The sequence below is a fragment of the Streptomyces sp. NPDC008150 genome (assembly GCF_042956945.1).
In the GTDB taxonomy this organism is placed as follows: domain Bacteria; phylum Actinomycetota; class Actinomycetes; order Streptomycetales; family Streptomycetaceae; genus Streptomyces.
Genome location: NZ_JBIBHJ010000010.1, coordinates 1 through 57,671 on the forward strand (window position 1 = coordinate 1; position 57,671 = coordinate 57,671).

At 73.2% G+C, this 57,671-nt stretch carries 44 protein-coding genes, 1 tRNA gene and 2 pseudogenes (1 of these 47 running past the window's edge); 26 read left to right on the forward strand and 21 right to left on the reverse strand.

Going from position 1 to position 57,671, the window contains the following annotated elements:
* Positions 1 to 1,254 (reverse strand): annotated as a pseudogene (locus tag ACFZA0_RS23485) (phosphoketolase); the annotation flags it as partial.
* Between the two features lie 506 nt (positions 1,255 to 1,760).
* Between ACFZA0_RS23485 and ACFZA0_RS23490 the strand changes: the two are divergent.
* The 4 genes and pseudogenes from ACFZA0_RS23490 to ACFZA0_RS23505 form a co-directional block, all read left to right on the forward strand.
* A complete protein-coding gene (locus tag ACFZA0_RS23490) occupies positions 1,761 to 2,555 on the forward strand; it encodes a SigB/SigF/SigG family RNA polymerase sigma factor (RefSeq protein WP_391020304.1) in 795 nt (264 codons plus the stop codon).
* Positions 2,556 to 2,720: 165 nt separating this feature from the next.
* Positions 2,721 to 3,584 (forward strand): hypothetical protein, encoded by an 864-nt coding sequence (locus ACFZA0_RS23495; RefSeq protein WP_391020306.1) that lies wholly within the window; start codon positions 2,721 to 2,723, stop codon positions 3,582 to 3,584.
* 193 nt (positions 3,585 to 3,777) lie between these two features.
* Positions 3,778 to 5,025, forward strand: a complete 1,248-nt coding sequence (locus tag ACFZA0_RS23500) for an aminotransferase class I/II-fold pyridoxal phosphate-dependent enzyme (protein WP_391020826.1) — start codon at positions 3,778 to 3,780, stop codon at positions 5,023 to 5,025.
* A pseudogene (locus tag ACFZA0_RS23505) lies at positions 5,007 to 6,113 on the forward strand (MBL fold metallo-hydrolase); the annotation flags it as partial. The gene ACFZA0_RS23500 and the pseudogene ACFZA0_RS23505, both read left to right, overlap by 19 nt.
* Before the next feature lie 264 nt (positions 6,114 to 6,377).
* On the opposite strand, the gene ACFZA0_RS23510 reads toward ACFZA0_RS23505, so the two are convergent.
* Together ACFZA0_RS23510 and ACFZA0_RS23515 are read right to left on the reverse strand one after the other, a co-directional pair.
* A complete protein-coding gene (locus ACFZA0_RS23510) occupies positions 6,378 to 7,025 on the reverse strand; it encodes a VTT domain-containing protein (RefSeq protein WP_391020308.1) in 648 nt (215 codons plus the stop codon).
* A complete protein-coding gene (locus ACFZA0_RS23515) occupies positions 7,022 to 7,795 on the reverse strand; it encodes an MBL fold metallo-hydrolase (protein ID WP_391020310.1) in 774 nt (257 codons plus the stop codon). Before ACFZA0_RS23515 ends, ACFZA0_RS23510 begins: the two co-directional genes overlap by 4 nt.
* A gap of 82 nt (positions 7,796 to 7,877) precedes the next feature.
* Here ACFZA0_RS23515 and ACFZA0_RS23520 point away from each other — a divergent pair, with 82 nt between their 5' ends.
* The 4 genes from ACFZA0_RS23520 (at position 7,878) to ACFZA0_RS23535 (ending at position 11,717) form a co-directional block, all read left to right on the forward strand.
* Positions 7,878 to 8,354, forward strand: a complete 477-nt coding sequence (locus ACFZA0_RS23520; protein WP_391020312.1) for a hypothetical protein — start codon at positions 7,878 to 7,880, stop codon at positions 8,352 to 8,354.
* Positions 8,355 to 8,457: 103 nt separating this feature from the next.
* Positions 8,458 to 10,554 (forward strand): phage holin family protein, encoded by a 2,097-nt coding sequence (locus ACFZA0_RS23525; RefSeq protein WP_391020314.1) that lies wholly within the window; start codon positions 8,458 to 8,460, stop codon positions 10,552 to 10,554.
* 156 nt (positions 10,555 to 10,710) lie between these two features.
* A complete protein-coding gene (locus ACFZA0_RS23530; RefSeq protein WP_391020316.1) occupies positions 10,711 to 11,136 on the forward strand; it encodes an OsmC family peroxiredoxin in 426 nt (141 codons plus the stop codon).
* Positions 11,137 to 11,237: 101 nt separating this feature from the next.
* The gene (locus ACFZA0_RS23535) at positions 11,238 to 11,717 is read left to right on the forward strand and encodes a GNAT family N-acetyltransferase (protein WP_391020318.1); all 480 of its coding nucleotides are present in this window, start codon (positions 11,238 to 11,240) and stop codon (positions 11,715 to 11,717) included.
* A 21-nt stretch (positions 11,718 to 11,738) separates the two neighbouring features.
* On the opposite strand, the gene narI is transcribed toward ACFZA0_RS23535, so the two are convergent.
* The 6 genes from narI to ACFZA0_RS23565 all read right to left on the reverse strand — a co-directional run bounded on the left by narI (position 11,739) and on the right by ACFZA0_RS23565 (position 20,086).
* Positions 11,739 to 12,461, reverse strand: a complete 723-nt coding sequence (gene narI / locus ACFZA0_RS23540) for a respiratory nitrate reductase subunit gamma (RefSeq protein ID WP_391020320.1) — start codon at positions 12,459 to 12,461, stop codon at positions 11,739 to 11,741.
* Positions 12,458 to 12,952, reverse strand: a complete 495-nt coding sequence (narJ, locus tag ACFZA0_RS23545; RefSeq protein WP_391020322.1) for a nitrate reductase molybdenum cofactor assembly chaperone — start codon at positions 12,950 to 12,952, stop codon at positions 12,458 to 12,460. The genes narI and narJ overlap by 4 nt, the downstream gene beginning before the upstream one ends.
* Positions 12,953 to 14,548, reverse strand: coding sequence for a nitrate reductase subunit beta (gene narH, locus ACFZA0_RS23550; protein ID WP_391020325.1), 1,596 nt, complete (start codon positions 14,546 to 14,548; stop codon positions 12,953 to 12,955).
* Positions 14,548 to 18,243, reverse strand: coding sequence for a nitrate reductase subunit alpha (locus ACFZA0_RS23555; protein WP_391020326.1), 3,696 nt, complete (start codon positions 18,241 to 18,243; stop codon positions 14,548 to 14,550). The genes narH and ACFZA0_RS23555 overlap by 1 nt, the downstream gene beginning before the upstream one ends.
* Positions 18,244 to 18,321: 78 nt before the next feature.
* Positions 18,322 to 19,137, reverse strand: a complete 816-nt coding sequence (locus ACFZA0_RS23560; protein WP_391020328.1) for an SAM-dependent methyltransferase — start codon at positions 19,135 to 19,137, stop codon at positions 18,322 to 18,324.
* Positions 19,138 to 19,222: 85 nt separating this feature from the next.
* A complete protein-coding gene (locus ACFZA0_RS23565) occupies positions 19,223 to 20,086 on the reverse strand; it encodes a Scr1 family TA system antitoxin-like transcriptional regulator (protein ID WP_391020330.1) in 864 nt (287 codons plus the stop codon).
* Positions 20,087 to 20,384: 298 nt separating this feature from the next.
* Between ACFZA0_RS23565 and ACFZA0_RS23570 the strand changes: the two genes are divergently transcribed.
* The 4 genes from ACFZA0_RS23570 (at position 20,385) to ACFZA0_RS23585 (ending at position 22,717) form a co-directional block, all read left to right on the forward strand.
* Positions 20,385 to 20,690: a 4a-hydroxytetrahydrobiopterin dehydratase gene (locus ACFZA0_RS23570; RefSeq protein ID WP_391020332.1), complete on the forward strand. Its 306-nt coding sequence runs from the start codon at positions 20,385 to 20,387 to the stop codon at positions 20,688 to 20,690.
* Positions 20,691 to 20,785: 95 nt separating this feature from the next.
* The gene (locus tag ACFZA0_RS23575; RefSeq protein WP_391020334.1) at positions 20,786 to 21,535 is read left to right on the forward strand and encodes a methyltransferase domain-containing protein; all 750 of its coding nucleotides are present in this window, start codon (positions 20,786 to 20,788) and stop codon (positions 21,533 to 21,535) included.
* Between the two features lie 88 nt (positions 21,536 to 21,623).
* Complete coding sequence (locus ACFZA0_RS23580) at positions 21,624 to 22,091, forward strand: nuclear transport factor 2 family protein (protein WP_391020336.1); 468 nt, start codon at positions 21,624 to 21,626, stop codon at positions 22,089 to 22,091.
* Complete coding sequence (locus tag ACFZA0_RS23585) at positions 22,088 to 22,717, forward strand: LUD domain-containing protein (protein WP_391020338.1); 630 nt, start codon at positions 22,088 to 22,090, stop codon at positions 22,715 to 22,717. Before ACFZA0_RS23580 ends, ACFZA0_RS23585 begins: the two co-directional genes overlap by 4 nt.
* A 56-nt stretch (positions 22,718 to 22,773) precedes the next feature.
* On the opposite strand, the gene ACFZA0_RS23590 is transcribed toward ACFZA0_RS23585, so the two are convergent.
* Positions 22,774 to 25,467: a cellulose binding domain-containing protein gene (locus tag ACFZA0_RS23590; protein WP_391020340.1), complete on the reverse strand. Its 2,694-nt coding sequence runs from the start codon at positions 25,465 to 25,467 to the stop codon at positions 22,774 to 22,776.
* A 115-nt stretch (positions 25,468 to 25,582) separates the two neighbouring features.
* Complete coding sequence (locus ACFZA0_RS23595; protein ID WP_391020342.1) at positions 25,583 to 28,501, reverse strand: glycoside hydrolase family 48 protein; 2,919 nt, start codon at positions 28,499 to 28,501, stop codon at positions 25,583 to 25,585.
* Positions 28,502 to 28,778: 277 nt separating this feature from the next.
* Here ACFZA0_RS23595 and ACFZA0_RS23600 point away from each other — a divergent pair, with 277 nt between their 5' ends.
* On the forward strand, positions 28,779 to 30,278 hold the full coding sequence (locus ACFZA0_RS23600; protein ID WP_391020344.1) for a cellulose binding domain-containing protein: 1,500 nt from the start codon (positions 28,779 to 28,781) through the stop codon (positions 30,276 to 30,278).
* A gap of 123 nt (positions 30,279 to 30,401) precedes the next feature.
* Positions 30,402 to 31,319, forward strand: coding sequence for a methyltransferase (locus ACFZA0_RS23605; protein WP_391020346.1), 918 nt, complete (start codon positions 30,402 to 30,404; stop codon positions 31,317 to 31,319).
* 98 nt (positions 31,320 to 31,417) lie between these two features.
* Here ACFZA0_RS23605 and ACFZA0_RS23610 read toward each other — a convergent pair whose 3' ends face one another.
* The 3 genes from ACFZA0_RS23610 to ACFZA0_RS23620 form a co-directional block, all read right to left on the reverse strand.
* The gene (locus tag ACFZA0_RS23610) at positions 31,418 to 32,254 is read right to left on the reverse strand and encodes an aldo/keto reductase (RefSeq protein ID WP_391020348.1); all 837 of its coding nucleotides are present in this window, start codon (positions 32,252 to 32,254) and stop codon (positions 31,418 to 31,420) included.
* Positions 32,255 to 32,426: 172 nt separating this feature from the next.
* Positions 32,427 to 34,253 carry an AMP-binding protein gene (locus ACFZA0_RS23615; RefSeq protein WP_391020350.1) on the reverse strand — a complete coding sequence of 609 codons (1,827 nt, stop codon included), beginning with the start codon at positions 34,251 to 34,253 and terminating at the stop codon, positions 32,427 to 32,429.
* Between the two features lie 234 nt (positions 34,254 to 34,487).
* Entirely contained in the window at positions 34,488 to 35,987 is a 1,500-nt protein-coding gene (locus tag ACFZA0_RS23620; protein ID WP_391020352.1) for an MFS transporter, read from the reverse strand.
* 162 nt (positions 35,988 to 36,149) lie between these two features.
* Here ACFZA0_RS23620 and ACFZA0_RS23625 point away from each other — a divergent pair, with 162 nt between their 5' ends.
* Positions 36,150 to 37,127: an AsnC family transcriptional regulator gene (locus ACFZA0_RS23625; protein ID WP_391020828.1), complete on the forward strand. Its 978-nt coding sequence runs from the start codon at positions 36,150 to 36,152 to the stop codon at positions 37,125 to 37,127.
* Positions 37,128 to 37,179: 52 nt separating this feature from the next.
* Here ACFZA0_RS23625 and ACFZA0_RS23630 read toward each other — a convergent pair whose 3' ends face one another.
* On the reverse strand, positions 37,180 to 38,055 hold the full coding sequence (locus tag ACFZA0_RS23630; protein ID WP_391020354.1) for a LysR substrate-binding domain-containing protein: 876 nt from the start codon (positions 38,053 to 38,055) through the stop codon (positions 37,180 to 37,182).
* Between the two features lie 128 nt (positions 38,056 to 38,183).
* Here ACFZA0_RS23630 and ACFZA0_RS23635 point away from each other — a divergent pair, with 128 nt between their 5' ends.
* Positions 38,184 to 39,257, forward strand: a complete 1,074-nt coding sequence (locus tag ACFZA0_RS23635; protein ID WP_391020356.1) for a bile acid:sodium symporter — start codon at positions 38,184 to 38,186, stop codon at positions 39,255 to 39,257.
* Positions 39,258 to 39,300: 43 nt separating this feature from the next.
* Here ACFZA0_RS23635 and fdhD read toward each other — a convergent pair whose 3' ends face one another.
* Positions 39,301 to 40,155: a formate dehydrogenase accessory sulfurtransferase FdhD gene (fdhD, locus tag ACFZA0_RS23640; RefSeq protein ID WP_391020358.1), complete on the reverse strand. Its 855-nt coding sequence runs from the start codon at positions 40,153 to 40,155 to the stop codon at positions 39,301 to 39,303.
* Between the two features lie 196 nt (positions 40,156 to 40,351).
* Here fdhD and ACFZA0_RS23645 point away from each other — a divergent pair, with 196 nt between their 5' ends.
* From ACFZA0_RS23645 to ACFZA0_RS23670, 6 genes are all read left to right on the forward strand, one after another.
* Positions 40,352 to 41,683 (forward strand): MFS transporter, encoded by a 1,332-nt coding sequence (locus ACFZA0_RS23645; RefSeq protein WP_391020360.1) that lies wholly within the window; start codon positions 40,352 to 40,354, stop codon positions 41,681 to 41,683.
* Positions 41,652 to 41,786, forward strand: a complete 135-nt coding sequence (locus ACFZA0_RS23650) for a hypothetical protein (protein ID WP_391020362.1) — start codon at positions 41,652 to 41,654, stop codon at positions 41,784 to 41,786. The genes ACFZA0_RS23645 and ACFZA0_RS23650 overlap by 32 nt, the downstream gene beginning before the upstream one ends.
* A 218-nt stretch (positions 41,787 to 42,004) precedes the next feature.
* Positions 42,005 to 42,958, forward strand: a complete 954-nt coding sequence (locus tag ACFZA0_RS23655; RefSeq protein ID WP_391020364.1) for a beta-ketoacyl-ACP synthase 3 — start codon at positions 42,005 to 42,007, stop codon at positions 42,956 to 42,958.
* A gap of 283 nt (positions 42,959 to 43,241) precedes the next feature.
* On the forward strand, positions 43,242 to 44,837 hold the full coding sequence (locus ACFZA0_RS23660) for an aldehyde dehydrogenase family protein (RefSeq protein WP_391020366.1): 1,596 nt from the start codon (positions 43,242 to 43,244) through the stop codon (positions 44,835 to 44,837).
* A gap of 183 nt (positions 44,838 to 45,020) precedes the next feature.
* Positions 45,021 to 45,521 (forward strand): MarR family transcriptional regulator, encoded by a 501-nt coding sequence (locus ACFZA0_RS23665; protein WP_391020368.1) that lies wholly within the window; start codon positions 45,021 to 45,023, stop codon positions 45,519 to 45,521.
* A gap of 144 nt (positions 45,522 to 45,665) precedes the next feature.
* Positions 45,666 to 45,748: transfer RNA gene (locus ACFZA0_RS23670), tRNA-Leu, on the forward strand.
* Positions 45,749 to 45,837: 89 nt separating this feature from the next.
* On the opposite strand, the gene ACFZA0_RS23675 is transcribed toward ACFZA0_RS23670, so the two are convergent.
* Entirely contained in the window at positions 45,838 to 46,653 is an 816-nt protein-coding gene (locus ACFZA0_RS23675; protein WP_391020370.1) for a metalloregulator ArsR/SmtB family transcription factor, read from the reverse strand.
* Between the two features lie 33 nt (positions 46,654 to 46,686).
* Positions 46,687 to 48,048: an MFS transporter gene (locus tag ACFZA0_RS23680; protein ID WP_391020372.1), complete on the reverse strand. Its 1,362-nt coding sequence runs from the start codon at positions 48,046 to 48,048 to the stop codon at positions 46,687 to 46,689.
* A gap of 100 nt (positions 48,049 to 48,148) precedes the next feature.
* On the opposite strand from ACFZA0_RS23680, the gene ACFZA0_RS23685 reads away from it, so the two are divergent.
* Positions 48,149 to 49,234, forward strand: coding sequence for a DUF5937 family protein (locus ACFZA0_RS23685; RefSeq protein WP_391020374.1), 1,086 nt, complete (start codon positions 48,149 to 48,151; stop codon positions 49,232 to 49,234).
* Between the two features lie 148 nt (positions 49,235 to 49,382).
* On the opposite strand, the gene ACFZA0_RS23690 is transcribed toward ACFZA0_RS23685, so the two are convergent.
* Positions 49,383 to 49,772, reverse strand: coding sequence for a luciferase family protein (locus ACFZA0_RS23690; protein WP_391020376.1), 390 nt, complete (start codon positions 49,770 to 49,772; stop codon positions 49,383 to 49,385).
* 492 nt (positions 49,773 to 50,264) lie between these two features.
* On the opposite strand from ACFZA0_RS23690, the gene fusA reads away from it, so the two are divergent.
* Positions 50,265 to 52,367: an elongation factor G gene (gene fusA, locus ACFZA0_RS23695; protein WP_391020377.1), complete on the forward strand. Its 2,103-nt coding sequence runs from the start codon at positions 50,265 to 50,267 to the stop codon at positions 52,365 to 52,367.
* Between the two features lie 57 nt (positions 52,368 to 52,424).
* Here fusA and ACFZA0_RS23700 read toward each other — a convergent pair whose 3' ends face one another.
* Positions 52,425 to 54,272 carry a coagulation factor 5/8 type domain-containing protein gene (locus ACFZA0_RS23700; RefSeq protein WP_391020379.1) on the reverse strand — a complete coding sequence of 616 codons (1,848 nt, stop codon included), beginning with the start codon at positions 54,270 to 54,272 and terminating at the stop codon, positions 52,425 to 52,427.
* 375 nt (positions 54,273 to 54,647) lie between these two features.
* A complete protein-coding gene (locus ACFZA0_RS23705) occupies positions 54,648 to 55,946 on the reverse strand; it encodes an ROK family protein (protein WP_391020381.1) in 1,299 nt (432 codons plus the stop codon).
* Positions 55,947 to 56,129: 183 nt separating this feature from the next.
* Here ACFZA0_RS23705 and ACFZA0_RS23710 point away from each other — a divergent pair, with 183 nt between their 5' ends.
* Positions 56,130 to 57,446 carry an extracellular solute-binding protein gene (locus ACFZA0_RS23710; RefSeq protein WP_391020383.1) on the forward strand — a complete coding sequence of 439 codons (1,317 nt, stop codon included), beginning with the start codon at positions 56,130 to 56,132 and terminating at the stop codon, positions 57,444 to 57,446.
* Between the two features lie 14 nt (positions 57,447 to 57,460).
* Positions 57,461 to 57,671: the start of an ABC transporter permease subunit gene (locus ACFZA0_RS23715; RefSeq protein ID WP_391020385.1), read on the forward strand. 794 nt of this gene lie beyond the right edge of the window; 211 of the gene's 1,005 nt are visible here — the first part of the coding sequence; its start codon is at positions 57,461 to 57,463; the stop codon falls past the right edge of the window.

Here is a 57,671-nt window from a genome sequence, read left to right on the forward strand (position 1 = left end):
GCCCAGGATCCGGGTGGGTTCGTGCATCACCGTGCCCGGGGTCTTCACCTCGACCGCGAACTCCTCCAGCGGCCGCACCGGCAGCTCACGCAGCAGCAACCCGCCGTTGGCGTAGGGGCTGTTGCCGAGGCGGGCGGGCTTCGGGGGCACGCAGGCCAGGACCTCCTCGACGGGCCGGCCGTCCGCGTCGAAGAGTTCCTCGGGGCGGTAGGAGCGCAGCCACTCCTCCAACTGCCGCAGGTGTTCCGGGTTTTCGCGCACCTCGGCCAGCGGGACCTGGTGGGCGCGCCAAGTCCCCTCCACGGGAAGGCCGTCGACCTCGGCGGGGCCCGTGAAGCCCTTCGGGGTGCGCAGCACGATCATGGGCCAGCGCGGGCGTTCGGTGCTGTCCTCCTCGCGGGCCGTGCGCTGGAGCAGGGCGATGCGGTCCAGCGCCCGGTCGAACGCGGAGGCGAGCGCGCGGTGGACCTCCACCGGGTCGTCGCTGGTGACGTGGATGGGTTCGTGGCCGTAGCCGCGCAGGAGTTCGTCGAGTTCCGGCTCGGGCAGCCGCGCCAGCACCGACGGGTTCGCGATCTTGTAGCCGTTCAGGTGCAGGATCGGCAGCACCGCACCGTCACGCACCGGGTCCAGGAACTTGTTCGAGTGCCACGACGCCGCCAGCGGACCCGTCTCCGCCTCCCCGTCCCCCACCACACAGGCCACCAGCAGATTCGGATTGTCGAACGCCGCACCATAGGCGTGCGACAGCGAGTACCCCAGCTCACCGCCCTCGTGGATCGACCCCGGCGTCTCCGGGGCCACATGACTCGGGATCCCGCCCGGGAACGAGAACTGCCGAAACAGCCGCCCCATCCCCTCCGCGTCCCGCGACACGTCCGGATACACCCCGCTGTAACTGCCCTCCAGCCACGAGTTCGCCACCACCGCCGGACCCCCGTGCCCCGGCCCCCACACGCACAGCACGTCCAGCCCCCGCGCACCGATCACCCGGTTCAGATGCGTGTACACCAGGTTCAGCCCCGGCGACGTACCCCAGTGACCCAGCAGCCGCGGCTTCACGTGCTCCAGCGACAACGGCTCCCGCAGCAACGGATTCGCCAGCAGGTAGATCTGCCCCACCGCCAGATAGTTCGCCGCCCGCCAGTGCGCGTCCAGCGCACGCAACTCCGCCTCACCGAGAACCGTTTCGGTACCCGAACCGGCGTCGAAACCGGCCCCGCTGCTGGTGCCCTGCTGCTCTGCCTGGGACATGGGGGACTCCGTGTGTCGTCTTCCGCGGCTGCGGTCGGACTCGGTGGACGGCGTGCGCGACGGCCCTCGCCGCGCCGGACTCGGCCGGGCGCGACGGATTCTCACGATACGGCCGCCGTCGCCGCGCCGCCGGGGGAGAGGCGGCCGGCCGGACCCCCCCTCGGCGCCCCCCGGCGCCGTGGGCGGGTCCGTGGCCGCCCGCGTACCGCCCCCGCTCCGTCCGGTCGGCCGCGCCCGGGATGTTCACTCCGCCGGGCGAGCCGCGGGCCGGTCCCGATCCCGCTGATCAGGACGCCGCGCGGAGCGACGCGGGGCGGCCGCGGATCCGGTGCGCGGCCGGGTGTTTGCGACCGGGGGCCGGGGGCAGGCGCACCTTCAGTGCTTCGGACAGCAGGCACCTCCGTGGGAGCGGACACCGTTCCCCCCGGCAGGTCTGTCCGACCGCCGCCCCGCTCCCACGGCGACCGTCCAACCCGGATGTCCCTTCAGGGAGTTGCGAGGCACCGATGCGAACCCAAGCAAGCGCGAGGCACCATCCGCACGACGACGCCCCCGACACGGCGTCCGCGTTCCGGCGACTGGCGGCACTGCCCGCCGGACCCCGACGCGACGCCCTGCGCGGCGAGATCGTCGAGGCGTGGCTGCCGATGGCCGAACGGCTGGCGGGACGCTTCCGCAGCCGCGGCGAGAGCTACGAGGACCTGCGGCAGGTCGCCGCCCTCGGTCTGGTCAAGGCCGTGGACCGCTACGACCCCGACCTCGGCAACGCCTTCGAGAGCTACGCCGTCCCCACCATCACCGGCGAGATCAAGCGGCACTTCCGCGACCACATGTGGACGCTGCACGTGCCGCGCCGTGTCCAGGACCTGCGCAACCGGGTGCGGGTCGCGAGCCAGGAACTCTCGCAGACCATCCCGGGCCGCGCCCCGACCGTCGCGGAGATCGCCGCGCACGCGCAGCTCAGCGAGGAGGACGCGCGTGCGGGCATCCAGGCACTGGAGAGCTTCACCGCCCTGTCCCTGGACGCCGAACTCTCCGGCAGCGAGGACGGCTACTCCCTGGGCGACGCGCTCGGCTCCGCCGACCCGGCCCTCGACACCGTCGTGGACCGGGAGTCCGTGAAGCCCCGGCTGGCCGCCCTGCCGGAGCGCGAACGCGCCATCCTCTACATGCGCTTCTTCGGCGACATGACCCAGAGCAACATCGCGGAGGAACTCGGCATCTCGCAGATGCACGTCTCCCGGCTCATCAGCCGCTCCTGCCGCAAGGTGCGCGACCAGGTCATCCGGGACGCCGACTGACGGAGCGGCCGGCGGCCGCGGTCCGGCCGGGGAGTTCACCCGCTCGGTCGCACGGGTCCCGCGAATGGGGTCCGGCCGCGAGCGTCCCGGCTCCGCACGGGCTGTGATGGCTGCGGGGCGCGGTCGACCGCGCTCCGCAGCCGTCGGCCGAAGGAGCCCGCCCGTATGCGCCGCACCGCCCGCGCCCTGACCGTCGCCACCCTGGCCGGTGCCGTCGTGTCCCTCGCTCCGGCCGTGCACGCGGGGTCGTCCGCCGAGGTCAGCCCCGGCACCGTCGCACCCGGCGGCACCGTCACCGTCACCGTCCGGTGCGACCCGGGGGAGGGGCCGGGAGGCACGGGCCACGAGAAGCCGAAGGGCGAGCCGCCCGCGCACGACGTGCCCGGCCACGAGAGGCCGGGTGAGGACCGCCCCGCCCACGACCGCCCCGCCCCCGACCGGCCCGGCCACCAGCAGCCGGGCCCCCGTGACGACGGCAAGGACGACGGCAAGGACGACAGCGACGCGGGCGACGGCGAGGGCGACCGGATCTCCGGGCCGGACGGCGGCGGCCCGGCCGCGGAGACGGTCGACGCTTCGTCGCGGGCCTTCGAGGACGGCACCGTCGAACTCCGCCGTGTCCCCGGCGACGAGAGCGGCCGGTCCCGGCAGACCACCTACCGGGGCACCGCCCGCGTCGCCTCCGGCCGGGACGCCGAGGGCAGCCCGGAGGGCGTCGGTCCCGGGGCGGCCTGGAGCGTCGACGGCCACTGCCCCGGCGGACCGGGCGACCACGGTGCCGCCTGGAGCGCGACGTTCGCCGTGTCCCGGGGCGGGGAGCGGCCGCCGTGCCGGGAGGAGTCCCGCGCCGAGTGCGGCCACGGTGAACAGGACGCCGCCGTACCGGGAGCCGTGCAGGCGGGGGACGGCGGGTCGTTCGGCGTCTCCGTGCCCGCGCTGGTGGCCGGGGGCCTGCTGATCGTGGGGGCCGTCGGCGCCGCGCTGCTGCGCGTGCGCCACGCCGTGCGCGGCACGGGCGGCCGGCCGTGACGCCCGCCCGCCGAACTCCCCTTCCGGGCAACGGTGTTGACGGTGCCGTGGTGAGTCATGGTTCGCGTCGTGCTGGGTACGAAGATCACCGGGACCCTGCGGCCGGGCCGGTCCGGAGGGCCGGCTCGACGACGGAACGCGGTGACGCGGCAAGGTGACGGAACACGGTGACGGCGACCGCGCGCAGGCGCGTATCCGGCGGGCGGACCCGGAGGGCCACGGCCCCGTCCGCTTCGGTCCGCCGCTGCCCGGCGACGGGCTCCCCGTGCTGCCGGAGCTGCGCGCCGTGCTCGCCGAGGCCGCGGGCAGCCCGCACGACTGCCCCGTCGGCGGCGGCCGGAACCTGCTGGAGTCCGCCTGCGGCTACTGGGACCGACGCGGTCTGCCCACCGTCCCGGAGCGGACGGTGGCCGGCCCCGGAGCGCCGTCCCTGCTGCTCGCGCTGACCGCGGCACTGGGCGGCGACGTGCTCGTGCCGCGCCCCTGCGCGGTCTGGTGGGCGCCGTACGCACGGCTGTTGGGGCGTCCGGTCTTCCACGTCCCGACACCTCCGGAGTCCGGGGGTGTGCCCGACCCGTTCGCGCTCCTGGAGACCGTGCGCCGGGTGCGCGCGGAGGGCGGCGACCCGCGGCTGCTGGTGCTGTCGGTCGCCGACGACCCGACCGGCACGGTGGCACCGCCCGAGGTCCTGCACGAGACCGTCGAGGCCGCCGCGTCCGAGAACCTGCACCTGGTCAGCGACGAGACGTGGCGCGACACCGTGCACGACCCGCACGGCACGGTGCTGCTGAGCCCCGCGGAGATGCTGCCCGACCGGGTGACCGTCGTGTCCGACCTGGCGGGCGCGTTCCTGCCGGCCGGCTGGCCCGCCGCGGTCGCCCGCTTCCCCGAGGGGGACGGGGGCACCGCCCTGCACGCGCGCGTGCTCGACGTGCTGACCGCGCTGGGCGCGCGCATCGCCGAACCGGTGGCCGCCGCCGCCGGGTACGCGCTTCGCGAACCCGCGCCGGTCACCGGGCGCCGCACCGCAGCCGTACGTCTGCACGCGCGCCTGGCCGAGGCCCTGCACGCGGCGGTCGTGGGCGCGGGCGCGCTCGCGCGTCCGCCGCGCGCGGGGCGGCAGTTGTACGTGGACCTGGCACCGCTGCGGACCGTGCTCGCGGCGCGCGGGGTGGGGGACGCGCAGGAGCTGGAGGACTTCCTGACCGTCCGGCTCGGCATGCCCGCGCCGGGCGGCCACCGCTTCGGCGACGAACTCGCGGCCCTGCGCGTGCGGCTGGCGACCGGCCCGCTGCTGGGGGCCACGGACGAGCTGCGCGCGGCCTGCCTCACGGCCCGCGCACCCGAGGAACTGTCACACGTGCAACGCGCGTTGACTTCCGTGAAGGCCGTCTTCGACGACCTCCGTGACGACTCTCGGCGATGGGAGCATCCGCGATGACGCAGCAGTCGCAGTCACCGGCACAGCGGTCACACACCCACCAGTCACAGCAGTCACAGGAATCCCGGCGGTCGCCGGGGGAGGAGGCCGGGGAAGCCCTGGCGTCCGGGTCGCGTGCGCCGTACCCGCCGCTCGCCGAGCCCCGTCCGCTCGGCGGGCGCAGAATCTGGCCGCGCTCCTTCCGGGACCGGCTGACCGCGCCCCTGCCGGGTCTCAAGGGTCTGGCCAGGTTCGCCCGCGAGGGCGCGGTGCGGCCCGGCAGGGAGGGGCTCGCCGACATCCCCCGGCTGCCGTTCGAACCGGGCCCGCTGCCCCGCGCCGGACGGGACACGGTCTCCGTCACCTGGGCGGGGCACGCGAGTTGGGTGCTGCGCATCGGCGGTCTCACGGTCCTCACCGACCCGGTGTGGTCGCGCCGCATCCTCGGCACACCGGCCAGGATCACCCCCGTCGGTGTCCCGTGGAGCGCGCTGCCGCGGGTCGACGCCGTCGTCGTCAGCCACAACCACTACGACCACCTGGACGCGCCGACACTGCGCCGACTGCCGCGCGACACACCGGTGTTGGTGCCCGCGGGGCTCGGAAAGTGGTTCCAGCGGCGCCGGTTCACGAACGTCACCGAGCTGGACTGGTGGGAGGCGGCCGAACTGGGCGGCGTGCGTTTCGACTTCGTGCCGGCCCACCACTGGTCCAAGCGCACCCTCACCGACACCTGCCGCTCGCTGTGGGGCGGGTGGGTGCTCACCGCGCCGGACGGGCACCGCGTCTACTTCGCGGGCGACACGGGGTACGGGCACTGGTTCTCCCGCATCGGCCGCCGCTACCCGGGCATCGACCTGGCGCTGCTGCCGATCGGGGCGTACGACCCGCGCTGGTGGCTCAGCGACGTGCACTGCGACCCGGAGGAGGCGGTGCGCGCCACGCAGGACCTGGGGGCGCGGCGGATGGCCCCCATGCACTGGGCCACGTTCGTGCTCTCCGCCGAACCGGTCCTGGAGCCCCTCACCCGGGTCCGCGCCGCGTGGGCGCGGGCCGGGCTCGCCCGCGAGGACCTGTGGGACCTGCCGGTGGGCGGCTCCCGGGTGCTGGCCGGGGCGATCGACGGCCCCGCGCACGAGGACGCGCGGCACGACGCGCCGCGCGACGCGGACGAGGTCCCGGCCGCCCCGTCGGTGATCACCGACGTCGCCGTGACGGCGGAGGGTTCGGTGCGGGCACCCGGCACCGGACGCGGCCCGGCCGAGGCCGGCCTGCCGCGGGAGGCGGCCGAACAGGCGCGTGCCGAGGGCGAGTTGCCGGCCGGCGGCCCGACCCCCGACGAGTGACGCCGTGCCCGGGGCGGTGCCGTGCCGTCAGCCCTGCCGCTGCACGGCCGACTCGTCCCGGGTCCCGCGCAGCCGTCGCCACGCCGCGGGCGCCGCGCCGATCACCACCGTCAGCACGACCGCGGCCAGGACGCCCTCCCACGGCTCCCTGAACAGGGAGCCGCCGAGGATGCCGATCACCTGGTAGGTCGCGGCCCAGGCCAGGCAGGCCGGCAGGTTGCCGCGGACGAAACGGCGCAGCGGCCATTCGGCGACCAGGCAGGCGAGCATGATCGGGATGCGCCCGGCCGGCACCAGCCGGGACAGCACCAGCACGGCGACACCGTGGTCGGCCAGCTTCTCCTGCGCCTGCGCGAGGCGTTCCTCGGGCGCGCGCCGCCGTATCGCCTCCAGCCAGCGCGAACCGTTCTTCGAGTGCAGCCCGCGCCGGCCCAGCCAGTACAGCGCCGCGTCCCCGAGGAAGGCGGCGGCGGACGCCGTCGCGAACACCAGCGCGAGCGAGAACGGCGCGGTCTGGTGGAAGGCGACCACGGCCGCCGAACTCACCAGCGCCCCGGTCGGCACCACCGGTACCAGGGCCCCGAGCGTCACCAGCAGGAACAGCGTCGGGTAGCCCGCCGCCTGCTGGGTCGTCCCGGTCGGCACCGTCGCCGCGGCCAGGTACCACTGGCTCACCGCACGGCCTCCAGACGCGCGCTCTCGCCCTGCGCGAGGCGGTGCACGGTGACCTCGGGCGCGTGCACGGCGGCCCGCCGCACGAACTCCTCGCCCGGCGTGTGGAATTCGTGCGGCCGCACCGAGCCCATGCCGATCGGCCAGTAGGTGCCGTAGTGCACCGGCACCGCCATGCGCGGGGCGAGCAGGGCCAGGGCGCGGGCCGCGCGGTCGGCGTCCAGGTGCTCCTCGCCGAGGTTGGGCCCCCAGCCGCCGACCGGCAGCAGCGCCACGTCGACCGGCCCGACCTCCTCGGCCATCGAGTCGAACAGCGCGGTGTCCCCGGCGAAGTACGTACGGGCGTCGCCCTCGACGACGAACCCGAGGGCGGGCGAGCGGCGCGGCCCGAGGGGCAGCCGCCGCCCGTCGTGCAGCGCGGGCACGACGCGCACGCGGAGGTCGCCCGCGCGGACCGTGTCCCCGGGCGCCACCTCCTCGACCGCGAGATGGCGCAGCCGCCGCAGGCCCGGCACCTGGCGCGGGGCGCCGCGCGGCACGAGCAGCCGGGTGCCGGGCGCGAGCCGCGCCAGCGACGGTACGTGCAGGTGGTCGGCGTGCAGATGGGAGACGACCACGAGATCGGCCCGCGCGGCCTCGGGCGTCGGAAGGGCGCCGGACCGCCGCCGCAGGTGTGCCAGCCGCCGGGTGAACAGCGGATCCGTGAGCACCCGGGTGCCCGAGTCCTCGACCGTGCAGGTGGCGTGCCCCCACCAGGTGATCTCCACCGGCACCGCTTTGCCTCCTTCGTGTGACTGCCCGAAGCCTACGGGCAGGGGTAGGGTCGGCGGCGAACCCGGAGGTGAGGGGGACACCATGGGAGTCGAGCAGACCGCGGACCCGGCGCACGCGCGGCCGTCCGCCCCGCCCGCCGCGACCGCCGAGGCGGCGGACCCGGCGCCGCGCGTCACCGCGATCGCCGGTCTGACGCCGCTGGAGGAGCTGGACACCGACCCCTTCCTCGTGGACTCCCGCGGCCAGCACGCCATGTGCGCCGGCTGGGCGGCCGAGCGCGGCTGGGTCGTCACCCGGGAGCTCCTGGTGCGCGGACTGCGCCCCGACCACGGCGCGCTGTGGGACGGCGTCCGCCCCGGCCACGACCTGTTCGTCGCGCCGAGCCGCCGGGTCCTGGAGACGGCGATCGCCTCCGTCGAGGAGTTCACCGCGGAGTGCGCCCGGCGCGGGGTCCGCGTCGAGACGGTCGGCAGCGCGGAACCGGCGTACGACGCGGGCATGAAGGCCCGCGTCCACCGCCGCCTGACGATGCCCACCGCCGCGTACGACGGCCGGTAGGCGGCCCCCTCCCGGTGGTCCCGCTCCCGCCGCGCGGGCGCCCCGTGCCCTTGTGGCAGGGTGGACGCAGCCCCGCGCGGACGACGGGGCAGGGACGTGAGGTGTGCGGGGCGTGCGTGGAGGGCGTTGGCGGCGGGTCGCCAGCCAGGTCGGGCGGAGTGTCGCGGTGTGGGCCGTCTCCACGGTCACGATGCTGGTGCTCGCCGGCATCCTGCCGGACTTCCAGCTCCAGTCGCCGGACGGCGACAGCGCCACCCGGATCGCCGCCACCGCGGCGCTCGGCGCCGGTGCCTTCGGTCTGCTGTCGGCCCTGGTGTGGCCGCTGCTCGTCCGGCTGCTGCTGCTCGTGCCCGCCCTGGTCCTCGGGCTGCTCGTCTTCGTGCTCAACGGTTCGCTGCTGCTGATCGCCCTGCGGATCAACCCGACCGGGCACGGCGAGGCGGGCCCGGAGACCGCGGTGGTGGTGGCCGCCGTGATGTCGGCGGTCGCGTCGGCGACCGGGGCCGGCCTCGCCGTCCGCGACGACGACGCCTACCGGCGCCGCCTGCACCGGCTCGCCGACCGCCGACGGCGCAGCCTGCCGCCCGGTCCGGCGACCCCGGGCACGGTCTTCCTCCAGCTCGACGGCGTCGGCCACGACGTCCTGCTGGACGCCGTGGGGCAGGGCCTGATGCCGACGGTCGCGCGCTGGCTGGGGGCGTCCCCCGGCACCGGCCGCGCCGGGACGGCCACCCACCGCATCACCCCGTGGCGCACCGACTGGTCCAGCCAGACGGGCGCCAGCCAGCTCGGCATCCTGCACGGCAGCAACTACGACGTGCCCGCCTTCCGCTGGTACGAGAAGGACACCCAGGAGGTGATGGTCAGCAACCGGCCGACCAGCGCCGCCGAACTCCAGCGCCGCGCCGTGGCGCACACCGGGGACGGCGGTCTGCTCACCGCCGACGGTGCGAGCCGCGGCAACCTGTTCGGCGGGGGCGCCGCCGAACTGGCCCTCGTGCTGTCCGTCGCCGCCCGCCGCGGGCGCGGCAACCGCTCGCGGGCCGGCTACTTCGCCTACTTCTCCGACCCCGCCAACGCCGTGCGCACCGCGCTGTCCTTCTGCGCGGAGGTGGCCCGCGAGGTGGGCCAGTCCACCCGGGCGCGGATCGCCAAACGGCGCCCCCGCGTCGGACGGGCCGGCCTGTACCCGCTGGTGCGGGCCTTCGCGACGGTCGTCGAACGGGACGTCGTCGTCGCGGCGGTGCTCGGCGACATGTTCGGCGGACGCACCGCCGTGTACGCGGACCTGGTCGCCTACGACGAGGTCGCGCACCACTCGGGTCCGCGCAGCCGCGACGCCGCGAAGGTGCTGCGCCGCCTGGATCGCTCCCTCGCGCTGATCGAGAAGGCCGCCGACCACGCACCCCGCCCGTACCGCCTCGTGGTGCTGTCCGACCACGGGCAGAGCCCCGGCGAAACGTTCCAGGCCCGCTACGGCCTGACCCTCGGCGACCTCGTACGGGCCGGCTGCGGGCTGCCCGTGCCGCGGCGCGCGGGCCGCACCCACAGCGGTGCCGAGGCACGCGCGGCGGTGCGCGCCGCGCTGCGCAGGCCCGTCGAGGAGGGGGGCGAGCGGCGCCGCCCCGCGCCGCCGCACCCGGAGCCCGTCGTGCTCGCGTCCGGCAACCTCGGCCTGGTCTCCTTCCCGGACGTCGCGCACCGGATGACCAAGGAGGAGATCGACGCCCGCCACCCGGCGCTGCTGTCGACGCTCGCCCACCACCCCGGCATCGGGTTCCTGCTGGTGCGCAGCGAGCGGCACGGCGGTGTGGTGCTCGGCGCGCACGGCGCGGAGATCCCGCTGGACCGGCTCGACGAGGAGCCCGGACCGCTCGCCTGCTTCGGCCCCGGAGCGGCGGACGCGGTGCGCCGCACGCACTCGTTCCCGCACACCGCCGACATCATGGTCAACTCCTGGTACGACCCCGCCGAGGGCGAGGTCCTCGCCTTCGAGGGGCAGATCGGGTCGCACGGCGGCCTCGGCGGGGCACAGTCCCGGCCGTTCCTGCTGTCGCCCCTCGACCTGTCCGAACCCGTCGGCGCGGACACCGACCTGGTCGGCGCCGAGGAGATCCACCGGGTGCTGCGACGCTGGCTGGAGGAGTCCAACGGTCCCCAGGTCCCGGTCGCGACGCGGCCGGAGAGCCGCGCGGCCTGAACGCCGCCCGGCACGTCCGGGGTCCCGAACGCCTTTCCGCGCACCGGTGTTGCGCACCACGGCCCGTCCGTGGGGTCGCCCGCGCCGGAGTGTGATCGGATGGTGGCCGGAAACCCGGCGACGGGACCTGATCAAACGAATGCGAAAGGATTCAACGTGGCTACCACACGCTCCGCGCACACCGTCTGGGAAGGCAGCCTTCTCGACGGCAGCGGCGTCGTCACCTTCGACTCCTCCGGCATCGGCGAACAGCCGGTCTCGTGGGCGTCGCGCGCCGAGCAGGCCAACGGGAAGACCAGCCCCGAGGAACTGATCGGCGCCGCGCACTCGGCGTGCTTCTCGATGGCCCTCTCGCACGCCCTGGCCGGCGCGGGCACCCCGCCCACCAAGCTCACCACCTCCGCCGACGTCGGCTTCCAGCCCGGCGAGGGCATCACGGGCATCCACCTGACGGTCGAGGGCACCGTCCCCGGCATCGACAACGACACGTTCGTGGCCGCCGCCGAGGACGCCAAGGCCAACTGCCCGGTCAGCCAGGCGCTCACCGGCACGACGATCACCCTGTCGGCGAAGCTCGCCTGACACCCGCACCGGCACGGGGGCGGACCGGCACACCGGTCCGCCCCCGTGCCGCGGGACCCTCGACGTGCCGGGGACGCCCCCCGGTCCGTAGGATCCGCCCCATGACCCCAGGCACCAGGCGCGGCACCGCGCCGCCCGCCGTCCGGCGGGCCGTCGCGCGGGACGCCCGGAGGCTCACCCGCCTCGTGCGCGGCTCCCGCGCCTACGAGGGGCGGTACGCGGCGATGGTCGAGGGGTACCGGGTCGGCCCCGACTACATCGAGACCCACCGCGTCTTCGTCGCCGTCGACACCGCCGACGGCCGCGTCCTCGGGTTCTACTCGCTCGTCCTCGACCCGCCCGAGCTCGACCTGCTGTTCGTCGCCGACGGGGCGCAGGGCCGCGGCATCGGGCGGCTGCTCGTCGAGCACATGCGCTCCGAGGCCGCCGCCGCGGGACTCGACCGGGTCCGCGTGGTGTCCCATCCGCCGGCCGAGGGGTTCTACCGCAGCGTGGGCGCCCGTCCCGCGGGGACGGTGCCCGCGAACCCGCCCGCCGTGCTGTGGGAACGCCCCGAGCTGGAGTTCCGCGTCGGGCCGTGACACCGGCCCCGGGCAGCACGCTCAGCCGTTCTGCCGTTCCCAGCCCCGGCGTTCGGGCCGCGGCCCCAACTGCCGCCGGTCCCGGCTGCGGTACACGACGTACGGGCGGAACAGGTACTGGAGCGGCGCGCTGAACATGTGCACCAGGCGCGTGTACGGAACCATCGCGATCAGCACCATGCCGACCACGGCGTGCACCCGGTACAGCAGCGGCACGCCCGTCATCAGGTCCGTGTCCGGCCGGAGCGTGAACAGGCTGCGCGCCCAGGGGGCCATGGAGTCGCGGTAGTCGAAGCCGTCGCCGGAGGTGTGCGTGAGCTTGGCGACCATGCCGAGGACGATCGCCGCCAGCAGGAAGACGTACATCACCTTGTCGTTGACGGTCGTCGCGCGGAGCACCGGGGCCCTGGTGCGGCGCCGGTAGATCAGCATCAGGATGCCCGCCACCGTCAGCACCCCGGCCGCCGTCCCGCCGATCAGCGAGAACAGGTGGTAGGTGTGCTCGCCGACACCGACCGCCGCCGTCCACGACGCGGGTACGAACAGCCCGATCAGGTGGCCCGCGAGCACGAACAGGATGCCGTAGTGGAACATGGGCGAGGCGATGTTCAGCAGCTTCGACTCGTACACCTGCGAGGAGCGGCTGGTCCAGCCGAACTTGTCGTAGCGGTAGCGCCAGAGCAGGCCGGCGACCAGCAGCACGAAGGCGACATAGGGCAGCGCGCCCCACAGGAGGGTGGTCATCCGCGCTCCAGGGGACGGACGTCGGGCAGGGTCGCGCAGACGGCGTCCAGCACCGTCGCGTACGGCGTCCCGAAGGCGGTCAGCCGGGTCCGGAGCTGCTCCAGGCCCTCGCGGTGCTCGGTGAGCAGGTCCGTGTTGCCGGTGCGGGCGGTGAACTCCAGCACGGCGGGCAGGAAGTCGGGCAGTTCCTCGCCGGTGAACTCCAGGCCGTGCGCGCGGTACTGGTCCTTGAAGCGGACCAGGGACATGCCGCGCCGCCGGGTGTCGCCGTCGGTCCACCAGCTCAGGTAGAGGCTGTGCCGGTTCTTGAAGTCGAAGACCTGGACGTAGTGCGCGGCCAGCTCCCGGGGGTCGGTGTGGATCGCGTGCTCGACGAACTCCCTCAGTTCCGGGGCGGCTTCGCGCAGCAGCGGCAGCCGGGCCAGGAAGTCCTCGTCGGGGTAGGTCAGGCACAGCGCCGCGGCCTGGTGGAGCACCTCGTGCCTGGGCATTCAGGCCTCCCTGCTGTCGTCGGTGGTCTGCCGTCTGCGCAGCGCGTGGAAGTTCTCCACGGAGACCAGCGGCAGTCGCCTGCGGCCGGAGTCCTGGCCGAACGGGCCGTCGCCGCCCATGCCGGGGCCGTCCTCGTGGTCGAGGCTGCACTCGTCGGGCAGCGCCGACTCCTCCAGGCGCTTCGCGTCCCCGACGGCCGCCGTGGGGATGACGTACCGGTCCTCGTACTTGGCGATCGCCAGCAGGCGGTACATCGCCTCCAGTTCGTCGGCGCTCATGCCGATCGAGGCGGCCAAATCCGCGTCCGGTTCGTCACCGAGGTTGATGGCCCGCATGTGCGAACGCATGGCGGCCAGTTTCTCCAACGAGGCCCGCACCGGGCCGGTGTCGCCGGCGGTGAACACCTCCGCCAGGTACTCCAGCGGGATGCGCAGCGTGTCGATGGCGCCGAACAGGTTCCCCGCGTCCTCGCCGTCGTGCCCGGTCTCCGAGAGGGCGTCCACGACCGGCGACAGCGGCGGGATGTACCAGACCATCGGCATCGTGCGGTACTCCGGGTGCAGCGGCAGCGCCACCCGGTACTCGCTGATCAGCTTGTGCACGGGGGAGCGGCGGGCCGCCTCCACCCAGTCGTGCGGGATGCCGGCCTCCTCGGCCGCCCGGCGCACCGCCGGGTCGTGCGGATCGAGGAAGACCCCCAACTGCGCCTCGTACAGGTCCTTGTCGTCCTTCACGGAGGCCGCCGCCGTCACCCTGTCCGCGTCGTACAGGACGACGCCGAGGTAGCGCAGCCGTCCCACGCACGTCTCCGAGCAGACCGTCGGCAGGCCCACCTCGATGCGCGGGTAGCACATCGTGCACTTCTCGGCCTTGCCGGTGCGGTGGTTGAAGTACACCTTCTTGTACGGGCAGCCGGTCACGCACATCCGCCAGCCCCGGCAGTGGTCCTGGTCCACCAGGACGATGCCGTCCTCCTCGCGCTTGTACATCGCGCCCGACGGGCACGACGCCACGCACGCCGGGTTCAGGCAGTGCTCGCAGATCCGCGGCAGATAGAACATGAACGTCTGCTCGAACGCGAACCGCACCTTCTCGGACGCCTGTTGACGGGTCCGCTCGACCATCGGGTCCAGGTCGCCGTAGGCGGGGGCGCCCGCCAGGTTGTCGTCCCAGTTGGACGACCACTCGATCTTCATCGGCTTGCCGTCGAGCTGCGAGACGGGCCGGGCCACCGGGTAGTCGTCGCCGAGCGGGGCGTCGGTGAGGTTCTTGTAGTCGTAGGTCCAGGGCTCGTAGTAGTCCTTGATCTCCGGGAGCTTGGGGTTGGAGAAGATGCCGGCCAGCTTGCTCAGCCGGCCGCCCGCCTTCAGTTTCAGCGCGCCGCGCCGGTTCAGCTCCCAGCCGCCGCGCCACTTCTCCTGGTCCTCGTAGCGGCGCGGATAGCCCTGGCCGGGCCGCGTCTCCACGTTGTTGAACCACACGTACTCCATGCCGCGCCGGTTCGTCCACGCCTGCTTGCAGGTGACCGAACAGGTGTGGCAGCCGATGCACTTGTCGAGATTCATCACCATGGCGATCTGGGCCATCGGACGCATCAGTACTGGACCTCCTGGCTGCGACGGCGCACGACCGTCACCTCGTCACGCTGGTTGCCCGTCGGGCCCAGGTAGTTGAAGGCCCACGACAACTGGGCGTATCCGCCGATGAGATGGGACGGCTTGAGGATCAGCCGGGTCAGCGAGTTGTGGATGCCGCCCCGCTTGCCGGTGGTCTCCGACAGCGGGACGTTGACCGTGCGCTCCTGCGCGTGGTGCATGTAGACCGTGCCGGCCGGCATCCGGTGCGAGACGATCGCGCGGGCCACGACCACGCCGTTGCGGTTGACGGCCTCGATCCAGTCGTTGTCCGTGACGCCGATCGCCTCGGCGTCCTGCGGCGCCATCCAGATCGTCTGGCCGCCCCGGGACAGCGCCAGCATGAACAGGTTGTCCTGGTACTCGGAGTGGATGGACCACTTGTTGTGCGGCGTGAGGTAACGGACCGTCACCTCCCGTTCCCCGTCCGGGCCGAGGCGCGGCTCGTTGAACAGCTTGTTCATGTCGAGCGGCGGACGGTAGATCGGCAGCGCCTCGCCCAGCTCGTGCATCCAGTCGTGGTCGAGGAAGAAGTGCTGCCGCCCGGTGAGGGTGTGCCAGGGCTTGAGCTGCTCGGTGTTCTGCGTGAACGCCGTGTACCGCCGCCCGCCCGTCTCGCGGCCCGACCACTCCGGCGAGGTGATCACCGGCACCGGCGCCGCCTGGGTGTCCGCGTACGTGACGCGCCTGCCCTCGTGCTCGGCGGCCAGGTGCGCCATCTCGCGCCCGGTGCGCGCCTCCAGCGTGCGGAAGCCCTGCGTCGCGAGCCGCCCGTTGGTGGTGCCGGACAGCGCAAGGACGGTGTTGCACGCCTTGACGGCCGTGTCGAGCGAGGGCCGCCCGTCCGCGGGGCCCCCGCGCACCGTGCCGTTGAGCTCCCGGAGCTGTCCGACCTCCTCGTCGGGCCGCAGCGCGATGCCCTTCGCCGGCATCCCCAGCTTCTCCACCAGCGGGCCCAGGGCCGCGAACTTGGCGCCGACCGCCGTGTAGTCCCGCTCCACGACGGTCAGTTGGGGCATCGTCGTGCCGGGCACCGGCTCGCACTCGCCCGCGCGCCAGTCCAGGACCACGCCGCCCGGCTGCGCGATCTCCCCGGGGGTGTCGTGCTGGAGGGGCGTGGCCACCAGGTCCTTGCGCACCCCGAGGTGGTCGACGGCGAGTTCGCTGAAGCGCTCGGCGATGGTCTTGAACGTGTCGAAGTCGGTGCGCGCCTGCCAGGGCGGGTCCACCGCCGGCGTGAAGGAGTGCACGTAGGGGTGCATGTCCGTGGACGACAGGTCGTGCTTCTCGTACCAGGTCGCCGCCGGCAGCACCACGTCGGACAGCAGCGTCGAGGAGGTCTGCCGGAAGTCCAGCGACAGCAGCAGGTCGAGCTTCCCCTCCGGCGCCTCGTCGTGCCACGTCACGTCGCGCGGACGCTCGTCGGGCGCCGCCTCCTGGGCGTTGAGCGAGGAGTGCGTGCCGAGCAGGTGCTTGGCGAAGTACTCGGCGCCCTTCGCCGACGAGCCGAGCAGGTTGGCCCGCCACAGGTTCACCACCCGCGGCCAGTTCTCCGGGGCGTCGGGGTCCTCGCACGCGAACTTCAGGGTGCCGGCCCGCAGTTCGGCCACCGTGTTGGCCACCGGGTCGCCGAACGACTCACCCAGGTCGAGGGAGTTGCGGTCGAAGGTCGGGTACGAGGGCATCCAGCCCGTGCGCGCCGACAGGGCCAGGCAGTCCGCGCCCGTCATCCCGGCGAACCGGCCCTCGCCCAGCGGCGAGGCGAGCACGTCGGCGGAGAACTTGTCGTAGCGCCACTGGTCGGTGTTGAGGAACCAGAACGCCGTGCCGATCATCTGGCGCGGCGGACGCGACCAGTCGTTCGCGGACGCCAGCGTCGCCCAGCCGGTCACCGGGCGGCACTTCTCCTGGCCGACGTAGTGCGCCCAGCCGCCGCCGTTGCGGCCCTGGCAGCCGGTGAGCTGGAGCAGCGCCAGGAAGGTGCGGTAGATCGTCTCGGAGTGGAACCAGTGGTTGGTGCCGGCGCCCATCAGGATCATGCAGCGGCCCTTGGACTTCTCCGCGGTCCGTGCGAACTCCCGGGCGATCTTCAGGCACTTGGCCGCCGGGACCGAGGTGTGCACCTCCTGCCAGGCCGGTGTGCCCGGTTGTCCGGCGTCCTCGTAGGACGCGGGCCACACTCCGGGCAGCCCCTCGCGTGCGACGCCGTACTGCGCCAGGAGCAGGTCGAAGACCGTGGTGACCAGCGGGCCGCCGGCGCCGCCGAGCCGGGTCGCCGGAACACCCCGGCGCATCACCTCGCCGCGGCCCTGCCCGTGCTCGCCGCCCTCGGTGTCGAAGCGCGGCATGAGCACCTCGACACCGGCCGAGGCCTCGTGCCCGTGCAGCGTCAACTCCGGTTGGATGTCGCCGAGTTCGAGATTCCAGCGGCCCTTGCCCGAGTCGGTCCAGCGGAAGCCGAGGGAACCACCGGGCACCACGGCCCGGCCGCTCGCCGCGTCCAGCACGACCGTCTTCCACTCGGCGCCCTCGTCCTCGTCTCCCAGGTCCGAGGCGCGCAGGAACTTGTCCGGCACGTACGCGCCGTCCCGCTCGGTCAGTGTCACCAGGAACGGCAGATCGGTGAACCGCCGTACGTAGTCGGAGAAGAAGGGCGTCTCGCGGTCGACGAAGAACTCCTTGAGGACCACGTGCCCCATGGCCAGCGCGAGCGCGCCGTCGGTGCCCGGGTGCGGGTGCAGCCACTCGTCGGCGAACTTGGTGTTGTCGGCGTAGTCGGGGGAGACGACCACGACCTTCTGCCCCCGGTAGCGGGCCTCCGCCATCCAGTGCGCGTCCGGGGTCCGGGTCACGGGCACGTTGGTGCCCCACATCATCAGGTAGGCCGCGTCCCACCAGTCGCCCGACTCCGGCACGTCCGTCTGGTCGCCGAAGACCTGCGGGGACGCCACCGGCAGGTCCGCGTACCAGTCGTAGAACGACAGCATGGGCGCGCCGATGAGGGAGTGGAAGCGGGCGCCCGCCGCGTGCGACACCATCGACATCGCGGGGATCGGCGAGAACCCGGCGATCCGGTCCGGCCCGTACCGCTTGACGGTGTGCACGTGCGCGGCGGCGACGATCTCCACCGCCTCGTCCCAACTCGCCCGTACCAGACCGCCCTTGCCGCGCGCCTGCTGGTAGCGGCGGCGCCGCTCCGGGTCCGCCTGGATGTCGGCCCAGGCCAGCACCGGGTCGGCCAGCCGGCCCCTCGCCTCCCGGTACAGCTCCAGGAGCACCCCGCGCACGTACGGGTAGCGCACCCGCGTGGGGGAGTAGGTGTACCAGGAGAACGCGGCGCCCCGCGGGCAGCCGCGGGGCTCGTACTCCGGGCGGTCCGGGCCGACCGACGGGTAGTCGGTCTGCTGGGTCTCCCAGGTGATGATCCCGTCCTTGACGTACACCTTCCACCGGCACGAGCCGGTGCAGTTCACGCCGTGCGTGGAGTTCACGACCTTGTCGTGGCTCCAGCGGTCGCGGTAGAAGGCGTCCGCCTCGCGGCCGCCGACGAGTCCGATGCTGTGCAGGTCCGGTGCCGCGGTGCCCGGCCGGAAGAACCGGGCCGCGCGCAGCAGCGCGGCGCCCGGTTCCTCCGGCGGGGTCTGGGTGTCCGTCACGTGCGCTCCCTGGGTGGCCCGTCGCTACGAAGCTAAGGGCGGGCGCGGGAGCGCACCCGTTCACGGGGCCCAGACGTGTCAGGCCTTGCGGGCGACCCCCGCGTACACCGGTACGACGCCCTCGGCCGCGGCGGCGGTGTCCTCGGGCTCCGGGCGCCAGTCGACGACCGGCACCACGCCGGGCTCCAGCAGTTCGAGGCCGTCGAAGAACCGCGAGAACGCGGCGTGCGTGCGCGGGTAGAAGGGGTTGCCGCTGCGGCTGAACAGCGCCGCGGCCTTCTCCATGTCCTCCGGGTTCAGGTCCGGGGTGGTCTGCGACAGGACCAGCCAGCTTCCCGGCGCCAGCGCGTCCGTGTACCGCTTCATCAGGCCGTACACGTCGTCGCCCGCCGGGTCGTCGTCCAGGTAGTGGGTGAGCGTGACGAGGGACAGCGCGACGGGCCGCTCCAGGTCCAGGGTCTCCGCGGCCAGCCGCAGGATGGTCTCCGGGTCCCGCGCGTCGGCGTGCACGTAGTCCGTGCTGCCCTCCGCGGAGCTGTGCAGCAGCGCCTCCGCGTGCCGCAGCACGATCGGGTCGTTGTCCGCGTAGACGATCCGGGACTCCGGGGCGATCCCCTGCGCCACCTGGTGCAGGTTGGGCTTGGTGGGGATGCCGGTGCCGATGTCGAGGAACTGCCGGATGCCGTGCGCGGCCGCGGCCGCGGTCGCCCGGTGCATGAACCGGCGGTTCGTGCGGGCGCCGCGGACCACCGTCGGGTCGGCCGCGAGGATCTTGCGGGCGAGTTCCTCGTCCACGGGGTAGTTGTCCTTGCCGCCCAGCCACCAGTCGTACACGCGGGCCGGGTGCGGCCTGCTGGTGTCGATGCGGGTGGGCGCGGCTTCCGAACCGGTCATGTGCCGTTCTCTTCCATGTCGAGGGGCGGTGCGAAGGGGCGATCCGCGGCGGGGCGGCGCACGTGGGGACGGCGCGCCCGGCGGGTCAGACGCGGCAGCGGTACTCCCGCAGCAGCTTCTTGGTGCGGGAGGCGGACGAGGCGTGCGCCGCCATGTGGTCGAGGACCTCCAGGTGCGTGGAGACCTCCTCGCGCGAGTCGAGGTACAGCGCGCCGGTCAGGTACTCCGTGAACACCATGTCGGGCAGCTCGGGCTCGCCGAACCGGAACAGGGTGAAGGGCGCGTACGTCCCCGGGTGCGGGCCCTGCGACAGCTCCGCCACCTGGAGCGTGACGGCCTCCAGCTCGACCAGTTCGAGGAGCCGGTCGAGCTGCTCGCGCTGCACCGCGCCGTCCTCGCTCACCGGCCGCCGCAGCGCCGTCTCGTCCATGATCACCCACAGGTGGGGCGGGTCCGGCTGCTCCAGCAGGCGCTGCCGGGCCAGCCGCAGCGACACGTGCCGCTCGATGGTCTCCGGCCGGGTCTGCCCGATCGTTCCCGCCGCCATGACCGCACGCGCGTACGCCTCGGTCTGGAGCAGTCCGGGCACGAAGTGCGGCTCGTACGACCGGATCATGCGGGCGGCGCCCTCGAGGCTGACGTACATGCTGAACCAGTCGGGCAGCACGTCGTGGAAGCGCTGCCACCAGCCGGGCCGGTTCGCCTCCTCGGCCAGTGCCACGAACGCGGCGGCCTCCTCGTCGCCCACGCCGTAGGTGGCCAGCAGCAGCTGGACGTACGGGATCTTCAGGGTGACCTCGGCGGTCTCCATGCGCCGCACGGTCGCCGCGGTGACCCGCAGGACGCCGGCGGCCTGTTCGCGCCTGATCCCCGCGGCCTCCCGCAGCTCCTGCAGACGCCTGCCGAGCACCACCTGTCCCACGGTGGGCGCGGCCCGTCTCTCACTCACGCCACGCCCTCCCCTACGCGCCGAAGCATGCGTGCAGTGTGCCATGCCGAGCCTTCACTCTCACGGGGGATGTGACAAGCCGTCGGACTGCGCTATGCCAGGTGGTGCGGGGTGTCATGCTTACCGCGGGTACATCAACAGGCCCGCCGGGCAGCCCAGTTGGGAAGACCGGGTACCCGTACCGCCCGGACGCCGCCGCGCCCCGGACGTCCCGCGCGGGTCCCCCGCACGAGGAGGACCGGGCGTCCGCTGTGGCAACCTGGAGAGGACCCCGCCCCACCAGGGAAGGAACACGCACATGGCCGTCGCACCGCTGTCGCCCGACGAGATCGGTGCCGCGCTGGCGGAACTGCCCGGCTGGACACTCGACGGTGACCGGCTGGCCCGCTCCTACCGGCTCCCCTCCCACTTCGCGGCGACCGCCATGGTCGTGCACGTCGCCCAGGTGCAGGAGGAGCTCGACCACCACTCCGACCTCACCCTCGGCTACGACACCGTCTCCCTCACCGTCAACACCCACAGCGTGGGCGGCGCGGTGACCCGGCTGGACGTCGAACTCGCCCGCCGGGTCGAGGAACTGGCCCCCGGCCACCGCGCGAGCTGACCCCGCCCGCGCGCACCCGCCGTCCCCGACCGTCCTGGCGCCACCCCCCTGCACCCCGCCGCCCGACCGACCGCGAATCACGAATGGGGAAGCGCGTGCTGGACTACGAGAAGGAAGTGGACGTCTACGACACCACCCGCGGCGGCGAACCCCGGGCCGGGGCCGCCGCGCGGGCGGTGCTCGGCCTGGTCCCGGACACCGCCCGGGACCTGCTCGACGCCGGCTGCGGCACGGGCATCGTCACCCGCCGCATGGCGCGGGACCGGCCGGACCTGCGGATCACCGGGGCCGACTTCACCCACCGCATGGCCCGCACCGCCGACGAACGGCTGCCCGGCACGATCGTCGTCACCGACGTCCGCCGCCTTCCCTTCGCCGACCGGACGTTCGACGCCGTGACCAGCGTGTGGCTGCTCCACCTGATGCCCGGCCCGGACGACGTCCGCGCCGTCGCCGCCGAGTGCGCCCGCGTGCTGCGGCCCGGCGGCGTCTGGGTAACCACCGTCGACAAGGCCGCCGCCCACAACGTCGGCAGCGACATCGACGCCGCGCTCGCCGACCGCCCGCCCTCGCCCGCCTGGGACGCGGCGGACGCCGTCGTCCGGCACGCCGGGGCCTGCGGCCTCGTCCCGGCCGGCGCCGCGCGGTTCCGGGGGGTCGGCCAGGGGCGCAGCCCGAGCAGCACCCTCGCCGACATGCAGCGCGGCTGGTTCGGCAAGCTCCCGCCCGGCGAGGCGATCGCCGAGCGGTACGCCGACCGGCTGCGCGCCCTGCCCGACCAGGAACGCCGCCGCGCCGACCCCCGGTTCAGCCTGCGGGCCTTCGCCCGCCCCGGGAACGGCTGACCGCCCCGGCGTCCGGCCGGTTCCGCCGGCCCTCCTCACATTCCGCACGGCTGCCTCGTCGTAACGGCAGACGGAACGGAGGAGACCGATGAGCGACTTCCAGGAAATCGCCGACCGGGTCGAGATCGAGGCGCTGCGCGGTGAGTTCACCGACGCGGCGATGATGCGCGACCGCCCCCGCCTCGCGGCGCTGTTCACCTCGGACGGCGTCCTGCGGATGCCCGACGTCCCGGTCGAGCTGACCGGGCCCGACGAGATCCGCACCGGGGCCGAACGGCTCCAGGCGCAGTGGGAGTTCTTCGTGCAGAACACCCACCCCGGCACGATCCGGATCGACGGCGACACCGCGACCGGCCGCGCGTACATGCAGGAGGTCGCCCGCACCCGGGACGGCCGGCAGGGCCTCAACTTCGCGATCTACCACGACAGTTACCGGCGCACCCCGGACGGGTGGCGGTTCGCCGAACGGGTCTACGAGGTCCGGTACCTCGACACGACCCCGCTCGCGGGCGAGGCACCGCGGGTGCCCGCGCCCGGGACCCGGGAGGTCCGATGACCACGCGGACCCCCGCGGTGTCGTTCACCGAACCGTCGCCCGCCGGCCGTCTGGAGCGGACCGCGGCCGCCCTGACCGGGCGCGGCTTCACCGTCGAGATCCTCGACGACACCGCCGCGGCGCGCGCCCGCGTCCGCGAACTGCTCCCGGAGCACGCCCGTGTGTTCACCGGGGCCAGCGAGACCCTGCGGCTGTCCGGCATCGACGACGACATCAACACCGGTGACCGCTACGAGGCCGTCAAACCGCGGGTGCTGGCCATGGACCGGGCCACGGAGGCCGACGGCATCAGGCGGCTGGTCGCGGTGCCCGACGTCGTCGTGGGCAGCGTCGTCGCCGTCACCGAGACGGGCTCCGTCGTGGCCGCCTCCGGCAGCGGCAGCCAGATCCCCGCCTACGCCGGCGGTGCCGGGCGCGCGATCTGGGTCGTCGGCGCGCAGAAGATCGTGCCCGACCTGGACACCGCGCTGCGCCGCCTGGTCGAGCACGCCCTCCCGCTGGAGTCCGCCCGCGCCATGGAGGTGTACGGGCAGCCCAGCGCGGTCAGTCAGCTCCTGGTGCTCAACGCCGACACCCGGCGGGGCGGGAGCGTGGTCCTGCTGCTCCGCGAGGCCGTCGGGTTCTGAGCCCTCCGTGGACGGGGCGACGGGGGTGCGGCCGGGCGGGCCGCACCCCCGCATCGTCAACTCACCGTGCAGGCAGCGTCGTTGACACTGAACGAGGCGGGTTTCGGATTCGCCCCCGTCCAGCTCCCGGTGAGGCCGAAGGCGGCCGAGGAGCCCGCCGCCACGTTCGCGTTCCAGCTCACGTTCCTCGCCGTCACCGCCGTGCCGGACTGCGTGTAGTCCGCGTTCCAGAGCTGCGTGACCTTCTGGCCGTCGGCGAAGGCCCACTTCAGGGACCAGCCGTTCCAGGCCGTCGTACCGGTGTTGGTCACCTGGACGTCCGCCTGGAAGCCGCCCGGCCACTGGTTGGTGACCTTGTACGTCACGGCGCAGGCGCCCGTCTGGCCGCCGCCACCGCCGTCGTCACCGCCTCCGCCGGTCCCGCCGCCGTCGTCGCCCGTCCCCGCCGTGTCGCCGTAGATCACGCCGCGGCCGTTCGTCGACACGTACACCCGGCCGTAGACCCGCGGGTCGCCGGTGATCGCGCCGCCGGTCCAGCCCCACTGGTGGGCGTCGTCGTTGATGCGCGTCCAGGTCACGCCCTTGTCCGTGGAGCGGAAGATGCCGCGCACCCCGCCGATCTTCGCGCTCGTGTAGAGGGTCTGGTACGAGGCGCCCGGCGCCGCCCTGCCGAACCCGACGGTGTCCGCCTGCTCGACGGCGGACAGCTTGGTGAAGCTCGCGCCGCCGTCGGTCGAGTGCCACAGCCCGTAGGGGCCGTCGCTCGCGCCGCCGGCCAGCCACACGTCGCCCTTCGTGCCGGGCAGCGCCTTGAACCGCACGCTGTCACCGGCCGGCAGGCCGCTCGCCGCGGACGCGGTGAAGGTGGCGCCGCCGTCCGAACTGACGTAGAACTTCCCGGACTTGAAGCCGTAGAAGGTCATCGCGTCGACTCGGTCCGCCTCCACGACCGCGCCCGCCGGGATGCCGCTCGACGCCGACCACGACGAACCGAAGCCGGTCGTGTACTGCACGCCCGTGCCCGCCGGGCTCCACACGAACCGGCTGCCGTCGGCCGCCGCGGCGACCGTCCCGCCGCCCGTGACGCCCGAAGGGTCGCTGCCCGCGAACCAGTTGGCGCCGTTGTCGGTGGAGAACGCGACGTGCGCGCCCGTGGCCCCGCTGTCGAGGTTGCCCGTGCGCACCACGGTGTTCGGGCTGGTCTCGGCGAAGTCGAGGCTGGTGGTCGAGGCGAACGTCGGAGAGGTGAACATCGTCGACGGCACCTTGGTCAGGTCCGTGTGCCGGAAGCCGCCGATGTCCCCGAGCGCGCTCAGCAGCGGGGCCCCCGACGGCGGCGACGCCAGGTCGTTGACCGAGGTCTCCTCCAGCCCCTGGACCATCGGCCTCACGGTGAACTTGCCGCCGCTGTCCCACTGCGTGAGGTTCTCCGTGCCGTACAGCGTGGCGCCGGTGCCGTACATCATGCGGTTCGAGTCGAACGGGTCGATCTCCAACGACTCGGTCATCCAGCCGAGTTTGGGCGTCTCCTCCGGCGGCGACGGATTCGCTCCGAACGTCAGCCACGGCGAGGAGGACACGTCCATCGTGTAGCGGTCGGAACGGTTCGGGTACGACGTGTAGTCCCAGGCCTTGGTCCAGGTGCCGCCGCTGTCGGTCGAGCGGAAGATCTGGGTGTCCGGCCACCACGAGCTGTACGCGGTCGCCATGACCGTCCCCGGGTGCTGCCGGTCCACGGTCAGTCCGCTGAAGCCGTAGTAGGTGTCGGCCTCGGCGACCGGGCTGATGTCCGTCCAGGTGCCGGTGGCCGTCGCGTACCGGAACAGCCGGCCCTTGCCGCCGTCGTACGGGCCGCCGGTGTCGCTGTAGGCGAGGTAGAGGTAGCCGTTGACGGCGTCCAGGACGCCCTTGTGCGCGAGGTAGCCGGTGGGCTGCCCGGCGATCCTGCTCCACGTGGCGCCCGCGTCCGTCGAGCGGTACACCGCGTTGTCCTTGTCGGCGACCCCGGCGTAGATCGTCCGCGTGGCGCTGCCCGCCGAGCCGGTCGACTCGTCGAAGGTGACCCAGGTGATTCCCTGGTTGTCACTGGCGTAGCCGGTGGTGTCGCTCGGGTCCTGCGCGTAGTTGCCGGGGTTCGGGAAGCTGCTCACCTGCGACCAGGTGACCCCCGAGTCGGTGGAGCGCCACAGGCCCTTGCCGCTCGGTGCGCCCAGGTACAGGACGCTGTCCTTGTTCGGGTCGACCGCGAGCCGTTCGCCCATGCCGCGCCCCGGCATGTTGCCGCCCAGCTTGAACGGCAGGTCCGTCTTCTGCCAGCTCGCGCCCCGGTCGGCGGAGCGCAGCACGGCGCCGTTGCCCGGGTCCCAGTCGTTGGTGTACGTGCCGACCGCCGCGTACACCCGGTCCGGGTCGACGGCGTCGGAGGCGAGGCTGACGACGCCGGTGTGGCCCCAGTCGTCCCAGCCCACGGAGTCGAGCAGCGGCACCCAGGTCTTCGTCGACTGCTGCCAGCGGTAGGCGCCGCCGATGTCGGTGCGGGCGTAGGCGAGGTTCTTCTCGGTGCGGTTGAAGACGATGCCGGGCACGAAACCGCCGCCGTCGATACGGGCGTTCCGCCAGGTGTACGTGTCGGCGGCGAGGGCGGTGGCCCGGTTCCCCGGGTCGGCGTGCGCGGCCAGTGCGGGCGGGGTGCCCAGGAGCAGTCCGGCCGTGAGCGCGAGCACGGCCGTGAGGATGCGGGTTCTTCGCACGGGAGAGGTCCTCTCCGTTCGGAGGAGGGCGGGGGGAAGGAAGAAGAAGGGTGGGCCGGGCGGGTCCCGTGCGGACGGGACCCGCCCGGCCCGGTGTACGCGGAGGGCGACGGGGCTATTCGAGGAGCTCCGCGTACGAGCCCATGGCGAGTGCGATGTCCGCCTGGGCCCAGAACCGGTGGTACGTGAACACGGGCGCGGCGCCGCCCTTGAGGTAGCTCTCGATCTTCGACCACGCCGGGTCGTCCTGGTAGAAGGAGCGCAACGAGGCGAACGTGGACGAGGAGTTGACCGCGTCGCCGTTCGGCATCGTGCCGTTGAAGGTGCTCGGCACGTACACCGGGTCGTCGAACCTGCTGTAGTCGGCGCGGGTCTCCGGGACGGCGATGCCGAGGTCGTCCTGGTAGTTGTCCCACATGCCGTCGAGCAGTGCCTTCGCGGTCGAGGCGGCCTTCGTGTCACCGGACCTGGCGGCGTAGTACGTCAGGGTCTTGGCGTACGCGGCGGCCACACCGACGTCGTTGGTGTAGTCGGCCACGGTGACGTGCAGGCCGCTGTTGGCACCCGGGCTCGACGCGTTCCAGGTGTCCGGCGCGCCCGACCACTGGAGCGTGGACGGGATCAGATAGGTGCCGTCCGGGTTGACGGTGGTCTTGGACAGCGCCCAGCCCACCCACTTGTCGAGGACGGCCTTCGCGTCGGCGTTCCCCGTCTGCTGGTAGTACTCGGCGACCCGTTCCATGGACCAGGCCTGGAAGCCGAACCACTGGTTCGACGCCGGGTCGTGGTAGACCGGCTGCGGGTCGTACGCCATCCCGTAGAAGGTGGGCGTGCCGGACGGCGGGCTCGCGTACCGGCCGAGCCAGCTGTTCGTGGCACCGCCCGCGATGCCGCCCTCGTCCGACTGGAGCCACTTGTAGAACTCCAGCTGCCGGCCGAGCGAGGTCGCCCAGTCGGACTGCCCCGTCGCCGACTTGGGCTTCAGGTCGGCGTTGGTGCTCAGCGCGTACGCGGCCAGCGGGTTCTGGTAGCCGCCGTGCACGTGGCTGGAGCCGATGCGCCAGGCCCAGCCCGCCGAGGTGTCGTTGGCGCCGCCCCAGGCGTAGTACCAGGACAGCAGGTAGTCCGAGGAGTTCTTGCCGCTGCCCGCGGCGCAGGTCGTCGGACCGACACAGTTGCCGATCTTCTTGAAGTACTTGTCGTACATCGCGTACCGGAGGTAGTCGCCCATCTTGGCGGCCTTGCCGACCGTCGCGGTCACGTCGGAGCCCTTGCCCTGCTGCTTGGCCCACACGTCCGCCCAGTAGGCGGCCTGCACGGCCCGCGCGTCGGCGTCCGGCGCGTCGGTGTACTTCCACTGCTTCGCGTACGAGGAGTCCCCGGTGAACAGGTCCAGGTAGCCGTTCTTGCCGCCGTACGTGAAGTTGTCGCAGGTGGGCTGCGGCACGGTCTCCCAGACCGACTCCTCGGCGCCGCGCTGGAAGGTGTTGATGTACGAGGGGCCCTCGGCGGTGGGACCCGCCTCGCACGAGCCGCCCGGCGTGTCACCGTAGCCGTAGACGTTGTCGACGTCCTGGAGCCAGTGCATGCCGTACACGTCGTCCGTGCCGTAGGCGCTCTTCAGCTCGGCCGCGATCGGGTCCTGGCCGACGGAGACACCCGTGTCGAGCTTGGCCGGGTACTCCTGCGGGGTGTCCAGCTCGGGCGCGTACGTCGCCGGTTTCGACGCGTTGTAGAAGGAGTTGGTCGGCTGGTCGGCGTGCGTGGGGATCATGTACTTCTCCATGAGCGTCCACGCGCCGTTGAACTTCGACCAGTCGCCGGTCACCTTGCCGTACATCGCCTGGAGCCACAGCAGGTAGCTGTACGCCTCCGACGTCGTCTCGTGGCCCTGGTCGGGCGCCTCGACGATCAGCGTCTCCACCGAGTGGTACGGGATGCCCTCGGGGGAGAAGTAGCCGTTCGCCGGGTTGGTGATCCGCCCGTACAGGTCCAGGAAGCGCGCGTCGTACGCGTTCGCCGCGGCCAGCTCGGTCACGGTGACCGCGGCCTTGGCGTACCCGGTCGCCGTCGCGGTGAAGGTGGCCGCGCCGGTGCCGTTGGCGTCGGCCGTGACGGTCACCGGCTGCGCGGTGCTCCAGTTCGACGGGGTGAACGTCAGCGAGGAACCGGCGCTGACGGACAGCCCCGTGTTGCCGGCGGTGCGCGCGACCGCGACCGTGACGTTTGCCGTCGGCTTCGTCGACAGCTTGACGTCGAACGAGCCCGACTTGCCCTGCTGAACGCCCAGTTGGGCCGGCGAGACGACCACGGCGGGACCCGCCGCGACGGTGATGCCGACCGGTGCCGAGTCGGCCGAGGCGCCGAGGCTGTCGTACGCCTTGGCCACCAGGGAATGACTGCCCACGGTCAAGCCAGAGGCCGAGAGCGAGTAGGGCGCGCTCGTGTCGGTGCCCAGCAGGGCCTCGTCGTCGTAGAACTCGACCTTGCTGATGCTCGCCCCGTCGGCCGCGGCCGAGGTCGCCGCCAGCGGGACGGCGTCCCCCTGCGTGTACACCGCGCCCGCGGCCGGGCTGGTCAGCACCGTCACCGGCGGCTGGTGCGCGCCGGCGCAGGTGGTGCCGTTGACCGCGAAGGAGGTGGGGGCGGTGTTGGTGCCGCTGTAGGTGAACTGCGCGCCGGTGGTGACGGCGGCGTTCGCGGCGACCGTGCCGTTGTACGAGGCGTTCTTGACCGTGATGTTCTTGCCGGACTGGGTCCAGGTCCCGTTCCAGCCGTTGGTCACCTGCTGGTTGCCGGTGTACGCGTAGGTGAGCGTCCAGCCGTCGATCGCGGTGGTGCCCCGGTTGGTGAGGGTGAGGTCGGCGGTGAAGCCGGAACCCCAGTCGTTCGCCTTGTAGTCCACGCTGCACTGCAGTGCGGCCGCCTGGGCGGGCGACGTCCCGGTCGCCAGCGTCGTCAGCGGAAGGGCGAGGGCCGCCACGACGGCGGTCCACAGACGGCGCCCGGCGTGGTGTCTCCATCTGGAATGCATGTGCTGGTTCTCCTTGCGGCTCGAGAGGTGGGGGTGGAGCAGCTACAGGCCGTGAACCAGTGGGAGCGCTCCCATAGTGGGGACGGGTAAGGGGCCGGTCAAGAGACGTGAAGAATCGAACCGATTCGACGAGGGCGCGGGCGGTGCCCGCGGGGGAAAATCGGTGACTCCCCTGGCCTTCACCGTCACTTGGCGCTACCTTCGTCGGCACCAGTGGGAGCGGTTCCATCAGTCGACGCGTCCGTCACGACGCGTCAGACCCGCCAGGAGTCGCTCTGTGAGACACCCCCCGCGTTCAGTAGTTCTCCTCGTCAGCGCCGCGGCCGCCCTGCTGGGCTCCGCCGTGGCACCCGTCGTCACCGCGTCCGGCGCCACCCCCGCGTGCACGGTGGAGTACACCGTGTCCAACCAGTGGGACACCGGCTTCCAGGGCGACGTCAAGGTCACCAACAATGCAGCAGCGGCGTCGAGTTGGAGCCTGACCTTCGACTTCGCCAACGGTCAGAAGGTGACCCAGGGCTGGAACGCCAAGTGGTCGCAGTCGGGCACCGCCGTCACCGCCGCGAACGAGAGCTGGAACGGCGCGCTCGCCTCCGGGGCGTCGCTGTCCCTGGGCTTCCTCGGCTCGTGGTCGGGGACCAACGCCGTGCCCGTCTCGTTCAAGCTGAACGGTGCCACCTGCAACGCCGACGCCGAACCCACGACGACGGCCTCTCCCACCGGCGAACCCACCGACCCGCCCGGCGGCGGGGGCGGTGACGGCACCGCGCCCGAACTAAGCGTGTCCGGCAACAAGTTGGTGGACTCCACCGGTGCCACCCGCCGGCTGCTCGGCGTCAACCGCTCCGGCGGCGAGTTCATGTGCGTCCAGGGATACGGCTTCTTCGACGGTCCCGTCGACGACGCCTCCGTGGCCGCCATCGCCGACTGGGACGCCAACACCGTCCGCATCCCGCTCAACGAGGAGTGCTGGCTGGGCCTTTCCAACATCAAGCCGGAGTACGCGGGCGACAACTACATCGCCGCCGTCAAGGACCTCGTGGCCAAGGTCGAGGCGCACGGCATGACCCCGGTCGTCGAACTGCACTGGTCCTACGGCCAGTACACCGGCAACTCCGCCGGCTGCTCCGACGTGCACGCCACCTGCCAGAAACCGATGCCCGACGCCCAGTACTCCCCGGCGTTCTGGTCCTCGGTGGCCGGTGCGTTCAAGGACGACCGGGCCGTCGCCTTCGACCTGTTCAACGAGCCGTACCCGGACCGCGCCACCTCCACCACCACCCAGGCGTGGCAGTGCTGGCGCGACGGCGGCACCTGCCCCGGCATCGGCTACGAAGTGGCCGGCATGCAGGACCTGGTGGACTCGGTGCGCGCCACCGGGGCGCGGAACCTGATCCTGGCCGGCGGCATCGCCTACTCCAACGACCTCAGCCAGTGGCTGACGTACAAACCCACCGATCCGACCGGCAACCTCGTCGCCGCGTATCACCTGTACAACTTCAACACCTGTGCCACGGAGGCCTGTTGGAACTCCACGATCGCCCCCGTGGCGGCACAGGTGCCGCTGGTGGCGGGGGAGATCGGCGAGAACACCTGCTCGCACGCGTTCGTCGACCAGGCCATGAAGTGGTTCGACGACCGGGGCATCTCCTACCTGGGCTGGACCTGGAACACGTGGGACTGCTCCTCCGGCCCGTCCCTCATCAGCGACTACGACGGCACACCCACGTCGTACGGCATCGGGCTGCGTGACCATCTGCGCGCCCTGAACGGATAGCGCCCGTCGCCGGGACGGGTCTCCGCGGCCACTCCTGTTGCCGTTCCGGCAACAGGAGTGGCCGTTCCGGCACCTCTCGTGGACGCTGAAGGGACACGGACGACGGCGAGAGGGTTTCGCACCATGGCGCAGCACCACGACCACCGGCACGGCCACGGTCACCAGCACGGTCGCGACGAGCACCACGGCCACGACCACGACGACTTCGACTGGAACCGCCTCGCCCCGCACCTGGAGGCCCAGGCCGAGCTGTTCGCGCCGCTGTACCGGGAGGTCATGGACTGGCTCGCGCGCGACGGGGCCGAGCCCGGTCTGATCGTCGACGCGGGCAGCGGCCCCGGCGTGATCTCCGGGCTGTTCGCCGAGGCGTTCCCCGGCGCGCGGGTCGTCGCGGTGGACGGTGCCGAGCCGCTCCTGGAGCGGGCCGCCGCCCGTGCCGCGCGCCTCGGCGTCGGCGACCGCCTCTCCACTCTCACCGGTGAACTGCCCGGCGTACTGGGGGAGTTGGAGTATCCGGCGGACCTGCTGTGGGCCAGCAACAGCCTCCACCACCTCGGCGACCAGCGGGCCGCGCTCGCCGCGTTCGCCGACAGCCTCGCCCCCGGCGGCACCGTGGCGATCCTGGAGAGCGGCCTGCCCGCGCGGTTCCTGCCGCGCGACCTCGGCTTCGGCCGACCGGGGCTCCAGGCCCGTATCGACGGCGTCGAGTCGGTGTGGTTCTCGCGGATGCGCGAGGAACTGCCCGGTGCGGTTGCCGAGGCGGAGGACTGGCCTGCCCTGCTGGCCGCCGCCGGGCTGCGGCACACCGGTACCCGCAGCTTCCTGCGGGACGTGCCCGCGCCGCTCGACGCGGACGCCCGCGCCTACGTCGCCGGTGTGCTCGGCCGGGTGCGGGACGCGATCGGGGACGGGCTGGACGCGGACGACCTCGCCACCCTCGACCGGCTCCTCGACCCGGACGACGAGGCGGGCGTGCACCGGCGCCCCGACGTGTTCGTGCTGGCGGCGTACACCGTGCACCGGGCGGTGAAACCGCGGTAGACGCGGGGGAGCCGGGCTCCCCCGTGACACGCGAAGGGCGGCCCGGTACGGCAGTCGCGACTGCCGTACCGGGCCGCCCTTCCGTGCCCCCGCGGGGGTCAGACGATCTGGAACTCGGCCGGGTCGGGACCCGTGCGGCGGTCCTCGTTGAGGGCGCTGATCGCCGCGAGGTCCTCCTCGTCCAGGCTGAAGTCGAAGACCTCGATGTTCTCCCTGATCCGCGACGGGGTCACGGACTTGGGGATCACGACGTTGCCGAGCTGGACGTGCCAGCGCAGCACCACCTGGGCGGGGGTGCGGCCGTGCTTCCGGGCGATGGCGACCAGCGCCGGAACCTCCAGGAGGCCCTTGCCGGAGCCGAGCGGCGACCATGCCTCGGTCGCGATGCCCTGCTCGGCGTGGTACTCGCGGGCCGCGTGCTGCTGGAGGTGGGGGTGCAGCTCGATCTGGTTGACCGCGGGAATGACGGACGTCTCCGCGATCAGCCGCTCCAGGTGCTCCGGGAGGAAGTTGGACACGCCGATGGCGCGGACCCGGCCGTCGGCGTGGAGCTTCTCGAACGCCTTGTAGCTGTCGACGGCGTTGCCCTTGCCGGGCATGGGCCAGTGGATGAGGTAGAGGTCCACGTAGTCCAGGCCCAGCTTCGACAGCGAGGTGTCGAACGCGCGGAGCGTGGCGTCGTGGCCGTGGTCCGCGTTCCAGAGCTTGGTGGTGACGAAGAGTTCCTCGCGGGGGACGCCCGAGGCCGCGACGGCCTTGCCGGTGCCCTGCTCATTGCCGTAGATCGCCGCCGTGTCGATGCTGCGGTACCCGGCCTCCAACGCGGTGGCCACGGCCCGCTCCGCCTCGTCGTCCGGCACCTGCCACACGCCGAAACCCAGCTGGGGCATCTCGACGCCGTTGTTGAGGATGATCGGGGGGACCTTGCTGCTCACGAGCTCTTGATCCTTCGGTTGTCGTCAGGTGGTACGCCCATCGTCAACGATCACGAGCCGTCGCGCATTCCTGACCCGCGATGTCGTCGGACGGGGGCCCTGTTCGCACGACCGTCGGCATCGGCGGCCGCGGTCGTGCGAGGCTCGTCCCCCATGCCCGCGCCCCCGGGGTTCAGGCCCGGTACAGCGCCTCGACCTCGTTCGCGTACGCCTTCTCGATCGCCCGGCGCTTCAGCTTCAGCGACGGTGTCAGCAGCCCGTGCTCCTCGGTGAACGGCTGCGCGAGGATCCGGAACGTGCGGATCGACTCGGCCTGCGACACCTGGGTGTTGGCGGCGACCACCGCGCGCCGCACCTCGGTCTCCAGCTCGGGGTCGTGCACCAGCCGGGTCGCGTCCATCGGCGGCCTGCCGTGCATCTGGAGCCAGTGCTCCACGGCCTCCTCGTCCAGCGTGACCAGGGCCGCGACGAACGGCCGGTCGTTGCCGACGACGATGCACTGCGCGACCAGCGGATGGTCGCGGACCCGCTCCTCCAGGACCGCCGGGGACACGCTCTTGCCGCCGGAGGTCACGAGGATCTCCTTCTTGCGGCCGGTGATGGTCAGATAGCCGTCCTCGTCGAGCGCGCCCAGGTCGCCGGTGGCCAGCCAGCCGTCGTGCAGCGATTCACCGGTCGCCTTCTCGTTGTTGAGGTAGCCCTGGAAGACGTTGCCGCCGCTCAGCCAGATCTCCCCGTCGTCCGCGATGTGCACGCCGACCCCCGGAACGGGCTGCCCGACCGTGCCGTACCGGGTGCGCTCCGGCGGGTTCGCGGTCGCGGCGGCCGTGCACTCGGTGAGGCCGTACCCCTCGTACACGCGCACGCCGGCGCCCGCGAAGAACAGGCCCAGCCGGCGGTCCATCGCCGAGCCGCCCGACATCGCGTGCCGGACCCGGCCGCCGAGCGCCGCCCGCATCTTCGCGTAGACCAGCCTGTCGAAGAGCTGGTGCTGCATCCGCAGCGCCGCGGACGGCCCCGGTCCGGTGCCCCAGGCCCGTGCCTCCACGGCGTCCGCGTACTGCACGGCCACCTCGACCGCCTTCTCGAAGGGGCCCGACCTCCCCTCCCTCTCCGCCTTGCGGCGCGCGGCGTTGAAGACCTTCTCGAAGATGTACGGCACGGCCAGGAAGAAGGTGGGCCGGAACGCCGCCAGGTCGGGCAGCAGCGCCGCCGCGTTGAGCTGCGGCTGGTGCCCGAACCGGACCCGGCCGCGCACCGCCGCGACCTCGACCATCCGTCCGAAGACGTGCGCGAGCGGCAGGAACAGCAGGGTCGCCGCCTCGTCGCCGCGCCGGGAGTGGAAGACCGGCTCCCAGCGCTCGATGACCGTGTCGGCCTCGAACATGAAGTTGCCGTGCGACAGCACGCAGCCCTTGGGGCGCCCGGTGGTGCCCGACGTGTAGATGACCGTCGCCACCGTGTCCGGGGTGACCGCCCTGCGGTGCCGGTGCACCGTCTCGTCCGCGACGCCGGCCCCGGCCTCGTACAGCTCCTGGAGCGCGTTCTTGTCGAGCTGCCACAGCCGGCGCAGCCGGGGGAGCCGGTCGATGACGGTGGCGATGGTCATCGCGTGGTCCTCGTGCTCCACGATCGCCGCCGTCACCTCGCCGTCGTACAGCGTCCAGAAGCACTGCTCGGCCGACGCCGTCGGGTACACCGGCACCACCTGCGCGCCGATGGTCCACAGGGCGAAGTCGAAGACGGTCCACTCGTACCGGGTGCGGGACATGATCGCGACCCGGTCGCCGAACCGGATGCCCTGGGACAGCAGCCCCTTGGCGAGCGCGAGGACCTCGTCGCGGAACTCCGCCGCCGTCACGTCCTGCCACCGTCCCGCCGCGTCCTTGCGGCCGAGGGCGACGCGCCGCGGATCCTCGCGGGCGTACTCGAAGACGACGTCGGCCAGACCGCCCACGGACGGTGCCGACGCCGTCGGAGGACTGTTGAACTCGCGCAATCCGGCTCCCGCTCCCGTGTGTCGCCCCGCACAGCGCGTGAAAGCTATCCCACCCGAAACCCCGCCGGGAGGGTTCGCGGAGCGCTCACGGGCCGCCGGCGGGGCGTCCTGGCGGTGACATTGCGCGCACATGGGGAGGGGCCGGACACATTCCTGACGGTTCGGTAAGGTCCGGCGGCGCAATCTCCACCGAATCTGTACGGCGTGCCGACGGAGTGTGTCCGGCCCCCCGCCTCAGCGGCCCGGCGCGGCCGAACCCTCCGGCAGCGGCCGCGCCGGCACCGGCTCGGGCCCCGGGCCGTCCCGCCGCGCGGTGCGCACCAGGACCAGCACGAGGACCGCCGCCACCGTGCCCGCGAGGCCCGTCACCAGCAGGGCCCGGTCCAGGCCCGCCGTGAACGCGGCGTCGAGCGTGTGCCGGGGGAAGGTCCCGCGCAGCGCCGCGGCCCCGCCGCCCGCCAGGGTGTGCGCCGCGTCGTGCGGCAGCGTGTCCTGCATCCGGCCGGACAGCACCGTGCCCGACACGGCGACCGCCAGCGCGTACCCGAGCTGCCGGGCCGTGTTGACCGCGCCGCCCGCCATGCCGGCCCGCTCGGGCGTCACCGTCGCGAGCGCCGCCCCGGCGACGGCGGGCGCCACCAGGCCGGTGCCGAGGCCCACCAGGACGAGGCCCGGGACCAGCGCGGTCCAGCCGGAACCGGCGTCCAGGACGGTCTGGCAGAAGCAGCCGGCCGAGATCAGCAGCAGCCCGCCGCCGATGGTCAGCCGGGCCGGCGCGCCGTGCAGGAACCTGCCGCCGGCGATCGCGACGACCACCGACGCCCCCGTCATCGGCAGCAGCGCGAGACCGCCCCCCACCGGGCTCGCCCCCCGCAGCGTCTGCATCCAGATCGACACGTACGGCGTCACGCCGAACGCCACGCCGTTGAAGGCGAGCGCCCCGGCCAGCACTCCGACGAACGCCGGACGCCGCAGCAGCCGCAGGTCCAGGAGCGGGTGCCGGGCCCTCCGCTCCACCAGCACGAAGGCGAGCAGCGCGAGCGCGGCGACGGCGAAGGAGACCAGCGTCGCCGCGGCGGCCCAGCCGTCCTCCCCGGCCCGCACCACCGCGAAGGTCGTGCCGCCCGCGAACACCGCGAACGCGAGGGTGCCCGGACGGTCCACCCGCAGGCCGGGCGCCCCGTGCGACTCGGGGACCACGCGTGCCGTCAGCCAGATCGCCGCCACGCTCACCGGGAGGTTCACGAAGAAGATCCACCGCCAGCCCGGCCCCTCGGTGAGCAGTCCGCCCACCACCGGTCCCACGGCCGCGGCGCCACCGCTGACCGCGCCCCACACGCCGAGCGCCACCGAGCGCCGCCGGTCCCGGTAGACCGAACCCAGCAGCGGCAGGGTCGTGGCCAGCATCGCCGCCGCGCCCACCCCTTGCAGTGCCCGCGCCGCGACCAGCGGACCGGGCCCCGGCGCGAGCCCGCACAGCAGCGACGCCACCGCGAACACCGCCGTGCCGGCCACGTGCAGCCGGCGGCGTCCCAGGACGTCGGCCGCCGCGCCCGCGCCGAGCAGCAGCGCGGCCAGCGCGAGCGCGTACCCGTCGACCACCCACTGGAGGTCGCTCAGCGAGGTGTGCAGCGAGCGCGCCATGTCCGGCAGCGCCACCACCACGATCGTCACGTCCAGCAGCAGCATGAACGTCCCCAGACAGACCGCCGTCAGCGGTCCCCATCCGCGCATCTCCCCAACTCCCCTGTGAACAGGCCGTCTTCGGCTTCGAACGCGACGCCCGTACGACGTCCGCGCCCCGCCGCGTCCCGCGTACGATGAACCGGCGAACGCCGGTCGCGACGGTCCCGGACCGGTCGGCGGCGGAATCCGGCGCAGGAGGGCCCCGTGGAGATGGAATCCGGTGCGTTCGACGCGCTCGACCTGCGGCTGCTCGCCGCACTGGAGGTCGACGGACGTGCCTCCTTCAGCACGCTCGCCTCGGTGCTCGGCACCTCCGACCGGACGGTCGCCCGCCGGTTCCGCAGGCTGTGCGCCGAGGGCGGGCTGCGCGTCGTCGCCGTCCGGGACGCCGAACGCCTGGGCCAGGACCAGTGGATGCTGCGGCTGCGCTGCGTCCCCGACACGGCGAGCGCCATCGCGGACGCCCTCGCCAAACGCCCCGACACCGCCTGGATCGGCCTCGCGTCGGGCGGCACCGAGGTGATCTGCATGACCCGGCCCCGCCGCCCCGGCGACTACGACGACCTGCTGCTCGGCAAGCTCCCGCGCACCCCGAGCGTGGTGGAGATCCGCGCGCACCAACTGCTGCACCGCTTCTACGGAGGCCCCAGCGGCTGGCTCGGCAAGTCCGGCCCGCTCACCGCGGAGGAGACCGGGGCGCTGCGTCCGGCGCCGGTGGTCCCCGGCGGGACGGCGGTCGTCGACCCCGCCGACGAACCCCTGCTCGCCGTGCTGGAGGCCGACGGCCGGGCCACCTATCCGGAACTGGCCCGCGCCACCGGCCGCTCCGAGTCCTCCGTCAAGCGCCGCCTCGCCGCGCTGCTCGCGTCCGGGGCGGCCTACATCGACGTCGAGTACCACTCGGAGATCCTCGGGTACCCGCTCGCGTCGATGCTGTGGATCACCGCCGCACCGCGTGCCCTGCACGAGGTGGGGGAGGCGCTCGCCGCGCACGAGCAGATCGCCTTCGCCTCGGCGACGGCCGGGCCGTCGAACATCGTGGTGACGGCGGTCGCCCGCGGCACCGCCGACCTGTACGCCTACCTCAGCGGTCCGCTCGGCCGCCTCGCCGGTGTCGAGCACGTGGAGGCGACGCCGTTCCTGCGCCGGGTCAAGCAGCTCACCTACCGACTGCCGCCGCGCGGCTAGACCCCGGCCGCACCGGACCCCCGAACCCCGGGCCCGGAAGCCCGGACCCCGGTCACCGTCGGCGCAGCCGCTCCCCGCCCGCGAGCACCGCCGCCGCCAGCGCCCGCGCCGCGCCGGGCGCGGCCGTGGCGCCCGGCCGGCCCGGCGAACCGTGCACGAGGACGAAGTCGACGCGGCCCAGCTCCGGGAGCCCGAACCGCTCCGGCACCCGGACCAGGCCCGGCGGGATCAGCCCCCGCGAGTGCGCCATCACCCCGAGGCCCGCCCGCGCCGCCGCGATCAGCCCGTTGAGGCTGCCGCTCGTGCACACCACGCGCCAGGACCGGCCCTGCCGTTCCAGCGCCTCCATGGCCAGCGCGCGGGAGATGCCCGGCGGCGGGTAGACGATGAGCGGCACCGGACGGTCGGGGTCCAGCCGCAGCCGCTCCGCGCCGATCCACACCATGCGGTCCTGCCACACCGGGGCGCCGCGCGGGTCCTCGGGGCGCCGCTTGGCCAGCACCAGGTCGAGCTTCCCGGCCGCCAGCCGCTCGTGCAGGGTGCCGGACAGCTCGACGGTGAGCTCCAGGTCGACCTCGGGGTGCTCGTACCGGAAGCCCTCCAGGATCTCCGGCAGCCGGGTCAGCACGAAGTCCTCGGACGCCCCGAACCGCAGCCGGCCCCGCGGCCGGGTGCCCGAGAAGAACGCCGAGGCCTGCTCGTGCACCTCCAGGATGCGGCGGGCGAAACCGAGCATCGCCTCGCCGTCCTCCGTCAGTTCCACGGAGTGGGTGTCCCGGGAGAACAGCCGGCGCCCGGCCGCGTCCTCCAGCCGCCGCACGTGCTGGCTCACCGTCGACTGGCGCAGCCCGAGCCGCCGGGCGGCCTGCGTGAAGCTGAGGGTCTGCGCCACCGCGAGGAAGGTACGCAGGTGAGAGGGGTCGTACATCCGGACGACGATAGCGCGTCATCGCGCCGCGCGATGACAGTGAGAGTGGTACGACGGTTTCCCGATCACCCGCGCCGCGGGGACGATGAGAGGGCCCCAGCACCCCGACCACCAGCGAGTGGAGCACCGTGAAACGCCTGCGACGGCCGAGCCGGCTGCCGATCGACCCGTACATCCTGCTGCTGCTCGGGACGGTCGGTCTGGCCGCGCTGTTCCCGGCCCGCGGTGCGGGCGCCGACGTGGCTTCCGGTGCGTCCACCGCCGCGATCGCGTTCCTCTTCTTCCTCTACGGGGCGCGGCTGTCCACCGGCGAGGCGATGGACGGATTGCGCCACTGGCGGCTGCACGTCACCGTCCTGGCCTGCACGTTCGTCGTCTTCCCACTGCTCGGGCTGGCCGCCCGGGGGCTCGTCCCGACGCTGCTGAGCCGGCCGCTCTACCAGGGCCTGCTCTTCCTCACCCTGGTCCCCTCGACCATCCAGTCCTCCATCGCGTTCACGTCGATCGCGCGCGGCAACGTCCCCGCCGCGATCTGCGCCGGGTCCTTCTCGTCGATGGTCGGCATCGTCGTCACGCCGCTGCTCGCCGCGGCTCTCCTCGGCAACAGCGGGGGCGGCCTCTCCGCCGACTCGCTGCTGGCGATCGTGCTGCAACTGCTCGTGCCGTTCGTCGCCGGGCAGGTGCTGCGCCGCTGGATCGGCGGGTTCGTCGCCCGGCACAAGAGGATCCTCGGACTCGTCGACCGCGGCTCGATCCTGCTCGTCGTCTACACGGCGTTCAGCGAGGGCATGGTGCGGGGCATCTGGCACCAGGTGAGCGTCGCCCGGCTCGGCGCCCTGCTCGCCGTCGAGGCCGTGCTGCTCGCCGTGATGCTCGCGCTGACCTGGTACGGGGCGCGGGCGCTGCGCTTCGGGCGGGCCGACCGGATCGCCATCCAGTTCGCGGGTTCCAAGAAGTCCCTCGCGTCGGGCCTGCCGATGGCCGGCGTGCTGTTCGGGGCGCACGCCTCGCTCGCCGTGCTGCCGCTGATGCTCTTCCACCAGATGCAGCTCATGGTGTGCGCGGTGATCGCCAAGCGCCGCGCCCGCGACCCGCTGACGGCGCGGGAGGCCGCCGACCCGGCGACGGGCGGCGACGGCGGCACGGGCGGCGACGGCGGCACGGGTGCCGCCGCCCGCGCGGTGGGCACGCGCACGGGGTGAGGCCCGGGGCCCGGCGTACGCGGGGGCGCGGTCCCCGCGCGGGTCAGCTGGGCGCGGCCGGGGAGGTCGCGCCCACGGCGATGCGGTCCTCGCCCGCGTACACGTTCATCGAGCTGCCCCGCAGGAACCCCACCAGCGTCAGCCCGGTCTCGGCGGCCAGGTCCACGGCCAGCGAGGACGGCGCGGAGACCGCCGCGAGGACCGGGATGCCCGCCATCACGGCCTTCTGCGCCAGCTCGAACGAGGCGCGGCCCGACACCAGCAGGATCACCCGCGACAGCGGCAGCGCGTCGTTCTGGAGGGCCCGGCCCACCAACTTGTCGACCGCGTTGTGCCGGCCCACGTCCTCCCTTATGTCGAGCAGCTCGCCGTCCTCGGAGAACAGGGCCGCCGCGTGCAGTCCGCCGGTGCGGTCGAAGACCCGCTGCGCCTCCCGCAGCCGGTCGGGCAGGCTCGACAGCAGCGCGGGCTCCAGGCGCAGCGGCGGGACGTCCGCGACGGGCCAGCGGGCCGTGGTCCGCACGGCGTCCAGGCTCGCCTTGCCGCACAGCCCGCACGAGGACGTCGTGTAGACGTTGCGCTCCAGGGTGATGTCCGGCATGACGACGTCCGGCGAGGTCCGCACGTCGACCACGTTGTACGAGTTCGAGCCGTCCACGGTGGCGCCCGCGCAGTACACGATGTTCTGGAGGTCGGCCGCCCCGCCGAGCACGCCCTCGCTGACCAGGAACCCGGCGGCGAGCGCGAAGTCGTCGCCCGGCGTGCGCATGGTGATGGCGAGCGCCTTGCCGTTGAGCCGGATCTCCAGGGGTTCCTCCGCCACGAGGGTGTCCGGGCGTGTGGTGAGCGCCCCGTCCCTGATGCGCAGGACCTTGCGTCGTTCCGTGACTCGTCCCATGTTCCGATCAGCCCCGGTTCTGTACGTCTCTGCACGTGCCGGCCGCCGAAACGGCCCCTGCCGCGTTCCATTCTCCCGCACGGGCGCCGCGGGGCGGGCAGCGGCGGGGTCCGCCCGCGCGGTGCGCGGGCGGCGTACGGATCGGTGCTCCCCGACGGGTTCTCAACTGCCGTGTACATGCCTACAGTTCCGGATCATGAGCCCTCCCGTCGCACCCTCCGGCTGGAGCCGTCGGCTCGTGCCGCCGGCCGCCCTGTCCGTCCACCTCGCCATCGGCCAGGCGTACGCGTGGAGCGTGTTCAAGCCGCCCCTCGAATCGGCGCTCGGCCTCAGCGGCACCCAGAGCGCGCTGCCGTTCCAGCTCGCCATCGTCATGCTCGGCCTGTCCGCCGCGTTCGGCGGCACCCGCGTGGAGCGCAACGGACCGCGCTGGGCGATGACCGTGGCCCTCGTCTGCTTCTCGTCCGGCTTCCTGGTGTCCGCGCTGGGCGCGGCCACCGAGCAGTACTGGCTGATCGTCCTCGGCTACGGCTTCATCGGCGGCATCGGCCTCGGCATCGGCTACATCTCGCCCGTCTCCACCCTGATCAAGTGGTTCCCCGACCGGCCGGGCGCGGCCACCGGCATCGCGATCATGGGGTTCGGCGGCGGCGCGCTCATCGCGTCGCCCTGGTCCGCGCAGATGCTGGACTCCTTCGGTTCCGACAGCTCCGGCATCGCGCTCGCCTTCCTCGTGCACGGCCTCGCGTACGCGGTGTTCATGTCGCTCGGCGTGCTGCTCGTCCGGGTGCCGCGCGGCGAGCGGCCGGTGGAGAGCGGGCCCAGCAACGTCGAGGGTGTTCAGGTGTCGGCCCGCAGTGCCGTGCGCACGCCGCAGTTCTGGTGCCTGTGGGTGGTGCTCTGCATGAACGTGACCGCGGGCATCGGCATCCTGGAGAAGGCCGCCCCGATGATCACCGACTTCTTCGCGGACGGTTCCACGCCGGTCACCGCCTCCGCCGCGGCGGGCTTCGTCGCGCTGCTCTCGGCGGCCAACATGGCGGGCCGCATCGGCTGGTCCTCCGCCTCCGACCGGATCGGCCGCAAGAACGTCTACCGCCTCTACCTCGGCGCCGGCGCGCTGATGTACCTGCTGATCACCCTGTTCGGCGACGGCTCCAAGCCGCTGTTCGTGCTGTGCGCGCTGGTGATCCTGTCCTTCTACGGAGGCGGCTTCGCGACCGTCCCGGCCTACCTCAAGGACCTGTTCGGCACGTACCAGGTGGGCGCCATCCACGGCCGGCTGCTCACCGCCTGGTCCACGGCCGGCGTGCTCGGCCCGCTCATCGTCAACCGGATCGCGGACCACCAGAAGGACGCGGGCAAGGACGGCGCGGACCTGTACGGCCTGTCCTTCGTCATCATGATCGGCCTCCTCGTCGTCGGCTTCGTCGCCAACGAACTCGTCCGCCCCGTCCACCCGCGCCACCACGTCGCCGCCCCCGAGGAGGCCCCGGATGCCCGAGACCAGCAGCCCGACTCCGCGTGACCGCCGCCCGCTGATCGCCCTCGCGTGGCTGTGGGTCACGGCACCGCTGGCCTACGGCGTCTACGAACTGGTGCGCAAGGCGACCCAGTTGTTCACGGGGTGAGGGGACGGTGCCCTGCCGCGCGGCGGACGGGACGGCCGCGCCCGGCGTCCCGTCCCACGGCCCCGGGCGCCTGTTCGCCCGCTGCTCGTGTGTCCGACGGCCTGACGGGACCCGACAACCACAGCTCCGCTTTCCTGTCCCTTCCTGTGCCCGCGTACCCGTGAGTCACTGAACAGACTGGTGGATCCCGTTAACCACGGCCCGAGGGGGACACCACCATGACCGGCTCGCGCATCACGGCCGTCGGCCACTACCAGCCCGCCAGAGTCCTCACCAACGAGGACCTGGCCGCCATGGTCGACACCAGCGACGAGTGGATCAGCACCCGGGTCGGCATCCGCGAGCGGCGGATCGCGGGCCCGGACGAACCGGTCGACGAACTCGCCGCCCACGCCGGCGCCAAGGCCCTGGCCGCCGCCGGGCTCACGCCCGCCGACGTCGACCTGGTCCTCGTCGCGACGTCCACCGCGATCGACCGCTCCCCGAACACCGCCGCCCGGCTCGCCGCGCGGCTGGGCATGCCGGGCCCGGCCGTCATGGACGTCAACGTGGTGTGCGCCGGCTTCACCCACGCGCTCGCCACCGCCGACCACGCGCTGCGCGCGGGCGCCGCGACCCGGGCGCTGGTCGTCGGCGCGGACAAGATGTCGGAGGTCGCCGACTGGACCGACCGCACCACCTGCGTCCTCGTCGGCGACGGGGCGGGCGCGGCGGTCGTCGAGGCGTGCGACGAGGGGGAGCCGGGCCTGCCCGGCATCGGTCCCGTGCTCTGGGGATCGGTGCCCGAGATGGGCAACGCCGTGCGCATCGAGGGGACACCGCCCCGGTTCGCGCAGGAGGGCCAGAGCGTCTACCGCTGGGCGACCACGCAACTCCCCGCCATCGCCCGCCGGGCCTGCGAACGGTCCGGGACCGCGCCGGAGGACCTGGCCGCCGTGGTCCTGCACCAGGCGAACCTGCGGATCATCGAACCGCTCGCCGAACGCATCGGCGCCACCTGCGCGGTCGTCGCCCGCGACGTCGTGGAGTCCGGCAACACGTCCGCCGCCAGCATCCCGCTCGCCTTCTCCAAGCTCGTCGAACGCGGCGAGATCACGACCGGCGACCCCGTCCTCCTCTTCGGCTTCGGCGGCAACCTCTCGTACGCGGGGCAGGTCGTGCGCTGCCCCTGAGCACCGGCGAAAGGCCCCTCAGCGTCCAACTCCGCGGCACAGCACGCGTGTTGGACGGCGTGATGTCACTCATAGTTGCGCCCGAGTGACTGTCGCGCACCGCCGCCCGTCACTAGCTTCATCACCGCGGGGTACGACGCGACCCAGGGACCGTACGCAAGGACGGTACCCAACTCGGCCTCACCGCCCACCGGTTGCGCCGCCCCGCCGCGCCGGCACACCCGTGCCCGCGCGGGCCACGCATCTCCCGCCCCCGACTGTGCACCGAGAGCGGAGCAACCGAATGGCGACCAACTCCCGTACCGGCGGCGCGACAGCGCCCCCGGCGACGACAACTCCCGCCCCCACCCTCACCCTCAAGGCGGGCACCTCCTGGAACGACGCCTGGCGGCGCTGCCTCGCCGCCGCGCCGGAGGCGTTCCGCGACGACCACGTCCTCAACCTCTGGGCAGGCACCTGGCAGGCGGACGGCCGGTCCCTCCCGGCCACCAGCCCCGTCGACGGCAGCCCCGTCGCCGGACCGCCCCGCCTGGACCGCGACACCGCCCACCGGGCGGTCCGCGCGGCGCTCGACCAGCACCGCGCATGGCGGCAGGTGCCGCTGGAGGAGCGGCGGGCCAGGGTCGCCGCCACCCTCGACTCCCTGACCGCCCACCGCGACCTGCTCGCGCTGCTCCTCGTGTGGGAGATAGGCAAGCCGTGGAGGCTGGCCCGCGCGGACGTCGACCGTGCCATCGACGGCGTGCGCTGGTACCTCGACGGCATCGGACCGATGCTCGCCGGCCGCACGCCGCTCGACGGCCCGGTCTCCAACATCGCGAGCTGGAACTACCCGATGAGCGTGCTCGTCCACGCCATGCTGGTGCAGGCGCTCGCGGGCAACGCGGTCGTCGCGAAGACGCCCACCGACGGCGGCCTGGCCTGCCTCACCCTCGCCTCCGCGCTCGCCGCGCGCGAGGGCATCCCGGTCACGCTGGTCAGCGGCAGCGGCGGCGAGCTGTCCGGGGCGCTGGTACGGGCCCCGGAGATCGGCTGCGTCTCCTTCGTCGGCGGCCGGGACACCGGCGCCGCCGTCGCCACGGCCGTCGCCGACCTCGGCAAGCGCCACGTACTGGAACAGGAGGGCCTCAACACCTGGGGCGTCTGGAACCACACCGACTGGGACGCGCTCACCGCGGTGATCCCGAAGCTGTTCGACTACGGCAAGCAGCGCTGCACCGCCTACCCGCGCTTCGTCGTCCAGCGCTCGGCGTTCGACGAGTTCCTCGCGGCGTACCTGCCCGCGGTGCGCACCCTGCGGGTCGGGCACCCCCTGGCCGTCGAGCACCCCGAAGACCCGTTCCCGGAGCTGGACTTCGGGCCGCTGATCAACGCGGCCAAGGCGAAGGAACTCCAGGACCAGGTGGCCGAGGCCGTCGACCGCGGCGCGGTCCCGCTGCACCGCGGCCGGCTGTCCGACGCCCGGTTCCTGCCCGGCCAGGACACCTCGGCGTACGTGCGGCCGGTGACCCTGCTGAACCCGCCGCCGTCCTCGCCGCTGCATCACGCGGAACCGTTCGGCCCGGTCGACACCATCGTCCTGGTCGACACGGAGGCCGAGCTGCTGGCCGCGATGAACGCGTCCAACGGCGCGCTGGTGGCGACCCTGTCCACCGACGACCGGGCGACCTACGACCGGCTGGCGCCACAGATCAGGGCGTTCAAGGTCGGCCACGGCAAGCCGCGTTCGCGCGGCGACCGCGACGAACTGTTCGGCGGCTTCGGCGCGTCCTGGCGCGGTGCGTTCGTCGGCGGCGAACTGCTGGTGCGCGCGGTGACGAACGGCCCGGCGGGGGAGCGGCTGCCGGGCAACTTCCCGGACTACCACCTGATGCCGTGACGCCGGACGCCCGGCACTGAGCGCGCGGCACTGAACGCGCCGGCTCCCCGCCCGCACATCTCCCCACCGTGCGGGCGGGGGGCCGGCACCTGGGCCCGGCCCGTTCCCGCCGGCCGCGCCCGGACCTCCTCCGCAACCAAACGATGCGTGAACCTGACGATCACTTCCGGCTACCATCCGGCCATGCCGACCGACGAGAACCCCGAGCCCCCGCAGGACCCGGAGCACCCGGGACGGCTGGAGCCGCTGGAGTTCCGGCTCGGCTACCTGCTCAAGCACGCCCACCTGGGCCTGAAGAAGGCGTCCACCGAGGCGCTCGCCCCCTACGGGGTCGACGGCCACGAACTGGCCGTCATGGTGGTCCTGGCCGGCGACGACCCGCTGTCGCAGGCGGAGGCGGCGGCCCGGCTCGGGGTCGACCGGACCACGATGGTCGCGCTGACCGACAGCCTGGAGTCCCGCGGCCTGGTGGTGCGCCGCCGCAGCCTCGCGGACCGGCGCAAGAACATCGTCGAACTGACGGAGACGGGCCGCGCCCGGCTCTACGCGGCGGAGGACGCCCGACGCGCGGCGGAACGCGACTTCCTCGCCCCGCTGGGCGAGGAAGGAGCCGCGTCCCTGCTGCGCCGGCTGCACCTGCTGGTGGCCGGGGAAGCGTCACGCCGTGATCACGGAATCACCTGACGTGATGGCGTCCCGTCGCAGGTGGGCGGGGGTACGGGGGCCGGACGTCGCCCGTGGATAAGAGGGTGAGAGGCACTCCGAAACCTTGGTATCGTTGTCCTTGTCGCCGCGGGGATAAAAGCCCTGCCAGGTGGCATACACCCTGTCCGGGTGGCGGAATGGCAGACGCGCTAGCTTGAGGTGCTAGTGCCCTTCGGGGCGTGGGGGTTCAAGTCCCCCCTCGGACACCGGCGGGACCCCACATTCGTGTGGGGTCCTTCGCGTTTCCGGGCCCCGCCCGGCCGGCCGGGGCCCCTCTCCGCCGCGGCCCCGCCGGTCACATGTCCCAGGGCGCCTGCGGCAGGACCCTTCCGGTCTCCAGGAGCGACTTGAGGTTGGAGAGGACGGCCGGCCAGCCCTTCGAAATGCCGTTCAGCATCTCGGTGTTGGGCAGGTTCTCGTGGGTCACCGTGAGGCGGACGATGTCCTCGTGCGGCTCGACCGCGAAGGTCACCACCGAGGCGCTGTCCTTCGGGGCCGCGGGGGTGTCGTCGAACGTGATCACCAGGCGCGAGGGGGGCTCCGCCTCGACGACCCGGCCGACGACGTCGACGGCGCCCGAGCCGTCGGCGCGGCGGTGCTCCCAGGCCGAACCCGGCTGCCAGTCCGAGACGTTGGCGTGGCCCCAGTACCGCGCGGTGAGATCCGCGTCGGTCAGGGCCTGCCACACGTCCTTCGCGCTCGCGTGGATGTAGGTCACGTAGACGTAGGTCGGAACGGACGTCGGTGCGTTGCTGGTCATGGCGGCGTGCTCCTCTGCTTGGTTCCTGATGGCGCCGAGCGCCCGAAGCCGGGGGCGGTCGAACCCGGAGATCCAGCGCTCCTCGATCTCCTGGATCGGCGCGGGGTTGAGGTAGTGGAGCCGTTCCCTGCCGCGACGCACGACGGTGACGAGGCCGGCCCGCGCCAGCAGGTCGAGATGCTGGGTCACCGACTGCCGTGCCATGTCGAGGAGTTCGCACAGCTCGCGCAGGGTCTGACCGTTGCGCTCGCGCAATCGGTCGAGCAGCTGCCGTCGGGTGGGATCGGCCAGCGCCCGGAAGACGGCGTCGGGCCGGTTCTCGTGCTCGTCGGGTGTCGCGGTGGGGCTCACCGGACCATTATGCAGGTATCTGCCTGCCTATTGCTAGGGGTGCAGGTCGGAGGGGTGTTCGGCGGGGTGCGGAAGGCCCGCCGTCCCCCGGTCGTTCGCTCGGGGTGATCGCCTGCCCCGCGCTCCCGCGGCTGCCACGCGGCTGCCGCCGGAGCGCCGCGTTCCGCCGTCCTTCCCGGTGGCGACCAACCGGGCGGAGACGAGCGTCGCGGCGGTGAGGGTGCCCCAGAGGGCCGCCGGGCCGCGGGCCCCGAGCGCGGTGATGACCGCCGGGGAGACGGCGAGACCGAAGCCCGTGGAGATCTGGAGGCGGGCGACGGCGCGTCCCAGCACCGGGGCGGGGGCGAGGGCCGTGACGAGCGCCGTCGCGCTGCCGGCGTAGAGGATCTCGCCGATCGTGCAGAGCACGGACACCGCGGCGACGGCCGGGGCACTCCAGCCGCCGCCCAGCGAGGTGGCCGCGAGGAAGCCGAGGTAGGACAGGGCGAGCACCACGCCGGCGAGGGCCAGCACGGTCCGCCGGGCGAAGCGGGACATCAGGAGGGTGACCGGAAGCTGCAGGGTGACCACCAGGACCGTGTTCGCCACGAAGATCGCCGCCGACCAGGCCGGGGACGCGTGCAGTTGGGTCACCAGCACCAGGGGCAGGGCGATTTCGGGGACGTTGAGGCAGAAGGCGTAGACCACGTTCGCCGCGAGCAGCACGAGCATGCGGCGGGCGGACCCGGCGGTGCTCCCGGCGCCGTCGGCATCCTCCGCCCTGCCGGATCCGGCTCCGGCCGGGACGGCGGCCGGGTCGGCGCGCAGGCGGACCGAGGCAGCCAGGGCCGCCGCGGCCAGGTAGGCGAGCCCGGTGACGGCGGCCAGTGCCCGCATCGCGGTGGGACCGCCCGCCAGGCACACGGTGGCGAGGAGGGCGCCCGCGCCCAGGCCGGCGTTGCGCAGCGCGCGGGCGCCCGCGAGAGCGGCGTCGCGTTCGCGGCCGTGGGCGATCGTGGCGACGAGGGCCGCGTGGGCGGCGGGCCACGCCTGGTTGCCGATGCCGAGGAAGAGCGCCGCCACGGCGAACAGCCGCACGTGCCCCGCCGGGGTGGCCAGCAGGAGTGCCACCCCCGGCACGCGTACCAGCATCGAGGCCGCCACGACCGTGCTGCGCGCGCCCCGGTCGAGCCACCGGCCGACCGCGGGCATGCACACCAGGCCCGCGACGACGCCGACCGTCATGGCGATGCCGGTGGCCGACGCGGACAGCCTCAGCACCGTCACCCCGTACAGCAGCAGGAAGGGTCGCAGCAGGCCGGTGCCGAGCGCGTCCACGGCGAGGGCGACGGTGTAGCGGGGGCCGCCGCAGGCGCGGACGAGGGCCGTCGGCCGGATCTTGGGAGGGGTTGCCATGGCGACAACGGTGCGGTCGGCCTCCGGACGAGCGGGCGCCGGTTGACGGGCATCGTCAATCGGCGCGGGCGGCGGCCGTCCCGGCCGGGAGAATGGGCGAATGACGTTGAGGATCGACATCGGCGGCGTGCCGTCCGGGGGACTGCGGTTCGCCGCCTCCCCGCTGGCCGAACTCACCGCGATGCTGCACGTGCTGGCCGAACCCGCCCACCATCCGCAGCTCGCCGACTGGGCCGCGGGCGTCTGGTCCGGGCTGCCGCCGGAGCTGGCCGAGCGGCTCCGGGAGGCGGAGTTCCTCTGGCGTTCCTCACGGGCCGACTTCCTGGTCCCCGCCCGCCCCCGGCCGGCTCTCGCCGACGAGCTGGACGACGTGGACCGGATCGACGACGAGACCTACGTGGCCAGCGCGCTCGTGACCACGTGCGGCAGCAACCGCGTCCACTTCGCCGCGCCGTCGCCGCTCACCGACGCGACCGCGCGCGAGCGGGCCCTGGACGTGGCCCGTGCCCGCGGCGCCCTCCAGGAGACCTTCGCGGAACGGCTGCTGGCGGACCCCGGTGCCGTGCGGGCGCGGGTGCGCCACACCCTCGAACAGTGCGCCGGGGCCTTCTTCGACGCCGCGTGGGCCGACGCGGCGGAGCGGCTCGCCACCGACCTGCGCCTGAAGAACGACCTGCTGAAGCACCGCGGCGTCGGCGCGGCGCTCGCCTCGGTCTCCGGCGCCGTCACCCTGGCGCCGGACGGCAACAGCATCGTCGTGGACAAGCTCCAGGACAACGCGGCCACTGCCGGCGCGGACGGGGTCACCTTCGTGCCCAGCGTCTTCGGCCGCCCGCACCTGGTGGTGGTCCACGCTCCCGGATGGCAGCCGGTGGTGCAGTACCCCGTGGCCGGGGAGGACCCGTCGGAACCGGTGTCGCTGGAGGCGGTCACGCTGCGGCTGGAGGCACTCGCGCACCCGGTGCGGCTGCGGCTGCTGCGCACCCTGGCCCGCGGCCCGCACACCACCGGTGAGCTGGCCCATGCCTGGGAACTCTCGCCCCCGGAGGTCTCCCGCCATCTCGCCGTCCTGCGCCGCGCGGGCCTGCTCACGACCCAGCGGCAGGGACGCTACGTCCGCTACGCCCTCGAACTGTCCGGAGTGGGGACACTGGGGGGCGACCTGCTGGCGGCGGTACTGCGCTGAGCGGTTCCGGCGGCGACGGCGCTCCGGGGCCGCGGTCCGCCCGGTGCCGGTTCACACTCCGGGGCTCGTCAACTCGCCTGGAAACGCGTCTGGTTCGGCCGTCGTGCCGACGCAAGTCCGAGCCGGGGCACGTCGGGCGACGCGCCCCTCAGATCGAGAACTCGTGCCGGACCGCCACCCTGCGCCCGTGGTTGCACGCCGGAGCGCGGCCGTCCGGGGGCGCCGGGTTCGTCTGGTGGGACTGAAGGGCGAGGCTCACCAGGGTGATCAGGACGTTGACGTCCGAGTCGGCCTCCAGACGCAGCGTCACCCAGGCCGCGCCCGGGATGATGCGGACCACTTCGGAGCGCCGCAGATCGTGCTCGAAGCGGTGGACGGCCCGCGCCGTGAGGTGCAGGTCGACGTCCCAGTCCGTGTGGAAGTGGGCTATCTCCTGGCCCGTCGAGCGCAGCGCGCGCCCGGTACCACAACTCGGCACGGCCTCCGTGAGGTCGCGCCACGTCGTCAGCTGCGTCATGGCTCGCAAGGCCAGCGTCATACCCCCATCATGGACCGATCACCGTCCGGACACCAAGGAGTGCGTAAGCCTTAACCAAGTCGTATTCGAGGACGGCCTGCTGGGGGAGTGCCCGAGGGGCGTGCCGAGGCGCGTGGGATATTCCGTGCGCCCCCGGTCGGCGGGCCCCTACACTCGGCGCGGAGAGTTTCCGGACGTGCGTGAGACCGCGCCCCGGCCCGGCAGGGCGTCACCCGCAAGGGGAAAGCCCGGTGAACGAAGGGAGTTGACCGTGCGTCACCGCACCGCCGTCCTCACGGCCGTCGCCGTCGCCGTCCCTCCCTTCCGGTTCGGAGTGATTCTCGTGTCTCCGTCCGGCCGGTGCACGCCGCGCGGCCCGCACCGGTAGTCCGCGACACACGCCTTCGGACAACCACCCTTCGCAGCCCGCCGATCGAGGCTGCCGCAGGGCGGGTCACCGTGTGTCCGGCGATCGCGCTGCCCCTTCCCGAACGCAGCGAAAGGCCTCCGGCCGTGCGTACTCACCTCTCCCACCAGCCGGGCGAACCCGGCCCCGCCGTCCGCAACCTCGGCATCCTCGCCCACGTCGACGCCGGCAAGACCACCGTGACCGAGCGGTTCCTCTTCGCCGCCGGTGCCACCCACAAGCGCGGCGAGGTCCACGACGGCACCACCGTCACCGACTTCGACCCCCAGGAGCGCGACCGCGGGATCACCATCTTCGCGGCGGCCGTGAGCTGTTCGTGGGCCGGACACCGCATCGACCTGATCGACACGCCGGGGCACGTCGACTTCGCCGACGAGGTCGAGCGTTCCCTGCGCGTCCTCGACGGCGCGATCGCGGTGTTCGACGCGGTCGCCGGGGTCGAACCGCAGAGCGAGTCGGTCTGGCGGCAGGCCGACCGGTACGGCGTTCCGCGCATCGCGTTCGTCAACAAGCTCGACCGCGCGGGCGCCGACGTCGACACGGCGGTGGCCTCCCTGCGCGAACGGCTGCACCCGGCACCGCTGTTGGTGCAGTTGCCGATCGGTGCCGAGGACCGGTTCACCGGCGTGGTGGACCTCGTCCGCACCCGCGCGCTCGTCTGGCCCGACGCCGGCGGCCCGGCCGTCGAGGGACCGGTGCCGGCCGAGCTGCGCGACGAAGTCGCCGACAGGCGGGCGCGGTTGGCGGAAACGGTGGCCGGGCTGCACGTCGGCGCGCTGGAGGAGTTCTGCGCCACCGGCACGCTCACGCCCGCGACGCTGACGGCCGCCCTGCGCGACCTGACGCACAGCGGGGACGGTGTCGTCGTCCTGTGCGGATCGGCGTACCGCAACCGCGGGATCGAGCCGCTGCTCGACGCCGTGGTGGCGTACCTGCCGTCCCCGCTCGACGTGCCCGCCGTGCGCGGCGTGCACGACGGGGCGGAACAGGAGCGGGCCGCCGACCCGGCGGAGCCGTTCACCGCGCTCGCGTTCAAGGTGCAGACCACCGTGCGCGGACGGCTGACGTTCCTGCGGGTGTACGCGGGGACCGTGGAGAGGGGGGACGCCGTGCTGGCACCGGGCACCGGGCGCCGTGAGCGGATCGGGCGCATCCTGCGCGTCCAGGCCGACCGGCACGAGGAGTTGGACCGCGCGGTCGCCGGGGACATCGTCGCCGTCGTCGGGCTGAAGGCGGCCCTGCCGGGTACGACCCTGTGCGATCCGGCGGCGCCGATCGTGCTCGAACCGCCGTCCGCCGCCGAGCCGGTGGTGTCCGTCCGCGTCGAGGCGCGGCGCGACACCGACACGGGCAGGCTGGCGACCGCCCTCGTGCGGCTGGTGGAGGAGGACCCGTCGCTGGTGGTGCGCACCGACGGCGAGAGCGGACAGACCCTGCTCGCGGGCAGGGGCGAACTGCACCTGGAGGTGGCGGTGGAGAGGTTGCGCGGCGCCCACGGACTCGACGTCACGGTGGGCCGCCCGGCGGTCGCACACCGCGAGACCGTGGTGCGCGGGGTGTCCGGCTTCGTGTACCGGCACGTCAAACAGGACGGCGGCGCCGGGCAGTTCGCGCACGTCGTGCTCGACGTGGCGCCGCTGGGCGAACCGGAGGCGCGGGCCGGCACCCCCGCCGCCACCGGGTTCGCCTTCGCCTCGACGGTGACGGGCGGGCGGGTGCCGCAGGAGTACGTCCGTGCCGTGGAGGCGGGCTGCCGCGACGCCCTCGCCGAGGGGCCGCACGCCGGACATCCGGTGACCGGGGTGCGGGTCACGCTGACCGACGGGGCGACCCACTCCAGGGACTCCTCGGAGCAGGCGTTCCGCGCGGCCGGCCGGTTCGGCCTGCGGGAGGCGCTGCGCGCGTGCGCGACGGTCGTGCTGGAACCCGTCGCCGAGGTCACGGTCACCGTGCCGCAGGACGCCCTCGGCGCGGTGCTCGGCGACCTGGCGGCACGCCGCGCCGCGGTGTCCGGCACCGTGACGCGGGCGGGCACGTCCGCCGTCACCGCGACGGTGCCGCTGGCGGCGCTGTTCGGCTGGGCGACCCGGCTGCGCGGCCGGACCGGCGGGCGGGGCACCTTCACCACGCGCCCCGCCGGGTACGCGCCCGCCCCGGCGTCCGCGCGGGCCGGTGCGCCGGCCCGGTAGCGGCGCGGGCGGCCGGTGGCCGGACAACTGTCCGGCCACCGGCCGCCGTTCGGTCCGTCAGGGGTAGGACACCACCGTGGACGGCGTCGTCGTCGTGCCCGACGTCGCCGCCCCCGTCTCGTTGATCACGTGCTCGAACTGCCCCTGCCCGCCGAGGGACACCACGAGCAGGTCGTGGAACTTCACGCCGGGAGTGTCGGGTGCCGCGAAGCCGTGGTGCTGCACGATCGTCGGGTCCACGTTGTAGTAGCAGTAGCTGCCCAGACCCCAGCCCTCGTGCGTGGTCACGGAGTCGGCGACCTTGTAGGCCGCGTAGCCGCGCACCGAACCGTCCTGCACGGCCGCCTGGTCGGGAGCGTCGTACGCCTTCTCGTTCTGGAAGAAGACCGTGCGGCCGCGCTCCCCGTTCCACTGCACGTCGTACTTGTTGAAGTGCTCGACGAACAGCCCGGTGGCCAGGACGTCGTCGCCGTTGACGACGATGCCGTAGTCCGCCCGGTTGGTGTCCCAGCCGACCCCCGTGCCGTGGTCGGCGCGCCAGACCCAGGTGTGGTCGACGATGGTGTGGTTGCTGTTGACGACCATGCTGGTGGTGGCCTTGCCCGCGCCCGCGCCGCCGATGCGCACGAACACGTCCTGCACGGTGGTCGGGTCGGTCGAGTGGTCCGCCGACGCGCCCTGCGGGCCGACCTCCAGCAGGGTCTCGGAGTTGACCGTCCCCGCGTCGACGAGGAACCCCGCGAGCCGCACCCCGTCCACGTCGGCGACCTTGACGGCGGTGACCCCGTCGTCGGGGACGAGGGTGGCGTAGCCGAGGCCGAGCACGACCGTGCCCGCGGCGTTCACCTGGACCGGCGCCTCCAGGTGGTAGATCCCCGGCGTCAGCAGCAGGTGCAGGCCCTGCGTCAGGGCCTGGTTGAGGGTGGCGGCGCCGTCCCCCGGCCGCGCGACGTAGAACTGGGTCAGCGGCAGCGAGGTGCCGCGGGGGGTGCCGTTGCCCCAGGTCACCCCGCGCGCGTCCGTGCGCTTCTCGGGGAGGAAGACCCGGTAGGTGTCGCCGTCGAGGTACAGGAACGGCTTCTCGCGGGAGACCGGGGTGGTGTCGAGCGTGGTGTACGGGGGGTCCGGGAAGGACTGCGCGGGCGCGCCCTCGACGCCCGAGAACACCATGTTCCAGACGGCGTTGGCCCAGCCGCCGACCGAACTGTCCCGCGTGTACCACTGCTGCTGCGAGTACGGCGCGACCTGCCCGTCGATCCTGCTGTCGGCGATGTAGCCGCCGCTCGCCCAGCCGTAGCCGTCGGGGGCGAGGTTGAGGCCGCCGCGTACGTGCATGCGGCGGAAGGGCGCCGCCTGCGCCACGGCCCAGCGGTTGGTGCCGCTGACCGGGACCAGGGCGAGGTTCTCCGCCGAACGCCAGAAGTTCTGGGTGGCGTTGCCGCCGAACCAGCCGGCGTCCACGGTGACGTCGCCGTTGATGGTGGTGTCGTCGGGGGACAGGCCCAGTCCCGCGATGGAGGTGTAGAAGCCGAGTTGCGCGTTGAGGCCGCTGTAGTTGCCCGGCTTGAACAGCAGCGCGTAGCGGCCGGTGTCGAACTGCGCCGACTCCTGCTGCTGGAACACCTGGTCCAGGGTGGCCTGGATGCCGGCGGTGGACGGGTCGAAGACGATGACGTTCGGACCGAGGTCGCCGCCGCCGGGCAGGTCGTCGGCCCGAGCGGCGACGGCCCCGGTCGAGGTGCCCGCCGGGCGGGCCGGGGCGGCGGACGCGGGGGCGGCGGCCGACAGGCCGAGCAGTGCGGGGGCCGCCGCGGCGGCGACTCCCAGCACGGCCCGTCGGCCGACGACAGCCGCTCCCGTGGGGGGAGTCGGCGGTGTGGGGGGAGTGAGGGGGGAAGGGGGCATGGCGCGGCTCTCCTGGTTCAGGAAATGAACAGTGGGGGTTCTTGGGAGCGCTCTCTCGCCGTTGCATGCTTCATCCGCGTGAACGGCGCGTCAAGAGTGATGGCGCGAGTTCCGCTTACGGAGGTCATAACGGCACGTCAAATGTCGTGCATACACGGCGACTTGCGGCCGTAATGACCGCAAGTCGGGCGCACCGGACGGGTGTCGCGGGTGAGGTTCACCCGCGGCCCGCGTTCAAGAAGTGCCTGCCGGGTACCGGCTCCGCATCCCGCCCCAACTGAGCCCCAACTGGGTGGGGAGCGCTCCCGACCCCTGTGCGGGAGCGCTCCCACAGGCGCACGTACGTGTGCGCCGCCGGCTCGTCGCCGGCCCGCCTCACACCAGCCGGGCCCCCAGCGAGGTCCGCCATGCCGGGGTCTGGCGCGGGGCGTCCGGCTCGGGCAGGGGGCGCCCGCCGCGCGCGAAGAAGTCGGCGAGCGGCAGGATCGCCGCGCCCACGGTCACCGCGTCCGGGCCGAGCCTGCCCATCTCGATGCCCACCCGCCCGGCGGGGTGCGACAGCGCGTACGACAGGGCGTGGCCGCGCACCGACTCCAGGAAGCGCGGCCCGAGTTGGAGGCCCGCCCAGCCGCCGACGAGCACCCGCTCCGGCTGGAAGAGGTTGATCAGGTCGGACAGGCCCGCGCCCAGGTACTCGGCGGTCTCGTCGAGCACGGCCGCCGCGACCGGGTCCGGCGGGCCGCCGTCCGGGGGGTAGGCGGCCGTCAGCATCGCGGTCAGCGCCGTCTCCTCGTCGCTGTCGGCAGGACGGGTGCCGCCTGCCTCCTCCCAGCGTTCGAGCAGTGCCTCGGCGCCCGCGTACGCCTCCAGGCAGCCGAGCGTCCCGCAGCGGCAGCGCCGCCCGCGCACCCGCACGGTGAGGTGCCCCCACTCGACCGCCCGGCCGCGTTCGACCTCGTCCGAGACCACGCACGCGCCGACGCCCGAACCGAACAGCACCACCACGGCGTTGCGTGCGCCCCGGCCCGCACCGAACCACATCTCGGCCTGGCCCAGGGTCTTGGCGCCGTTGTCGACGAAGTACGGTACGCGGTCCGGGAGTTGGGCGGAGGCCCGGAGCAGCTGCTCCAGCGGTACGGCGTCCCAGCCGATGGTCTGGCCGTGCACCACCGCACCCTCCCGCGCCGTGTGCTCGACGATGCCGGGCACGCCGATCCCCACCCCGAGCAGCCCGTCGGCGGTGAGACCCGTCGCCGCGAGCACCTCCTCGACGCCGGTGCGGATGTGGTCGACGACCACGGCGACGTCGTACGCCTGCCGTCCGCCCCTCGCCAACGGCCGCTCGGCGCGCGCCAGTTCGGCCATCGACAGGTCGAACAGCTCGACCCGGACCCGGGTCTCGCCGACGTCCACGCCGATCATGTGGCCGCTCGACGGCGCGATGCGCACCAGGGTGCGCGGCCGGCCGCCGTCGGACCCGACGCTGCCGGCCTCCTCGACGAGGCCGTCCGCGAGCAGCTCCGTGACGACGTTGCTGATGGAACCCGAACTCAGCCCGGTCGCCGGAGCCAGCGCGTGCCGGCTCATCGGGCCGTCGAAATACAACCGTTGTAGAACGGCGGTGCGGTTCTCCCGCCGCAGGTCACGGACCGTACGGCCGCCCAGCGTTGCCACCTGACCTCCTGGTTTTCCGACGACGCTCGGCAAGATACCCGTGCCGGATCCCTTGACGCGTCTTTCTCTTGAGGTTTAACTCACGTCCTAAATTAAGCCATGAGGAGCGGCGGGACGGAACGGGGAAGCCCGGATCGATCCGTACTCGCGGTTCTCGACTCCCGGAAAGGGACACCAGGAGCCATGCGCAGCATCCGAGTCGCGGCCACAGGCGCCGTCACCCTGTCTCTCGTCCTCGCCGCCTCGGCCTGCGGGGGCGGCTCGTCGACGGGCGGCGGGTCCAACGACTCGCCGAAGACGATCACTTACTGGGCCTCCAACCAGGGCGCCAGCATCGCGGTGGACAAGAAGGTCCTCCAGCCCGAGCTCGACAAGTTCGAGAAGAAGTACAACGTCAAGGTCAAGCTCGAAGTGGTCCCGTGGTCGGACCTCCTCAACCGCATCCTCACGGCCACCACGTCCGGTCAGGGTCCGGACGTCCTCAACATCGGCAACACGTGGAGCGCCTCGCTCCAGGCCACGGGCGCGCTGCTCGACTGGAACACCGCCAACTTCGACAAGATCGGCGGCAAGGACCGGTTCGTCGACTCCGCGATGGGCTCGACCGGCGCCGAGGGCAAGGATCCGGCCGCGGTCCCGCTGTACTCGATGTCGTACGCCCTCTACTACAACAAGCAGATCTTCGCCGACGCCGGCATCTCCAAGCCGCCCACGACCTGGGACGAACTGGTCGCCGACGGCAAGAAGATCTCCGCCAAGGGCAAGAACCCGCTGGGCGCCGAGGGCGCGAACGTGTCGGAGAACATCCACCACGTCTTCACCTTCGCCAAGCAGCACGGCGCCGACTTCTTCACCGCCGACGGCAAGCCCGACTTCACCAACGACGGCACGGTCGCCGCGGTCCAGCAGTACGTCGACCTGATGGCCAAGTCGAAGACCATCCCGGCCGGCAACGCCGAGTACGCGCAGAACCAGTCGGTCAGCGACTTCGCCAAGGGCAAGACGGCGATGCTGCTGTGGCAGTCCGCCGCCGCCAACCTCAAGTCGCAGGGCATGGCCGACGACGCGTACGGGGTCGCCCCGGTGCCCGTGCAGTCCGGCACCCCCGGTACCGGCGCGCAGGTCAACTCGATGGTGGCCGGCATCAACATCTCGGTCTTCAAGAACACCCACAACCTCGACGGCGCCGTGAACTTCGTGAAGTTCATGACCAGCGACGCCGAGCAGAAGATCCTGAACAAGGCGTACACCTCCATCCCGCCGGTCAAGGCCGCGCAGGAGGACCCGGCGTTCAACACCCCGACCAACGTGATCCTCAAGGACACGCTGGCCACGAGCGCCGCGGCGCTGCCGCAGGTCGCCGACGAGTCGCAGTTCGAGACCGCCGTCGGTACCGCCGTCAAGGACCTCTTCGCCGACGCCGCCAACGGACGCCCGGTGACCACCGCCTCGGTCAAGGCGGCGCTCGAAAAGGCCCAGCAGCAGATGCCTGCGAAGTGAGTGCGGATCCTTCCATGACCACCACGACCGCCCACGCCGAGACCGGCGGCCCGGCGGTGCGCGATGGCGAGAACACCCCCGGGGCGGCGCGTGGTCCGCGCCGCCCCGGGCGGATCCGCCGGATCGCACTGCCCTACATGCTGCTCCTGCCCGCCCTGATCCTCGAACTCCTCGTCCACCTCGTGCCGATGGTCATCGGCACCGTGATGAGCTTCAAGGAGCTGA

Coding starts and splice junctions, on each gene's coding strand:
- ACFZA0_RS23490 (WP_391020304.1), top strand. CDS start 1,761: ATGCGAACCCAAGCAAGCGCGAGGCACCATCCGCACGACGACGCCCCC.
- ACFZA0_RS23495 (WP_391020306.1), top strand. CDS start 2,721: ATGCGCCGCACCGCCCGCGCCCTGACCGTCGCCACCCTGGCCGGTGCC.
- ACFZA0_RS23520 (WP_391020312.1), top strand. CDS start 7,878: ATGGGAGTCGAGCAGACCGCGGACCCGGCGCACGCGCGGCCGTCCGCC.
- ACFZA0_RS23535 (WP_391020318.1), top strand. CDS start 11,238: ATGACCCCAGGCACCAGGCGCGGCACCGCGCCGCCCGCCGTCCGGCGG.
- narI (WP_391020320.1), bottom strand. CDS start 12,461: ATGACCACCCTCCTGTGGGGCGCGCTGCCCTATGTCGCCTTCGTGCTG.
- narJ (WP_391020322.1), bottom strand. CDS start 12,952: ATGCCCAGGCACGAGGTGCTCCACCAGGCCGCGGCGCTGTGCCTGACC.
- narH (WP_391020325.1), bottom strand. CDS start 14,548: ATGCGTCCGATGGCCCAGATCGCCATGGTGATGAATCTCGACAAGTGC.
- ACFZA0_RS23560 (WP_391020328.1), bottom strand. CDS start 19,137: ATGACCGGTTCGGAAGCCGCGCCCACCCGCATCGACACCAGCAGGCCG.
- ACFZA0_RS23570 (WP_391020332.1), top strand. CDS start 20,385: ATGGCCGTCGCACCGCTGTCGCCCGACGAGATCGGTGCCGCGCTGGCG.
- ACFZA0_RS23580 (WP_391020336.1), top strand. CDS start 21,624: ATGAGCGACTTCCAGGAAATCGCCGACCGGGTCGAGATCGAGGCGCTG.
- ACFZA0_RS23585 (WP_391020338.1), top strand. CDS start 22,088: ATGACCACGCGGACCCCCGCGGTGTCGTTCACCGAACCGTCGCCCGCC.
- ACFZA0_RS23595 (WP_391020342.1), bottom strand. CDS start 28,501: ATGCATTCCAGATGGAGACACCACGCCGGGCGCCGTCTGTGGACCGCC.
- ACFZA0_RS23605 (WP_391020346.1), top strand. CDS start 30,402: ATGGCGCAGCACCACGACCACCGGCACGGCCACGGTCACCAGCACGGT.
- ACFZA0_RS23620 (WP_391020352.1), bottom strand. CDS start 35,987: ATGCGCGGATGGGGACCGCTGACGGCGGTCTGTCTGGGGACGTTCATG.
- ACFZA0_RS23625 (WP_391020828.1), top strand. CDS start 36,150: ATGGAATCCGGTGCGTTCGACGCGCTCGACCTGCGGCTGCTCGCCGCA.
- ACFZA0_RS23630 (WP_391020354.1), bottom strand. CDS start 38,055: ATGTACGACCCCTCTCACCTGCGTACCTTCCTCGCGGTGGCGCAGACC.
- fdhD (WP_391020358.1), bottom strand. CDS start 40,155: ATGGGACGAGTCACGGAACGACGCAAGGTCCTGCGCATCAGGGACGGG.
- ACFZA0_RS23645 (WP_391020360.1), top strand. CDS start 40,352: ATGAGCCCTCCCGTCGCACCCTCCGGCTGGAGCCGTCGGCTCGTGCCG.
- ACFZA0_RS23650 (WP_391020362.1), top strand. CDS start 41,652: ATGCCCGAGACCAGCAGCCCGACTCCGCGTGACCGCCGCCCGCTGATC.
- ACFZA0_RS23655 (WP_391020364.1), top strand. CDS start 42,005: ATGACCGGCTCGCGCATCACGGCCGTCGGCCACTACCAGCCCGCCAGA.
- ACFZA0_RS23660 (WP_391020366.1), top strand. CDS start 43,242: ATGGCGACCAACTCCCGTACCGGCGGCGCGACAGCGCCCCCGGCGACG.
- ACFZA0_RS23665 (WP_391020368.1), top strand. CDS start 45,021: ATGCCGACCGACGAGAACCCCGAGCCCCCGCAGGACCCGGAGCACCCG.
- ACFZA0_RS23680 (WP_391020372.1), bottom strand. CDS start 48,048: ATGGCAACCCCTCCCAAGATCCGGCCGACGGCCCTCGTCCGCGCCTGC.
- ACFZA0_RS23685 (WP_391020374.1), top strand. CDS start 48,149: ATGACGTTGAGGATCGACATCGGCGGCGTGCCGTCCGGGGGACTGCGG.
- ACFZA0_RS23690 (WP_391020376.1), bottom strand. CDS start 49,772: ATGACGCTGGCCTTGCGAGCCATGACGCAGCTGACGACGTGGCGCGAC.
- ACFZA0_RS23700 (WP_391020379.1), bottom strand. CDS start 54,272: ATGCCCCCTTCCCCCCTCACTCCCCCCACACCGCCGACTCCCCCCACG.
- ACFZA0_RS23710 (WP_391020383.1), top strand. CDS start 56,130: ATGCGCAGCATCCGAGTCGCGGCCACAGGCGCCGTCACCCTGTCTCTC.